This is a genomic window from Stomatobaculum sp., assembly GCF_057248925.1.
This window is the reverse complement of the sequence record NZ_DBHIHF010000017.1, coordinates 1-57,671: the sequence shown is the minus strand read 5'-3', so window position 1 is coordinate 57,671 and position 57,671 is coordinate 1. Positions and strand designations below refer to the sequence as shown.

56 protein-coding genes and 2 pseudogenes (1 of these 58 running past the window's edge) are annotated in these 57,671 nt (G+C 52.2%); 28 read left to right on the top strand and 30 right to left on the bottom strand.

The genetic code is table 11. From position 1 onward, the window contains the following. From ACO4XG_RS07590 to ACO4XG_RS07560, 7 genes are all read right to left on the bottom strand, one after another. A protein-coding gene (locus tag ACO4XG_RS07590) for a DEAD/DEAH box helicase (RefSeq protein WP_308509330.1) crosses the window boundary here: on the bottom strand, positions 1-1,652 show its 5' portion. 1,057 nt of this gene lie to the left of the window's left edge; only the first 1,652 of its 2,709 coding nucleotides appear in the window; it begins with the start codon at positions 1,650-1,652; the stop codon falls past the left edge of the window. Continuing rightward, positions 1,649-2,575, bottom strand: a complete 927-nt coding sequence (locus ACO4XG_RS07585; RefSeq protein WP_308509331.1) for a HamA C-terminal domain-containing protein — start codon at positions 2,573-2,575, stop codon at positions 1,649-1,651. The genes ACO4XG_RS07590 and ACO4XG_RS07585 overlap by 4 nt, the downstream gene beginning before the upstream one ends. A 21-nt stretch (positions 2,576-2,596) precedes the next feature. After that, positions 2,597-5,656, bottom strand: coding sequence for a type I restriction endonuclease subunit R (locus ACO4XG_RS07580; protein WP_308509332.1), 3,060 nt, complete (start codon positions 5,654-5,656; stop codon positions 2,597-2,599). A 2-nt stretch (positions 5,657-5,658) separates the two neighbouring features. After that, complete coding sequence (locus ACO4XG_RS07575; RefSeq protein ID WP_308509333.1) at positions 5,659-7,083, bottom strand: restriction endonuclease subunit S; 1,425 nt, start codon at positions 7,081-7,083, stop codon at positions 5,659-5,661. Further along, positions 7,076-9,088, bottom strand: coding sequence for a type I restriction-modification system subunit M (locus tag ACO4XG_RS07570; RefSeq protein ID WP_308509334.1), 2,013 nt, complete (start codon positions 9,086-9,088; stop codon positions 7,076-7,078). Before ACO4XG_RS07570 ends, ACO4XG_RS07575 begins: the two co-directional genes overlap by 8 nt. A gap of 83 nt (positions 9,089-9,171) precedes the next feature. Beyond that, the gene (locus tag ACO4XG_RS07565; RefSeq protein ID WP_117947218.1) at positions 9,172-9,399 is read right to left on the bottom strand and encodes a helix-turn-helix domain-containing protein; all 228 of its coding nucleotides are present in this window, start codon (positions 9,397-9,399) and stop codon (positions 9,172-9,174) included. Positions 9,400-9,415: 16 nt separating this feature from the next. Further along, the gene (locus tag ACO4XG_RS07560; protein WP_308509335.1) at positions 9,416-10,270 is read right to left on the bottom strand and encodes a hypothetical protein; all 855 of its coding nucleotides are present in this window, start codon (positions 10,268-10,270) and stop codon (positions 9,416-9,418) included. 337 nt (positions 10,271-10,607) lie between these two features. Here ACO4XG_RS07560 and ACO4XG_RS07555 point away from each other — a divergent pair, with 337 nt between their 5' ends. From ACO4XG_RS07555 to ACO4XG_RS07490, 14 genes and pseudogenes are all read left to right on the top strand, one after another. Continuing rightward, the gene (locus ACO4XG_RS07555; protein ID WP_308509336.1) at positions 10,608-10,811 is read left to right on the top strand and encodes a hypothetical protein; all 204 of its coding nucleotides are present in this window, start codon (positions 10,608-10,610) and stop codon (positions 10,809-10,811) included. A gap of 222 nt (positions 10,812-11,033) precedes the next feature. Beyond that, complete coding sequence (locus ACO4XG_RS07550; RefSeq protein ID WP_308509337.1) at positions 11,034-11,546, top strand: sigma-70 family RNA polymerase sigma factor; 513 nt, start codon at positions 11,034-11,036, stop codon at positions 11,544-11,546. A 302-nt stretch (positions 11,547-11,848) separates the two neighbouring features. Next, positions 11,849-12,178 carry a DNA ligase gene (locus tag ACO4XG_RS07545; protein ID WP_308509338.1) on the top strand — a complete coding sequence of 110 codons (330 nt, stop codon included), beginning with the start codon at positions 11,849-11,851 and terminating at the stop codon, positions 12,176-12,178. Next, positions 12,168-13,306: pseudogene (locus ACO4XG_RS07540) on the top strand (DUF2800 domain-containing protein). The gene ACO4XG_RS07545 and the pseudogene ACO4XG_RS07540 overlap by 11 nt, the downstream one beginning before the upstream one ends. Further along, entirely contained in the window at positions 13,299-13,871 is a 573-nt protein-coding gene (locus tag ACO4XG_RS07535) for a DUF2815 family protein (RefSeq protein ID WP_308509339.1), read from the top strand. The pseudogene ACO4XG_RS07540 and the gene ACO4XG_RS07535 overlap by 8 nt, the downstream one beginning before the upstream one ends. An 18-nt stretch (positions 13,872-13,889) precedes the next feature. After that, positions 13,890-14,081, top strand: coding sequence for a hypothetical protein (locus ACO4XG_RS07530; RefSeq protein WP_308509340.1), 192 nt, complete (start codon positions 13,890-13,892; stop codon positions 14,079-14,081). A gap of 63 nt (positions 14,082-14,144) precedes the next feature. Beyond that, positions 14,145-15,668, top strand: a complete 1,524-nt coding sequence (locus ACO4XG_RS07525) for a DNA polymerase (RefSeq protein WP_330670174.1) — start codon at positions 14,145-14,147, stop codon at positions 15,666-15,668. Positions 15,669-15,698: 30 nt separating this feature from the next. Next, entirely contained in the window at positions 15,699-16,133 is a 435-nt protein-coding gene (locus ACO4XG_RS07520) for a hypothetical protein (protein ID WP_485129675.1), read from the top strand. 86 nt (positions 16,134-16,219) lie between these two features. Continuing rightward, a complete protein-coding gene (locus ACO4XG_RS07515) occupies positions 16,220-16,642 on the top strand; it encodes a DUF7768 domain-containing protein (RefSeq protein WP_308509341.1) in 423 nt (140 codons plus the stop codon). 4 nt (positions 16,643-16,646) lie between these two features. Further along, positions 16,647-16,976 (top strand): hypothetical protein, encoded by a 330-nt coding sequence (locus ACO4XG_RS07510; protein ID WP_308509342.1) that lies wholly within the window; start codon positions 16,647-16,649, stop codon positions 16,974-16,976. Then, positions 16,976-18,304, top strand: a pseudogene (locus ACO4XG_RS07505) (phage/plasmid primase, P4 family); the annotation flags it as partial. The gene ACO4XG_RS07510 and the pseudogene ACO4XG_RS07505, both read left to right, overlap by 1 nt. Positions 18,305-18,401: 97 nt before the next feature. Further along, positions 18,402-18,905, top strand: a complete 504-nt coding sequence (locus ACO4XG_RS07500; protein ID WP_308509343.1) for a DNA primase family protein — start codon at positions 18,402-18,404, stop codon at positions 18,903-18,905. Beyond that, positions 18,906-19,148, top strand: a complete 243-nt coding sequence (locus ACO4XG_RS07495; RefSeq protein WP_308509344.1) for a hypothetical protein — start codon at positions 18,906-18,908, stop codon at positions 19,146-19,148. A 42-nt stretch (positions 19,149-19,190) separates the two neighbouring features. Continuing rightward, a complete protein-coding gene (locus tag ACO4XG_RS07490) occupies positions 19,191-19,877 on the top strand; it encodes a DsbA family protein (protein ID WP_308509345.1) in 687 nt (228 codons plus the stop codon). 249 nt (positions 19,878-20,126) lie between these two features. Here ACO4XG_RS07490 and ACO4XG_RS07485 read toward each other — a convergent pair whose 3' ends face one another. The 5 genes from ACO4XG_RS07485 to ACO4XG_RS07465 all read right to left on the bottom strand — a co-directional run bounded on the left by ACO4XG_RS07485 (position 20,127) and on the right by ACO4XG_RS07465 (position 25,175). Further along, positions 20,127-21,824 carry a recombinase family protein gene (locus tag ACO4XG_RS07485; RefSeq protein WP_308509346.1) on the bottom strand — a complete coding sequence of 566 codons (1,698 nt, stop codon included), beginning with the start codon at positions 21,822-21,824 and terminating at the stop codon, positions 20,127-20,129. Between the two features lie 120 nt (positions 21,825-21,944). Next, positions 21,945-22,127, bottom strand: a complete 183-nt coding sequence (locus ACO4XG_RS07480) for a hypothetical protein (protein ID WP_308509380.1) — start codon at positions 22,125-22,127, stop codon at positions 21,945-21,947. Continuing rightward, positions 22,114-23,112, bottom strand: a complete 999-nt coding sequence (mobV, locus tag ACO4XG_RS07475; protein ID WP_308509347.1) for a MobV family relaxase — start codon at positions 23,110-23,112, stop codon at positions 22,114-22,116. Before mobV ends, ACO4XG_RS07480 begins: the two co-directional genes overlap by 14 nt. 16 nt (positions 23,113-23,128) lie before the next feature. Further along, positions 23,129-24,571, bottom strand: a complete 1,443-nt coding sequence (locus ACO4XG_RS07470; RefSeq protein ID WP_308509348.1) for a DNA primase family protein — start codon at positions 24,569-24,571, stop codon at positions 23,129-23,131. Then, entirely contained in the window at positions 24,543-25,175 is a 633-nt protein-coding gene (locus ACO4XG_RS07465) for a CHC2 zinc finger domain-containing protein (RefSeq protein WP_308509349.1), read from the bottom strand. The genes ACO4XG_RS07470 and ACO4XG_RS07465 overlap by 29 nt, the downstream gene beginning before the upstream one ends. Positions 25,176-25,558: 383 nt before the next feature. On the opposite strand from ACO4XG_RS07465, the gene ACO4XG_RS07460 reads away from it, so the two are divergent. Genes ACO4XG_RS07460 through ACO4XG_RS07440 form a run of 5 tightly spaced genes read left to right on the top strand, consistent with a single transcriptional unit; the run spans position 25,559 to position 27,737 of the window. Further along, positions 25,559-25,837: a type II toxin-antitoxin system RelB/DinJ family antitoxin gene (locus ACO4XG_RS07460; RefSeq protein WP_105303949.1), complete on the top strand. Its 279-nt coding sequence runs from the start codon at positions 25,559-25,561 to the stop codon at positions 25,835-25,837. 6 nt (positions 25,838-25,843) lie between these two features. Continuing rightward, complete coding sequence (locus ACO4XG_RS07455; RefSeq protein ID WP_308509350.1) at positions 25,844-26,272, top strand: putative toxin-antitoxin system toxin component, PIN family; 429 nt, start codon at positions 25,844-25,846, stop codon at positions 26,270-26,272. Between the two features lie 24 nt (positions 26,273-26,296). Continuing rightward, entirely contained in the window at positions 26,297-26,875 is a 579-nt protein-coding gene (locus tag ACO4XG_RS07450; RefSeq protein ID WP_308509351.1) for a helix-turn-helix domain-containing protein, read from the top strand. A gap of 57 nt (positions 26,876-26,932) precedes the next feature. Further along, positions 26,933-27,130, top strand: coding sequence for a hypothetical protein (locus ACO4XG_RS07445; protein ID WP_308509352.1), 198 nt, complete (start codon positions 26,933-26,935; stop codon positions 27,128-27,130). Then, positions 27,120-27,737, top strand: a complete 618-nt coding sequence (locus tag ACO4XG_RS07440; protein WP_308509353.1) for a sigma-70 family RNA polymerase sigma factor — start codon at positions 27,120-27,122, stop codon at positions 27,735-27,737. The genes ACO4XG_RS07445 and ACO4XG_RS07440 overlap by 11 nt, the downstream gene beginning before the upstream one ends. A gap of 312 nt (positions 27,738-28,049) precedes the next feature. On the opposite strand, the gene ACO4XG_RS07435 is transcribed toward ACO4XG_RS07440, so the two are convergent. The 8 genes from ACO4XG_RS07435 to ACO4XG_RS07400 form a co-directional block, all read right to left on the bottom strand. Beyond that, positions 28,050-28,889 (bottom strand): AraC family transcriptional regulator, encoded by an 840-nt coding sequence (locus tag ACO4XG_RS07435; RefSeq protein WP_308509354.1) that lies wholly within the window; start codon positions 28,887-28,889, stop codon positions 28,050-28,052. Positions 28,890-28,968: 79 nt separating this feature from the next. Beyond that, on the bottom strand, positions 28,969-29,472 hold the full coding sequence (locus ACO4XG_RS07430; protein ID WP_308509355.1) for a GNAT family N-acetyltransferase: 504 nt from the start codon (positions 29,470-29,472) through the stop codon (positions 28,969-28,971). A 115-nt stretch (positions 29,473-29,587) separates the two neighbouring features. Beyond that, a complete protein-coding gene (locus ACO4XG_RS07425) occupies positions 29,588-29,770 on the bottom strand; it encodes a hypothetical protein (protein WP_308509356.1) in 183 nt (60 codons plus the stop codon). Between the two features lie 72 nt (positions 29,771-29,842). Then, positions 29,843-30,142, bottom strand: coding sequence for a 23S rRNA methyltransferase (locus ACO4XG_RS07420; protein ID WP_308509357.1), 300 nt, complete (start codon positions 30,140-30,142; stop codon positions 29,843-29,845). 50 nt (positions 30,143-30,192) lie between these two features. Next, positions 30,193-31,635, bottom strand: coding sequence for an ATP-binding protein (locus ACO4XG_RS07415; RefSeq protein ID WP_308509358.1), 1,443 nt, complete (start codon positions 31,633-31,635; stop codon positions 30,193-30,195). 305 nt (positions 31,636-31,940) lie between these two features. Next, a complete protein-coding gene (gene rlmD / locus ACO4XG_RS07410; RefSeq protein WP_308509359.1) occupies positions 31,941-33,329 on the bottom strand; it encodes a 23S rRNA (uracil(1939)-C(5))-methyltransferase RlmD in 1,389 nt (462 codons plus the stop codon). A gap of 41 nt (positions 33,330-33,370) precedes the next feature. Then, on the bottom strand, positions 33,371-34,324 hold the full coding sequence (locus ACO4XG_RS07405) for a 3'-5' exoribonuclease YhaM family protein (RefSeq protein WP_308509360.1): 954 nt from the start codon (positions 34,322-34,324) through the stop codon (positions 33,371-33,373). Between the two features lie 23 nt (positions 34,325-34,347). After that, on the bottom strand, positions 34,348-35,658 hold the full coding sequence (locus ACO4XG_RS07400) for a S1C family serine protease (RefSeq protein ID WP_308509361.1): 1,311 nt from the start codon (positions 35,656-35,658) through the stop codon (positions 34,348-34,350). Between the two features lie 166 nt (positions 35,659-35,824). Between ACO4XG_RS07400 and ACO4XG_RS07395 the strand changes: the two genes are divergently transcribed. The 5 genes from ACO4XG_RS07395 to ACO4XG_RS07375 all read left to right on the top strand — a co-directional run bounded on the left by ACO4XG_RS07395 (position 35,825) and on the right by ACO4XG_RS07375 (position 42,541). Beyond that, entirely contained in the window at positions 35,825-38,191 is a 2,367-nt protein-coding gene (locus ACO4XG_RS07395) for an endonuclease MutS2 (protein WP_308509362.1), read from the top strand. Positions 38,192-38,210: 19 nt separating this feature from the next. Next, positions 38,211-38,915 carry a response regulator gene (locus ACO4XG_RS07390; protein ID WP_308509363.1) on the top strand — a complete coding sequence of 235 codons (705 nt, stop codon included), beginning with the start codon at positions 38,211-38,213 and terminating at the stop codon, positions 38,913-38,915. Next, positions 38,912-40,339, top strand: a complete 1,428-nt coding sequence (locus ACO4XG_RS07385) for an ATP-binding protein (protein ID WP_308509364.1) — start codon at positions 38,912-38,914, stop codon at positions 40,337-40,339. Before ACO4XG_RS07390 ends, ACO4XG_RS07385 begins: the two co-directional genes overlap by 4 nt. An 88-nt stretch (positions 40,340-40,427) precedes the next feature. Further along, positions 40,428-41,258, top strand: a complete 831-nt coding sequence (locus ACO4XG_RS07380; RefSeq protein ID WP_308509365.1) for a hypothetical protein — start codon at positions 40,428-40,430, stop codon at positions 41,256-41,258. Positions 41,259-41,482: 224 nt separating this feature from the next. Then, positions 41,483-42,541 (top strand): cell wall-binding protein, encoded by a 1,059-nt coding sequence (locus ACO4XG_RS07375; RefSeq protein ID WP_485129676.1) that lies wholly within the window; start codon positions 41,483-41,485, stop codon positions 42,539-42,541. A gap of 195 nt (positions 42,542-42,736) precedes the next feature. On the opposite strand, the gene ACO4XG_RS07370 is transcribed toward ACO4XG_RS07375, so the two are convergent. The 7 genes from ACO4XG_RS07370 to ACO4XG_RS07340 all read right to left on the bottom strand — a co-directional run bounded on the left by ACO4XG_RS07370 (position 42,737) and on the right by ACO4XG_RS07340 (position 49,151). Beyond that, complete coding sequence (locus tag ACO4XG_RS07370) at positions 42,737-43,912, bottom strand: pyridoxal phosphate-dependent aminotransferase (RefSeq protein WP_330670180.1); 1,176 nt, start codon at positions 43,910-43,912, stop codon at positions 42,737-42,739. Then, positions 43,909-44,391 carry an Lrp/AsnC family transcriptional regulator gene (locus tag ACO4XG_RS07365; protein WP_308509367.1) on the bottom strand — a complete coding sequence of 161 codons (483 nt, stop codon included), beginning with the start codon at positions 44,389-44,391 and terminating at the stop codon, positions 43,909-43,911. The genes ACO4XG_RS07370 and ACO4XG_RS07365 overlap by 4 nt, the downstream gene beginning before the upstream one ends. Further along, entirely contained in the window at positions 44,384-44,836 is a 453-nt protein-coding gene (locus ACO4XG_RS07360; protein ID WP_308509368.1) for an AIR synthase-related protein, read from the bottom strand. Before ACO4XG_RS07360 ends, ACO4XG_RS07365 begins: the two co-directional genes overlap by 8 nt. A 301-nt stretch (positions 44,837-45,137) precedes the next feature. Next, on the bottom strand, positions 45,138-45,632 hold the full coding sequence (locus tag ACO4XG_RS07355; protein WP_308509369.1) for a deoxycytidylate deaminase: 495 nt from the start codon (positions 45,630-45,632) through the stop codon (positions 45,138-45,140). Then, positions 45,629-46,696 carry an L-threonylcarbamoyladenylate synthase gene (locus tag ACO4XG_RS07350; protein ID WP_308509370.1) on the bottom strand — a complete coding sequence of 356 codons (1,068 nt, stop codon included), beginning with the start codon at positions 46,694-46,696 and terminating at the stop codon, positions 45,629-45,631. The genes ACO4XG_RS07355 and ACO4XG_RS07350 overlap by 4 nt, the downstream gene beginning before the upstream one ends. Positions 46,697-46,698: 2 nt before the next feature. Next, positions 46,699-47,433, bottom strand: coding sequence for an ECF transporter S component (locus ACO4XG_RS07345; RefSeq protein WP_308509371.1), 735 nt, complete (start codon positions 47,431-47,433; stop codon positions 46,699-46,701). Next, positions 47,433-49,151 carry a glycosyl hydrolase family 18 protein gene (locus ACO4XG_RS07340; protein WP_308509372.1) on the bottom strand — a complete coding sequence of 573 codons (1,719 nt, stop codon included), beginning with the start codon at positions 49,149-49,151 and terminating at the stop codon, positions 47,433-47,435. Before ACO4XG_RS07340 ends, ACO4XG_RS07345 begins: the two co-directional genes overlap by 1 nt. A 529-nt stretch (positions 49,152-49,680) precedes the next feature. On the opposite strand from ACO4XG_RS07340, the gene ACO4XG_RS07335 reads away from it, so the two are divergent. Together ACO4XG_RS07335 and ACO4XG_RS07330 are read left to right on the top strand one after the other, a co-directional pair. Beyond that, positions 49,681-50,448 carry an adaptor protein MecA gene (locus tag ACO4XG_RS07335; protein WP_308509373.1) on the top strand — a complete coding sequence of 256 codons (768 nt, stop codon included), beginning with the start codon at positions 49,681-49,683 and terminating at the stop codon, positions 50,446-50,448. 167 nt (positions 50,449-50,615) lie between these two features. Continuing rightward, entirely contained in the window at positions 50,616-50,789 is a 174-nt protein-coding gene (locus tag ACO4XG_RS07330; protein ID WP_009533133.1) for a DUF362 domain-containing protein, read from the top strand. A 50-nt stretch (positions 50,790-50,839) separates the two neighbouring features. Here ACO4XG_RS07330 and dnaB read toward each other — a convergent pair whose 3' ends face one another. Genes dnaB through ACO4XG_RS07315 form a run of 3 tightly spaced genes read right to left on the bottom strand, consistent with a single transcriptional unit; the run spans position 50,840 to position 54,629 of the window. Then, on the bottom strand, positions 50,840-52,183 hold the full coding sequence (dnaB, locus tag ACO4XG_RS07325; RefSeq protein ID WP_308509374.1) for a replicative DNA helicase: 1,344 nt from the start codon (positions 52,181-52,183) through the stop codon (positions 50,840-50,842). Continuing rightward, positions 52,180-52,629, bottom strand: a complete 450-nt coding sequence (rplI, locus tag ACO4XG_RS07320; RefSeq protein ID WP_308509375.1) for a 50S ribosomal protein L9 — start codon at positions 52,627-52,629, stop codon at positions 52,180-52,182. The genes dnaB and rplI overlap by 4 nt, the downstream gene beginning before the upstream one ends. Further along, positions 52,626-54,629, bottom strand: a complete 2,004-nt coding sequence (locus tag ACO4XG_RS07315) for a DHH family phosphoesterase (RefSeq protein ID WP_308509376.1) — start codon at positions 54,627-54,629, stop codon at positions 52,626-52,628. Before ACO4XG_RS07315 ends, rplI begins: the two co-directional genes overlap by 4 nt. Positions 54,630-54,752: 123 nt before the next feature. Between ACO4XG_RS07315 and ybaK the strand changes: the two genes are divergently transcribed. Both ybaK and ACO4XG_RS07305 read left to right on the top strand, forming a co-directional pair. After that, complete coding sequence (gene ybaK / locus ACO4XG_RS07310; RefSeq protein ID WP_308509377.1) at positions 54,753-55,232, top strand: Cys-tRNA(Pro) deacylase; 480 nt, start codon at positions 54,753-54,755, stop codon at positions 55,230-55,232. A 23-nt stretch (positions 55,233-55,255) separates the two neighbouring features. Further along, positions 55,256-57,671, top strand: a 2,416-nt coding sequence (locus ACO4XG_RS07305) for a transglycosylase domain-containing protein (RefSeq protein ID WP_308509378.1), incomplete at its 3' end; no start/stop codon positions are given.

The following is a 57,671-nucleotide window of genomic DNA, read 5'->3' as shown; positions in this document are numbered from 1 at the left end:
TTTACTGTTTCTTCCTCGTCGGTAACAAAATATACATTACCAAAGAGATTGAAGCTGATTCTGCCAACACGTCCTATTAGGTTTCTGAAATCGACCGGCTCCATCTCGCTACGGAATATCTTGTTGTCTGTAATAAAAAGATTGTCTGCAGGTAAATTAACGCCCTCCAGCAAAGTGCTGGTGCAGAACATAATCGTTATATGCCCTTCCTGAAACAGTGTCTCTATCCTTGCCCGAATCGAAGCAGGAAGATACCCTATATGGTAAGCGATGCCCTTGCGAATCATGTCGGCAAGGAAATAGTCGCCATGAACTTCCTGACGGATGTCCTTAGATAGCGTTTCCAGCAAAGGATCATTCTTAATGCCGTCATATCTAAGTGCGTCAGAAAATCTCCGAGCAGCATCGATTGCCTTATTCTTACCGTTGAAGTAGACAATGGTCTGCTTTCGCATATCCTCCGGCAGGTTTTTATTCATTTTTTCAAATTTCAGCAGAATATCTGTAAGGTTTGCATTTCTCCCGCCTCGGTCATGTATATTCGCAACATGAATACGTTTCCCGTTATGCTCGTTATAAACCTGAATTTCGTGATTCTTCAGGTCTACAAGAAACTTCACCTGAACGACCGGCGAGTATGTAATTGCCAGTTTGCTATCATCACCGGCCTCTATATCCGTCATCATCCGGAGATAAACCTGCGGATTCGGAATATTCGGAGAGGCAAAGATGAAGTGTGGCTTATGCTCTCGTTTCAAAAGCATATCCACAACTTTGTAGTAAAACGGAACACGGCTGTTCTTGCCAGACAACTTATGTGCCTCATCGACAAACAGATAGTCTATCTGTACCTTCGGCTGGCTGATCAGCAGGTAAAGCAAGCGCTCCGGCGTGAGAACAAAGATATAATTATGCTCCTCCTCCAACGCAATATCACTGGCCGCAGTTACTACACGATAATTGCATCGGTCAAGGTAGTTGATTTTCTCAAGGTTTCCGTTTTCACCAAGGTCATCAATAACCTTTCCACGCACTTCGTTTATTAGAGCCTTCGTCGGCACAATCAAGGCATAGTTCTTCTGCGCACCGTGAATGACCTCGTTCTTGATAAACATCCGCATGATGAAGGACTTTCCCATAGAGGTAGGAGCCGAATAACTAAAGCAATCGTCTGTCAAGTGATCGTATGCCGCTTTCTGCGCAGCAAAAAACTTCTCGCCCGGTTCGGCGGGAATCGTAAGATAGTCATCCCTAAACTCAGAGAAAAACCTCTCCAGTGCAGTAATGTCCTGATATTCGGAATTAATGTGTTCTTTACCCTTGTGGTTTCCTATACTTGAAAAGACATCTCCGGCATAAAGCTTGATCAGCTTGTCCTCCGGATAAAGCTCATTCAAGAGGATTACAATTTCCTGCGCCCAGATTTTATGAGCATTTGCCTTTTCAGGATCATTGGACTTCGACAGCAGGTCTGCGAAACGCAACGCATCGCGCTTCTCCTTCTGATCGAAAGGCAGTGGTTCCTTCTTGTTAAGTTGAAGCAATCGCAGGGCATAGTTATACAGCACCTTTTCATGGATCTTATTCAAGTATTCGTTGTCTTCGATGTCGGCAAAGATGGCGGCACCGAGTGTTCTCTTTTCACCGCTCATAGGTCAACATCTCCATCCAATACGTGCTGCATTATCGTTTTCTTTTCAGCCTCCGCATCATTCAGTGGAAGCAGGTAAAAATAGAATACATGGTTTTCCAGGCCGCAGTCCTTTATTTTCTGCGAGATGTATGCAGCGTGTTGCTGTGCATCCTGTTCCAGCTTCTCCTGCATAATATCCAGCAATTCATCATCGCTGCGCCCTGAAGGAAGAATGCCGAAATTATATCCCAAGAATACGCCATAAGATATTGCGTACTTGGCTTTCTTTCCTTCCTCTGGCACAACATACTCTTTCAAGACTGCCAGATCATCTTCATCGTAAAAACGATCGAGGACGGTCTTTTCAATCATGTAAACCTCATCATCCTCGTGGGCACTGATCTTCTTGGTGATCTCGAAAGCCTGATCTATGGCATCCTTAATCTCTCCGACAATATTTGAAGTGCCAAATACCATCTGGTTATACGATCCGCTGGTGCCGTCAGAACACAGGAAGTGGATACCGTCAGCCTCGCTCAAATACTGCGCAGCATCCGTGCTCAGCTCGATTTTGCTGAGTAGCTTATATGCCTTTAACTTCTCCTCAAGAAAAGCGTAAATCATAATCTCGCCGAGTTCATTTCCGGTACCTTTAGAATCAGCTGCGCCACGTTTCCGCATAATGCGAAGGGCCTGCTGCATTACAGCATCCAGATTTCCGGCCTTTTCATACTGTTCCTGCTTTGCCCGTGAGAATACATAGCGACCAATGTTCAGCATCGTGAATTTCTCAAGATCGGCTATCTTGATTTTTCCGCTTCTGACATTGAGGTAAAAAAGGCGCATTGAACCCGGTCGATCTTCACTGATGCTTTCGCTGTGATCGACCTCTGTAAAGTAATCATCGAAAGTTTTATCCTTTACAGTTTTTGTGAGTTCCAACGCCCATACACCTCCCTGTAATTAGTCGTCATTTTTCTTTTCACCATAAGGTGCCGGATCTTCGGCCACCATCATCAAATCCTGCTGCGGATTAAAATCGTAAGTCACAGACTTCTGATCCGTACCCGGCATCACATACTCCTTGCCCTCCGGATTGTAAGTCAGGTTGAACACCAAATCAGACAGCCATTTTTTAAAGGACGGATTGTCTTGGAACTGTTTGAAGAGCTCCATATTGTCCGCCATGATAGAGAAGATGACCGCCTGCAGAGCACGCTCGCTTTCGGTACGCGCCTCCTGCGCATCAGAGTTCTTCATGGCATTCTGATATTTCTTATCCTTTGACACCATCTCTGGAATAGCCAGAATCTGACGCTGAACATTATCCGCATCGTTCCAGTTTATATTTCCAAACATATCGTTGAAGTCCATTATGATCTTAGAAAGCAAATCCATCTCTGGCTCAACGATATAGCCTACCTTGCCCGCAGGTACCGGTGCAATTTCTGCATCCGCATCCTCCAGCTTAATAGCGATAGCTTCCTGTGCCTCGTTACGATAGCTGCTGAGGTCAATCGTCTGAAGAATACCCTCCGACAGGTCATCGTCGCGTGGCGATGGCAGCTTCGGGATCAGCAGATTCAGGAAAATCGACAATTTCTCCCAGTCAACATTTCCGTAAGGAAGAATTGCACCAAGGAAACCGTATGTACGCACAAAGGACTTAGCGGCGCTCTTGAACATAATCTGATCATCCAACTCAAGCTGTTTATATACAGCTGTGCAGGCATCTAGAATTGGATCAAGGCGGTCACGCTCTGCGCCACTCAGGAAAAGATCTACCAGCTTTTCAACATCACTGTCGTCATACACCTGATATTCCTCCATAATGGTAATCAGGTCATACAGCTTGTTTGGATCGGTCTCCCCAGAAAGAATCGTTGTTCTGTAGAACTTCGAGAACGCCTCCTCAATCACTGAGGTCTTGTTTGCAAAGTCCAGAACGTATACTTCGTCCTTGCCGGGATGTGCTCGATTCAGACGAGAAAGTGTCTGTACCGCTGCAATATCATAGAGCGGCTTGTCCACATACATTGTCTGCAGCAGCGGCTCGTCGAAACCGGTCTGAAACATGTCAGCGACGATAAGTATCCTATACGGATCTTTTTTGAACTTCTTCGGAATCTTAGCATCCGGGAATCCATTCATGGCAGCCGACGTCAATGCCGGTTCCTGTCCGTTATATTTATGCTCACCGGAAAATGCAACAATAGTCTTATATGGACTATGTCTGTCTGCGAGGCACTTGTTAATTGCGTAGTAATATTCAATACATCTCGGGATGCTTGCAGTGACTACCATTGCACGAGCTTTGCCGCCGATCTTTTTCTTGGCAATAACCTGCTCGTGGAAGTGCTCCACCATCATGGCAGCCTTCTTTGCGATGACGTCCGGATTACCCTCAACAAAGGCACGCAGCTTCTTCTGTGCACGCTTCTTGTCAAACATCGGATCGTCCTCGACCGTTTTCATGATCTTGTACCAGCTGTCGATGGTCGTATAGTTCCGAAGTACATCAAGAATGAAGCCTTCCTGAATAGCCTGCTTCATCGTATAGACGTGGAACGGGCGATGCTTGATTTCGCCGTCCTCCTCATAGGCAACACCGAACCTTTCCTCGGTCTTGTTCTTTGGAGTAGCTGTGAAGGCAAAATAGCTGGCAGAGGAGACGAGCTTACGTCCCTCCATCATGGCATTGATCTTGTCCTCATTATCAGCCTCATCATCTGTAGCGAGCCCGGAAAGCGCCAGATTCATATTGGCGGAGTTACGTCCGCTCTGGCCGGAGTGTGCCTCATCGATGATGATGGCAAACTTGTTATTCTTATGTTCCTGCCCAATCTCGGATATGATGTACGGGAACTTTTCTATTGTAGATATAATGATGCGCTTGCCGTCTTGTATGGCTTTACGCAAATCTCCGGAATGTTCTGCCCATGTTACGGTGTTCTTGACCTGCATGAACTGCTTGATCGTATTGCGGATCTGCTTATCCAGAATACGGCGGTCAGTAACCACAAGGACAGAATCGATCATCGGGTGACCGTCTTTTTCAAGTCCAATCAACTGGTGCGCCAACCATGCGATAGAGTTTGACTTGCCGCTTCCGGCGCTATGCTGGATCAGGTATCGTTTGCCGACACCATTTTCCTGCACGTCAGCAAGCAGCTTCTCCACGCAGTCGAGCTGATGATAACGCGGCCATATTTGCTTGATGGATTTCTTCTTGGTATCCTCATCCACCTCTTCGATGACCTGCGCATAATTTTCTATAATACGAGACAGTTTTCTCTTGGTAAGGATGTCCTTCCAAAGGTAGTCTGTCATAAGACCGTCCGGATTCGGCGGATTTCCTGCGCCATCGTTGTAACCCTTATTGAACGGCAGAAACCAGCTATCCTTACCAGCGAGCTTTGTGCAGAACTGGATCGTAGCATCATCCACAGCAAAGTGAACCATGCATCGCTTAAAGGAGAACAGCAGATCATGAAAATCCCTATCTTCCTTATACTGGCGCACAGCGTTCTCTGTGTTCTGTTTTGTGAGCTGGTTTTTCAGCTCCATTGTGATAACCGGGAGGCCATTGATAAACAGGCAAACATCCAGAGCCAGCTTCCCGGCATCCTGTGAATAGCGCAGCTGCCGTGTTGCGCTGAAAATATTCTTCTCATACATGATTCTTGCCTGCTCGTTATTTTCGGTCGGTGTAAGGTAGAACATGATGAGGTCTGCCGGATAAACCTTCACACCATTACGAAGCACATCGATAATGCCGCGCTTGGCAATCTCTCCGGACAAGCGGTTCAGGAACTGTCGCTTTTTCGTATCAGAAGTGAATACGCCCAGCTTGTCCATTTCCTTTGGCTGCGTGTCCTGCAGGAACCGGAACAAGCGTGTCTCGTCGACAGCGTATTCTTTGTTATAGTCGGCATTTGTTCCTTCCTCGTACCCGTTCTGCTCAACCAGCCACTTCACGATTAAGGATTCAAGGCCGTTTTCCTTTGTGTTGGTAAAAGCCATTGTCAATCCTCCTGTTCTTCGGTTTCTATATTCTCTTCATCAGCATCTTCATCGGACTGATCCTCAATGTATTCATACTCAGGAATATCTACTGAGCGAACGTCTATTTTCCCAGTAACGGCGTCTGAAATGATCCTCGCTTTTAATTCCTGAAGATTTTTTATGTTCCCACGTTCTATCTCAATAGCCTTATCTATCTGGACAAGCCTCTGCTCAATTTCGGCAAGAATACTTTCCTGTTCTTCAACATTTGGTATTCCAAGCGTAAAGTTCTTTATGTAATTAACGGATACTCGCTTTTGTCCAGCCGAACCCGTCATAACCTCTTCGCCAAGTTTCCTGAACGGTCTTGTCATCGTAATCATGTATAGATACTCAGAAAGCACTTTATCTGAAGGACGTAGATTGATAAATTCGGTAGTACCAAAGCCTATATCCGTATCGAGATCGTCTAAACAAGCTCCTTTTCCATTTTCAAAGCACGGAGTAATCTTTGCTACCACAACATCTCCCTTTGCGAACGATGAGAACCCAGTTCTAACCTCTGCAATTTTCTTCTTGACGGAGCAGTCAATTTCTCCGGTTTCTGTAACATTTTCCATTGGAAGAAAAGTGACCAACTCTGAATCATCTTTTGTTTTAACAATATCTGCAATTGAGGCATTCGCTCGACAGATACGTTTTAAAGGTAGAACCTCCCATGCGGCGGGAATTTCACCGAGCCAATAAACACCGCTATCTTTATTCTCAGATTCCCTAAAGCCATGCAAAATGCCCTGATCTATAACCGCCTTGCGTAATTCCTTATACGCAGAAACTTGCTTTTTCTTGACAGCAATAAGACGATTGACCTCTGAAACCTTCCAATCAAGATATCTTACAATTGTATCCTGTTCTTCACGCGGAGAAATTGGCAGCATTACATTGCCAAGATAGTTCATTGAAATACGCATACGAACAGACGTAAGAACACCTTCGTCGCTCTCGTGCATCAGGATACCTTTTCCAAGTCCTATAAGACTCCGCTGAAAAGTAATCAGTCTAAAGATGTAGTGGTAATACCAAATATTCTCATCTTCACGCGGATAAAAAGCATAGTAAACCGGACTGATTGCTCCATAATATTTGGATACACCAGCTGCGCCGGAAACTACGTTCATGCAATTGACAAGCAAATCGTTCTCACGGCAAATGTTATATTGTGTCAGATCATCCTTGGGCTTATTTCCTCCTGTGCCTTCTTTTTCAGAATAAGGGACAACACCCTGCTTTGCTGTCAGTGATAATATAAAATCAGTTTGAATCGGATTGTTCCGCTCTTTTCTCATGGCAAATACGCCCTTGAGACGTTTCATTTCCCAGTGTGATGGAATTTGTGCCACCCATTTCTGATCCACTGTAGTATAGGAAGCATATTCTTTATCCATTTATGTTTCCTCCTACAATTCCAGCCAACATGCCATCAGCTTCTTTTTCAAGTTCGTTCAAGGATGCGATAATCTCATCCATGCTTCTCAGATTTACAGGCCTATAAAAATATTTATTGAAGCTAATTTCATAGCCGATCTGAGTCTTCTTTTCATCAATCCACGCATCCGGAGCATAAGAGAGTACCTCGTTCTTCATGAAGCCCTCAATTCCACCCTCATAAGTAAATGGAATAAGCTCCGTGTCACGCAAATCACTATCAGCTTCTCCTGTGACTGGATTTGCATTGGCATCTTTAACGGTGATGAACGGACGAATTTTCTTCAATACAGTAGCCTTCAACTTCGTGGCCTTAGCAAATGCAGCCCAATCATCAAGCGGAGTTCCAGACGGAACAGATGCAATAGCCTTTCTAACCGCAGCAAGCTCATCTGCTTTTTTAAACACATCTGTAGGGATTACGCCATTTGGATTCACTCTCAGCCTTAGAGGACGCTCAACCGATACAGACCAATATGCAAAGTCGTCATTGTTAAAGATCATGCTGACTTCGCTTTCCTCCATTTCAAGGAAAATACGCATAATCTCATTTCTAATATCAGAAGTAAACTCGCAGTTCTTTTTTCCCATATTGCGAGGTAATGGCGACTTCATTTTTGAAGCATCAATGAGCTGAATTTTTCCTTTCCGTCGATCTTCCTTCTTGTTGGATAGTATCCAGATAAAAGTGCCTATACCAGTGTTGTAAAACATATTGTCAGGGAGAGAAATAATCACCTCCACCAAATCATTCTCAATAAGGTATCTACGTGTATTGCTCTCACCGCTGCCAGCATCTCCGGTGAAAATTGACGAGCCATTATGTACCTCTGCAATGCGGCTACCAAGCTCTGTGTCCTTCTTCATTTTTGCAACATTGTTCAAAAGGAACAGCAGCTGACCATCGCTGGTACGCGGGATCATCGGCATGACATCCCCACCCTCAAGATAGGTGTTGAAGCGGGTATCAAGGATTTCCTTCTTTCCTCCCATCTTCTCAGCATCGGTCTTCCAGCTCTTTCCGTAAGGAGGATTCGAGAGCATGAAGTCAAACTGGCGGGACGCATGCTGGTCATCAGAAAGTGTGGAGCCGTACATAATGTGCTCGGCCTCCTCGCCGTCCCCTTTCAGCAGCATATCCGCAGTACAGATCGCATAAGTTTCCGGATTGATCTCCTGACCGAACAGATGGATAGCGACTTCTTTGCCACGTCTCTTGGCCAGCGTCAAAAGTCTGTCCTGCGCGACCGTAAGCATACCTCCCGTACCGCAGGCTCCGTCATAACAGGAATAAGAAGCGTCCTTGATCTTGTCGGCTATTGGCATAAACACAAGGTCAGCCATAAGCTCGACAACATCACGAGGCGTCCAGTGTTCTCCGGCTTCCTCGTTGTTTTCTTCATTGAACTTGCGGATCAGTTCCTCAAAGATGGTACCCATACCATGATTATCAAGGCCGGGATGCTTGAGGATAGTCTTCGCTTCATCCTTATAAATTGGATTCGGACTCAGATTGATATCAGAAGATGTAAACTTCTCAATTACCGCACCAAGAATATCCGCATCCACCATCGTGTCGATCTGGTTACGGAATTTGAACTTATCCAAAATCACCTGAGCGTTCGGTGAGAAGCCATCAAGATATGCAATAAAATCCGCCTTCAAGGTCTGAGCCTTTGCGCGGCTTGTCAGATCTTTCAAAAGAAACGGAGACGCATTACAGAAAGCCTGTCCCGCTGCATTACATAGCGCAGGCCACTGGTTATCGATCTTTGCCGCGTCGAGCTGCTTTTTCATTGCGAGCACTGCCGGTTTTGTTTCTTCCAACATGGCGTCCAGACGGCGAATGACCGTCATTGGAAGGATAACGTCACGATACTTACCGCGCACGTAAACGTCACGCAGGCAGTCATCTGCGATTCCCCATATAAAACTTACTATCTGATTGTGAACCTGATTGTCCATTACAATTTTCCTCCGTTTGTCCGTGGCATAGTTCGCCACTCTATATTTCCATTCTATAAAATTTGTTGTCCCATAAACCGGGCTTACTCGGCATCCTGTTCTTCTTTTTCAGGTACGTTATCATCGGATGCTCCGCCGGAACGGATCCAATCATCGACTTCGGATAGTTTGAATTTCCAAAGTCTGCCGACTTTATAAGCAGGCATATTCCGTTTTGAAATCCACTGCAAAATAGTCTCTCGTCCAACACCGAGATATGCCTGTACATCTTTTAATGTTACCCATTTTTCAACTTGCAGCTGATCGCTCACTTTATTACCTCCATCTTTAAGAGTTCTTCCTTTTGAACTTTACATCTATATCTATATCGAACATTCGACTACCGGGATAGCAGTCATTATCACCACTGTCTACCATGATCCAATGGCAAGTCGTGCGCCCTTCAAATGGCCTGAGTTCAATGACTACGGAGATTTCCACACCGGTTTTCGGTGGAGTCTCCGGTATTTCAATGTAGTTGCTTTCCGCCCGTGGCCTTATCTCATCATGATTGGAAAGATACAGCTTTCGACCACGCCATGTTTGCGTACCCGGATTAGAGAATTTCCACGTTACCGTCAGCTTCTCATACATGAAACCGGAATAGCTTCTCTTGTGATCCGGCTTGATGTACACCGTGTCGTCCGGGTACAGAGACGATATGTGGTGAAAGGAGCTGGGCTCCTGTTCCGGCTCCTCCAAAAGCTGCTGATAGGTCATTGCCACAATATCCGCAGCGTCTTCCTTGTCGCTATCTATAAAGGCTTTGAACTGAACCGCAAGTGCTCTTCGGAGTGCTTGCGGATTTTTTTCTACCGTGGGAGGTATTCCAAAGGCAAGCATTACATCACCGTACTTATTCTTGTCAATGATCTTTTCAAAATATGCGCACAGGCCATCCTCATTAAAAGTCTTAAAAGAATCTTTCAGATCTGGAGACATCTTTCTCGACCCGTCATAGAGCTTTCGTTCCAACGGCACATCATCTGACTTTAATCTATCTCCTTGCTTGTGCGAGAAATAATTACTCCCTGCTTCAATAAAGCAGAAGGAGACAAAGATCCCATTGTTCTTTCGGCTCGGATAATACATCTGCGCTGCCGTGCTCGGAAATATCCGGCTGAAATATTCACTTAATTCCAATCGAATACCTCCCCTCAAATCTTGTCCTATGTTTTGTCCTATGTGTCTCACGTTACCGGTCAGGCCGTCTCATTTTGCCGTGCGAAACTAATAATAGGCAGGGCAAAGAAAGTGGAAAGCTGACAACACGAGACCTTAATTATTCAATTATACACAAAAACATGGTCTATGTCAATATTAGTTGGTCATAAACCAACATAAACAGACAAATAACCACTTCATTGTTCCTCCTCACCAATGCCCTTGGATGCATCCCCTGATCAAGGATGAGTTCAGTTTTCAAGGGTGGTGCAAATAACGCAGCTGACTTCTGAACGGAAGGCTGAGCAGGAAGGAGATGAAAAACGTGACTAAAGACAAACGCGAGAATTGGATTATCAACATCGAAAACACCGCATCTACGATCAGCTCCCAATTGGGATCAGCTGTAGTTGACGGAGTATTCCAGCGATACGGCGCTCACAGCGTCGAAGACCTAAATCCGAGTGATCTGCCGGACGTATTCAGCGAGTTATACGCCATCGAAGCGGATCTCAGATAACGGTCAATGCCCTGAGCAAGGCATAAAAAGGCTCACCGCTATGAACGCTCACCCGGCATGCAGAGTGGCTCGAACGGTCATAGTGGTCACAAGTAAATAAACACCAACCTACGAGCGTGGTTGGCAACTGAAACGGATTAATTTCCCGTTCCGGTCGGCCTTCCACGCTCTTTTTTCGTGAGACCTCCGGTTCGGGAACCACTCGAAACTGGAGGTTTCATTATGCAAAACAACGACAATCAGAAGACCTATTTTATTTACGTTCGCAGCACCGGCGAGAAAGTACCGGTTACCAAAGCGCAGCACGACTCCTTCTATAAGGAAGCTGACCGCATCCGCCACAAGGAGCAGGATCACGGCAGGTGCATGTGCCCTTTCCGCTTCATCTGGAAGTGCGACGGCGACTGTATCGGCTGCGAATACCATGCGGCAGGCGACATTACTTCTCTGGATCAGCCTCTCCCTGATGGCAACAGCACCCTCGGCGACTATATTCCCGACCGTAGTAAGCCTATGGAGGAAGTCATCGCCGACCGCATGCTGCTGGAGCAGCTCTTTGCCAGACTGCGTGAGCTCGACCCGGAGGCAGATACCATCATCCAGCTTTGGAAGGATCACCCGGAGGGCATCTCCGACCGTGCCATCGCAAGAGAGCTCGGTCGCCCACAGAAGACCTTCGCGGATCAGATGAAGAAGTATCGTACCGACCTTCGCAGAATCAGCGGTGACAAGTAATCCTTAAGACTACGAACCACAGCCTTTCCGGTCACTATCCCTCACTCGGATGGTGGCCGGAAAACTTTTTTATAAAATCCTCCGCTCAAATCAACAGTTCATCTCCAGTGGAAGGTGAAGGCAAGAGAACACAGCCTTCAGAAAGCGAGGTGAACTCATGATGTACCGCAGTTACGCAGACACCGGCGGCAACGTGAACGAGGAGATCAAGCTCCTGAATTCCATCAGTCACGTATCCGCCAGACTGGCAAGGAACCTCTCACTCCTTGCCGCAAGCCAATCCGAGGAAGGAGGAAAAAAGAATGTCAAAGATGGCAGAAATGGCAAAAACCATCGAAGAGCTCCGCACCGCTGCTGCTTCTATTAATGCCGTAGCCGACTGGCTCTACCAGCAGTTTTCCGGTGATGACAACGAAGCGCAGGCCACGGAAGCTCCCGCTAAGAAGGAACCGAAGCCTGAACTCAAGCTGGAGGACGTAAGAGCCGTCCTTGCCGAGAAGTCCCGTGCCGGTCATACCGCAGAGGTACGCGCCCTGCTTCAAAAGCTCGGTGCAGCAAAGCTCTCGGAAATCGATCCGGCAAATTATGAAGCCTTGATGAAGGACGCGGAGGTGATCGGCAATGGCAGCTAAAGCACACGCGATCCTATCCGCATCCTCATCCGACAGGTGGCTGCACTGCCCACCATCGGCAAGGCTCTGTGAAACCTACGAGGACAAGGGAAGCCACTACGCTGCGGAAGGCACCGACGCACATGCGCTTGGCGAGTACAAGCTCAAGACCGCGCTCGGTATGCCTGCAGACGATCCGACCGACATCCTCAAATGGTATTCCGAGGAGATGGAGGATGCTACCTCCGGCTATGCCGAATACGTGCTGGAGCAGGTCGAAGCCGCCAAGGAAACCTGCGCTGATCCGGTCGTCCTGATTGAGCAGCGTGTGGACTTCTCCCGCTGGGTAGAACAAGGCTTCGGCACCGCCGACTGCATCATCATCGCAGACGGTACGCTCCGGGTAATCGACTACAAGCACGGCTTAGGCGTTCTGGTCTCCGCAGAGGAAAATCCGCAAATGCAGTGTTATGCCCTCGGCGCTTTGGAGCTTTTCGATGACATTTACGACATCGATCAGGTATCCATGACCATCTACCAGCCGAGACGCCAGAACGTCAGCACCTACGAGATCAGCAAAGAGGATCTGTATCGCTGGGCGGATGAAGTCTTAAAGCCCACCGCAGATCTGGCTTTTGCCGGTGACGGGAACTTCCTGTGCGGTGAATGGTGCGGCTTCTGCAAGGCCAAGAATGAGTGCCGCGCCAGAGCCGAAGCAAACCTGAAGCTCGCGCAGCATGATTTTAAGCTCCCGCCACTGCTTACGGATACCGAGATCGAGATTATCCTCGGCAAGGTAGATGAGCTGGTTAGCTGGGCTTCCGATATCAAGGAATACGCCCTGCAGCAAGCTCTCTCCGGTAAGGAATGGACTGGCTTTAAGCTCGTCGAAGGACGCAGCAACCGCAGATACAGCAACGAGGCCGCCGTCATTGATGCGGTCGAGAAAGCAGGCTTTGACCCGTATGAGAAAAAGCTGCTCGGCATCACCGCCATGCAGAAGCTCCTCGGCAAGTCCCGCTTTGATGAACTCCTGACGGCTTACATTGAAAAGCCGCAGGGCAAACCCACTCTTGTGCCGGAGTCCGATAAGCGCCCGGCCATGAACATAGCAAAAATGATTTTATGGAGGAAAACGACAATGAGTAAGAATGTAAAAATCAGCAATCCCATGAAGGTTATCACCGGTGTCGACACCCGCTGGAGCTACGCGAACGTCTGGGAGCCGAAATCCATCAACGGCGGCACTCCCAAGTACAGCGTGAGTCTCATCATCCCGAAGTCCGACACCAAGACCATCGCCAAGATTCAGGCTGCTATCGAGGCTGCCTACAAAGCGGGCGAGGCCAAGCTCAAGGGCAACGGCAAGTCCGTACCGGCGCTCTCTGTTTTGAAGACTCCTCTGCGTGACGGCGATGCAGAGCGTCCAGACGACGAGGCCTACAAGAATGCCTACTTTGTCAACGCCAATGCAACCTCTGCACCCGGCATCGTGGACGCAGATCTGAATCCGATTCTCACCCGCTCTGAAGTGTACAGCGGTGTGTACGGCAGAGCCAGCATCACGTTTTATGCTTTCAACTCTTCCGGCAATAAGGGAATCGCCTGCGGACTCAACAATCTGCAGAAGATTCGCGACGGTGAGCCTCTCGGCGGCAAGGCAAGTGCTGAGTCCGACTTTGCCACTGATGACGATGAAGATTTTCTCAACTAAGGAAAGGAGCGCAAAACTATGGAAAGCACAGTAATGATTTCATCCCTTCTCTGCAACATCCTGATTGGATTCTTCTGCATCGTAGTCCTGTCTTGGGCAGTGGTCGCCATCCAGACGGTGATCAACGACTTCAAGCGTGAGAAACGCGAGGAGAAAAAGGCCGCGCAGGACGACGAATACCATATCAAGCGTATGGAATCTCTGAAATAATCCAGTACCGGCAGGCGGCTTAGGAGTGATCTTAAGCCGCTTGTTTGAATTGAGGTGAAATCTATGCAAACACTCAGTATCGATATTGAAACCTACAGCGACGTAAATCTGTCCAAGTGCGGCGTTTATAAATATGCCGAGTCACCAGATTTTGAAATACTGCTGTTCGGCTACAGCACCGACGGCTCCGATGTGACGGTCATCGACCTTGCACAGGGAGAACGCCTGCCGCAGGAAATTATAGATGCCCTGACCGATGATTCTGTCATCAAATGGGCTTTCAATGCAAATTTTGAACGGGTGTGCTTATCCCGGTATCTCCGTGATCTGGGTGTGAGCCTTGATCTCTTCCATGATAACCATCCACTCTCTCAGGAGTGCGCCAAGTTCTTAAACCCAGAAAGCTGGCGCTGCTCTATGGTCTGGGCGGGCACAATGGGACTGCCGCTTTCTCTGGAAGGCGTCGGTGCTGTCCTCGGTCTTGAAAAGCAGAAGCTCACTGAAGGGAAAGACCTGATCAAATACTTCTCCGTGCCCTGCACTCCGACAAAGGCAAACGGCGGTCGCACAAGGAACCATCCCTTCCACGCGCCGGACAAATGGAAAGCCTTCAAAAAATATAACATCCGTGATGTGGAAACCGAGATCGGCATCAAGGATCGCCTCGCTAAATTTCCTGTGTCGGACGAGGTCTGGGATGAATACCATATCGATCAGGAAATTAACGACAGAGGTGTACGACTCGACATGGATCTGGTGAAAGAAGCCATCGAAATGGATACACGCTCCTGGTCTGAGCTGACTGCTGCTATAAAAGACATCACAGCACTTGATAATCCGAACTCCGTGCAGCAAATGAAGCAATGGCTCTCCGATAATGGTCTCGAAACCGACACTCTTGGCAAAAAAGTCGTGGCAGAGCTCATCAAAACGGCTCCTCCAGAGCTGCAGACCGTTCTGGAACTGCGCCAGCAACTTGCCAAATCCTCCGTCAAAAAATATCAGACGATGGAGCGTGCAGTCTGTGACGACGGCAGGGCTCGCGGCATGTTCGCATTTTACGGAGCCAACCGCACTGGGCGATGGGCAGGAAGACTCATACAATTACAAAATCTCCCGCAAAATCATCTCCCGGATCTGGCCGATGCCCGTGCTCTTGTAAAATCCGGAGACTTCGATGCCGTGAAGCTTCTATATGAAGATGTCCCGGATACACTCTCTCAACTAATCCGGACAGCATTCATCCCGAAGGATGGCACGCAGTTTTATGTTTCTGACTTCAGCGCCATCGAAGCCAGAGTCATCGCATGGTATGCCGGTGAGACATGGTGTCAAAAAGTCTTTGAAACTGGAGGTGACATCTACTGCGCTAGCGCCAGTCAGATGTTCCATGTTCCGGTCGAGAAACATGGCATTAACGGCCACTTGCGTCAAAAAGGCAAAATCGCGGAACTTGCGCTCGGCCACGGCGGCTCGGTCGGTGCCTTAAAGGAAATGGGCGCTATTGAGATGGGACTTTCCGAAGATGAGCTTCCTCCGCTGGTGGATGCATGGCGACAGACAAATCCCAATATAGTGAAATTCTAGTGGGATGTCGACCGAGCTGTTATGGAGGCCGTGAAATATAAACACGCAACCAGCAGCTACGGACTTACCTTCTCCTGTCGCTCCGGAATGCTCTTTATTACACTGCCCTCCGGACGTAACCTCGCCTATGTAAAGCCAAAGGTCGGTACGAATAAATTCGGAGGCGAGTGTATTACCTATGAGAGCATAGGCAGCACGAAAAAATGGGAACGGCTCGATTCATACGGGCCGAAATTCGTGGAAAATATCGTGCAGGCAACCTCCCGCGACATTCTCTGCTATGCCATGAAGACGCTGCGCTGCTGCTCCATCGTCATGCATATCCACGACGAGCTGGTTATCGAAGCTGATCCTCGCATGTCTCTTGACGTTCTCTGTGAACAGATGGGCAGGACTCCTCCGTGGGCAAAAGGCCTGAAGCTCCGCGCCGACGATTACACCACGCCCTTTTACAAAAAAGATTAAAAATCGTCCGCTCAAATCAGGCGTTCATCTCCAGTGGAAATTAGAGGTGGACGCCTTTAAGTCTGCCCGGAAAGGAGGACTTTTGAGTGAGCAACGATTATCGCAACAGCGAAGGCTATCCTGACCCAACTGCAGGTGAAGCACTCTCCCGGATTGCTGCAAATGAAAAGCAGTCCCTTCGTGCTTTCCGGCCCATCGTCTACATCTGCTCTCCGTTTTCCGGAGATGTGGAGACAAACGTGAGGAGTGCCAGACGCTACAGCCGCTTTGCCGTGGACAAGGGATATATCCCTATCGCACCGCATCTGCTATTTCCGCAGTTCCTTGATGATGACAATCCGCAAGAACGTGAGCTTGGTCTTTTCTTCGGGAATGCCCTCATGAGCAAGTGTTCTGAGGTCTGGGTATTCGGTAGCCGCATCTCATCCGGTATGGAATCAGAAATCAAACGCGCCAAGTGGAAGGGCTATCACTTGCGCTATTTCACAGAAGAATGTCAGGAGGTTTAACGCTATGTATGAAATTAAAGAAAATCGCAGAGAGCTTTTCGATGGCACGGAGATCACTACCTACACCCGTGATGTGGTAAGTGTCAATATCCTGCAGGTCGAAGCCGGAACGACTGGCTACAAAGGTGGCGACACCGGCCACGGCGGACGCACTTATTTCCGCATTTCCGATGAAGCCAGCACATATATCCATGTCAGGCCTTTTATGGACAGATTCGGCTGCAACGGTTTTGAAGTTACCCTTGGCGGCGACTGCGAACTGGAAACCATGATCCGCGCCCTGAAATTTATCACGAAGGTGCTGGAGGAAGAATCGGAGGAGGTGTACGACTGATGTTTACTTTGTATAGCGCCGATTTTATCGGCAATCCCGGTAACTGCTCCTATCCTCATAAGATCGTGGTCATGGACGCGGACAGCCTGAAAGCGGCTGTCTGCCACGACTATGTTTGTGCGGAATACAAGAACCACTACCGCAACGGCGACAACTTCCTCTCCGCAGACCGCCTTCCCGTGGACTGCGACAACGACCACTCGGAAGATCCGGCGGATTGGATCAAGCCCTCGGATGTGCTGGAGGCTTTTCTCGGCGTGAGCCTTGCCATCCACTACAGTCGCTTCAATAACCGCGAGAAAAACGGAAAGCCTGTGAGACCGAAGTTCCATGTGCTCTTTCCTATTGACCGCGTAACGGATTCCACCCTTTACGCTGATATGAAGAAGCTGGTCAATACCATCTTTCCATATTTCGATACGAACGCGCTGGATGCCGCACGCTTCTTCTTCGGGACAAAAGACCCGGACGTGGAGCTCTATCCCGGTCGCATGAACCTCACGGAATTTTTGAATGACGACGAGTTCGATGCTGGTCTTCCCGGCGGTCATGAAAAGGATAGCGTTATCCCGGAAGGCAGTCGCAATGCCACCATGTCCCGCTTTGCCGGGATTGTCATCAAGAAATACGGCGACACGGAAACAGCCTACCAGAGCTTTCTGGAAAAGGCCGCAACCTGTGTGCCGCTTCTCGATAACAACGAACTTAATACCATCTGGCACAGCGCCCAGCGCTTTTATTCCAAGATCAGCCGCGAGGACGGTTATGTCCCTCCGGAAGTTTATAACGATGAGAACAGCTATAAGCCGGAGGACTTCTCCGATGTCGGACAGGCCGAAGTGCTCTCGAAGTATTTTGCAAATGAACTGCGCTACTCACCGGCCACCCATTTTATTCGATACAGCGATCACTACTGGCAGGAAACGGAGCCCGGCGCACAGGCCGTCGCTCATGAGCTTACCCGCAGACAGCTCTTAGAAGCCAATCGAAATGTGATGGAGGCGCTGCAGAAGCTCAAAAACTGCGGAGCGCAGGAAATCCTTGATAACACATCCAAGGCCAAAGCAGAACAGCTGATGAACGATGAACAGATGGAGGCCTATCAGGAGTTCCTTGCCGCCAAGGCCTACCAGAGTTTTGCCGTCCGCAGGCGCGATTCCAAGAACATTACATCTACCCTCAAAGAGACGCACCCGATGCTGGAAATCTCACCAAGGGATCTGGACACGGACTGCTTCCTGCTTTGCACACCGGAAGCAACCTTTGACCTGCGCTTAGGCATGGCCGGAGCCCGCGAACACTCTGCCGATGACTTTATTACGAAAATCACGTCCGTGTCGCCCGGCAGTAAGGGAGCACAGCTCTGGCAGGACGATCTTGATCTGATTTTTTCAGAAGGATCAGCAGCTTATCGACTATGTACAAATGATCTGCGGACTTGCTGCAATCGGGAAGGTTTTTGTGGAGGCGCTCATCATCGCATACGGCGATGGCCGGAACGGCAAATCCACCTTCTGGAATGCCATCTCCCGCGTGCTTGGACTCTACAGCAGAAATATATCCGCAGATACCCTGACCGTCAGATGCCGCAGGAATATCAAGCCGGAAATGGCTGAGGTCAAGGGCAAGCGCCTGCTGATTGTTGCAGAAATGCAGGAAGGCGCACGTCTCAATGACTCTACGGTCAAGCAGCTCTGTTCCACAGACGACGTGTTCGCGGAGAAAAAATATAAAGATCCGTTTTCCTTCAAGCCCTGCCACACGCTGGTGCTCTATACGAACCACCTGCCTCGCGTCTCCGCCTCCGATGACGGTATCTGGCGCAGGCTTATCGTGATCCCATTTAACGCCAAGATCGAAGGCAAGGCCGACATTAAAAATTACGGTGAGTACCTGTATGAGAATGTCGGTGAAAGCATTCTGGCATGAGTGATCGAAGGAGCCAAGAAGGTAATCGGCCTCGGTTACCAGATCCCGGTGCCGGACTGTGTAACGAAGGCAATTGAGGAATATCGCAGCCAGAACGACTGGTTCGGACATTTTCTGGATGAGAAGTGCGTGGTAGATGAGTCCTTTAAGGAAAGTTCCTCGGCTCTCTATCAGGCGTACCGCAACTACTCGCCAGCATTTTCTCAGAAGCATTACAAACAATGCCTGACAACATCTATGTGAAATTTGAAGATATCACTGCATGGGGAGTCGGTGGCATGTATATTGACAGAAATCAGTACAGGTAAAATGACAATGAAAGAAACGATTATTTTGACAGCCTTCACCGATCCCATGATGGGCTTAAGCTACGAAAGCGAGCCTGTCATGGAACGGTTGAAACAGAACTATGGCGATCAGATAGAATTCCGATATGTTATGAGTCTTCTGGTACGGAATGTTTCAGACTTCATGACACAAGAAGAACGAATAATGGATGTAGAATCCGGCATCCGAAAGTATTGTGAACGTCTTGCAGGCATATACAAAAGCGAAGAATCCATTGGCGGACTTCCCATCAACATGGAAGGCTTCTGCCTGTTCGATACTGACCATTGTAGTTCCAAGCCTCTCAATCTGGTATACAAAACAGCCCAGCTTGCTGACCCAGAGAGATCTGAAGCATTCCTCACAGAACTCCGCCACGCCACTGTGATCGACTGCCTGCCAACAACACATTTTGATATAATAATGAAGATCGCACAAAAAGTCGGTATAGATGAATATTCCTTCAAACAATATTATCAAAATGGAAATGCAGAAAAAGCATTAGAGACAGATCTGGAATATACTCATAGGCTTGGTATCCACTCCCTTCCGGCATATCTGATCCAGTCCGGTGACAAAGCCATCATAATGCAGAGCTTTGAATATCAGGATTTCGTTGATGTGATTACCAAACTTACGCATTGATAGAATCATAAAACAAGGCCGGTAACATATTCATTAAATTCATTCAATACGATATCCTCCTTCAAATCTCGAGTTGTCGCCCCGACATCTAACTCGGCAACTCAATATAGTGACATCTATCGTGGCAACTCAACTCTCACACATTTTGCCCCAGATTGCCCTTGGATAAGTTACCGTAGACTATTACCCGCTCCACCCGCTCGAAACCATCGGGAGCCGAAAAGCGCCTGAAATCAAGGGCTTTCGCAACTATTTTCCTTCGACCCTTGACATCAATACCACTGTCTCGATGTGTGTGTCACTATCCAAACCATTTCCGATCGGCATGCTCATATCGCTGTCGATGATCGGCAGGCGGAAGGTGATCGACTTCAGCCATTGTCCGCTGGGCTGCCGCTCTCCGTAGATCTGGATGTCTTCAATGAGGGCTTCCATCAGCTTCCGCCGTTCTTCCTCGTTCATCAGCTTATAAAACTTATCGAAGTAGATCAGAATCTTGTAGATGTTATCCCCGGTAACCTTTTCGGACTCGATGGACTGCTTCTTCGCCCTTGCCTCTATTAGGCTCTGCTCCTGGTCGTCGATCTTGTCGTACATCCGGTACAAACGGTCATCCAGGTCGGCCTTGCGGCGGTTATAATGACGGTCATCCGGATCCAGCTGTTCGATCTCTTCCAGAGTCTTCCGCTTCATGGCGTAGGACTGCTTCAGCAGCTTCTCCAGTGCCTTGATCTCCTGATCGATGGCCGTGGTGTCCACCTTCATATTGATCTTTTCCTGCATGAGTGAGGCAAAGCGAGGGTTCGAGACGAGCTTCGTAATGATCTCAACTACGGAAGCATCCAGGATTTCTTCCTGGATCTGCTTTTTATAATCACATTTATGACCGCGGGTCATGGTCCTGTGTTTGCAGCCGTAATAGTAAAAATCCTTATATTTTGATCCGTCTTTCCGGTGCTTGATACTTTTATTACCGTACATCCCTGCGCCGCATACAGGGCATTTTACAAGGCCTGACAAGAGGTGTGTCTTCGTATCCTTCGCCTTGTTCACATGCTCGTATTTCTTTTCCTGGGCGATCATTTTGACCTGGGCCTGGTTCCACAATTCTTCCGAGACGATGCCTTCATGCAGGCCATCCACTACCAGGTAATCATCCTGCTCGACCAGCTTGTATTCGTTGCGGGTGCCATGCACCTTTTCCGTTTTACGGCGGCCATAAGCGATCTTTCCGCAGTACACCGGGTTCTTGATGATACGGCGAATAAGTGCGGAATCAAACAGCGGATTCTTTCCATTATGACGGGCAATCTTATGGATCCCGTGATTTTCCAGATACTTGGCAAGACCATTGGCGCCGATATCCGTGGAGACCCACTGTTCAAAAATGGTGCGGATCGCCGGAGCTTCCTCCTCATTGATCTCCAGTACACCATCCTTCAGGCTGTATCCATAAGGCGGAAAACCACCGTTCCACTTGCCGTCCCTGGCTTTCTGAATCCGGCCCTCCATGGTTTGGACACGAATATTCTCACGCTCGATCTCTGCGACTGCTGACAGAACGGAGATCATCAACTTCCCGGCATCCTTTGAAGAGTCGATGCCATCTTCCACGCAGATTAGATTCACACCGAAATCTTGCATCGTCTGCAGCGTGGACAGGACATCTGCGACATTCCTCCCGAAGCGCGACAATTTGAAGACCAGTACAAAGGAGACATCATCCTTGCCGGTCTTAATGTCTTCCATCATGCGGTTAAACTCGTCGCGGCCCTCTATGGACTTTCCGGACTTGCCGGCATCCTCATACTCCCCCGCAACCTCATAGTCATTGAATTCCGCAAAGGCGCGCATGCGGGTCCGCTGGGCATCCAGGGAATAGCCATCGATCTGCATTGCGGTCGATACGCGGGTATAAATATAGACCTTCATTTTCTTATTTTCCATCAACGGCTCCTCAAAAGTTTGGACATACTTTCCACGTGCATCTTACCATATATATATGTCCATTTTTCAATAAAAGAGAAGGCCGACTCCATGGAAACATCCACAGAATCGGCCTGATTGTTATGCAGCCTGTCTCGCTTCTGCACTGAGCCGCATATATCTTCGATACACTTCTTCGATGCCTTTCAGCCTGCTTTGCTGTCTGGGATCCGGCAGTGCGTCCAGATCCATCTCCCCGGCATATTTCTCTATCATATTGGCGAGAAAACCCGCCAGGCCGCTCCACACATCATTCTCGTACATCCGCATCCCTCCCTTTCGTTTTATTCCTTTCACTCCGATCGTCACGGGCGTAGGCCTCCAATACCTCCGGCGGGATCCGCTCCAAAAGGGCCACCGCAGCGTCATAGTCACGACGAAGCTGCAGATCTGCCATTCTCTTTAAAACGCTCTCCTGGCGGCTTTCCTTCAGTTCTGCCGTAAGGGTTTCGTTTGCCAGTTCAAGCGCCGCGTTTTCAGCCTTCATGGAACCGAAAACCTTGCTGTATTTCCGGACCTGCGTGCTCATCTTCTCTACACTTGGGATATACTTATCCAACACCTTACCGATCTCGGCAGCCTTAGCCTTCGCATTGAAGGCATTGACCTCCGAGAGCAGACCCTCCAGCTTCCCCCTTTGTTTATTGAGCCGTGTCATCTCTTTGAAGACCCGGGGAGGGATATAGTCCCTGCCAGTTTCGCTGGCGCTTAATCCCCTTTCAAGCTCCGGGAACCTTTTGACCATATGTTCCCAGTAGGCATCCTGCCACTTGATGAGTTTCTTCTTGTTGCCGATGATCTCTTTTGCCGAAAGTCTGCCGTCTTCCGTCAGCGGGACAAAAGAAAGGTGCATATGGGGCGTTTTCTCGTCCATATGCACCACGACTGAAATGATCATATCAGGATTCTGTTTCTGTTTGATGAACTCCAGTGCTTCCCGGAAGAAGGCTCTGATTTCCTTCATACTCTTTCCCTGGAAGAACTCAGGACTGGCGGTGATCACTGTCTCCACCAGCCTAACACTGTCCGTCCGGGTCCGGCATCCGGCTTCTCTGATCTGTCTTTCTGCTTCCGTCCGGTACCGGCCCTGAGGTTTAACCAGATGGAAATTCAGATGAGTCCTGTCAGGGTCGATATCCGGGTTACTGGCATAAGACTCTTTTGTCCTTTCGTCGTGGACCTCGATCTTCCCGATCTCCGGCCCCTTGTATTTCATAAATCGCATGATCGCATACTGCGGTGCTGCCATAGTCTCTGCTCCTCCTTCAAACTCTGTAGTGGTAAAGACTTACTGATTTTTGTGTTCGTACGTACATGCGTACAGGCGGTACCCTGGATGGGCTCCGTACGCTTGTACGCACGTACGCGTGATTTGACAGCTTTATTTTAAGAAATGGGTTATCATGATCGATGACCTCGACGCCGCGATATCCCCGGCAGCGTTTTCCCTTCCCTCGATAGATGTTGTTATCCGGGATCAGGTGATACGTTTCCGCATACTGGGAAAGGAAATTGGCGAAGCTCTTCATGGAAAGCGCATTGTCCGCATTGTCATCACACCATTCCTTATAATCCGCATACAGATCGCAGGTCGCAGCCTTACTGTCTTCATGGAAAGTGAGGTACCCCTCGGATGCCAGAAATTCCAGAATGTTGTTCGCGTCCTTCACAATAGCATCGATGTTGTCCTTTGACCGGCCACTGATGGTAAACCGGTAATCATTGGCGACAAGCCGCTTAAGTCCCTCCAGGCACCAAAGAAAGATACTCTCTTTTTCCGCGATCAGCTTTTCAACAAGGTAGGGATCGTCAACGCGGCCTTCCGGCTTGTCCTTCGTGGTGATTACGATCTGCCGCCTGAAGAACCCGTCAGACCGGTCGTGAAGCGCAGTAAGGGCTCCGTTTCCGAAACACAGGAAGCGGACATACAGAAGACTCTGATAGCTCTGGATGCCTTTTCGTTCGACATCCATCTGACATTCGGAGGTGACGATGGATTTGATATAGTTCGTCTTGGTCAGCGCACTCATATCCATATCGTCATCCACCATGAGCAGCTTATCCTCCAGGTCCGCCCTGGCAAAGCGGTTTGTCTCGACCTTCTGGATACTGGTGGTGTTCATATTGATCCCGAGGATCGACCGCATCACCAGTCCGATCCGGGACTTGCCTTCGCCGCCCTTTCCGATCATCAGGAGCATCTTCTGGGCCTTTGTCGTAGGAAGCAGGCAATACCCCAGGTACTCCTGCAGCATCGAGATATCCTCCGGGATGAGAAGCTCCGAAAGGAAGTTCAGCCATACGTTCGGTGTGCCTGCCGCCGGGTTATATGCGACCTCCAGCCGGTTCCGGCAGTATTCCTTTTCTTCACAGAAATGACCGTCCAGATACCAGGTGCCGTTTGAAACATGGATGCGGTCCTGATGCAATGGGAGCTCATCAGTGAAGGCCATCATCCTGACTGCCTTTAAGAGATCTTCGACCTTCCTTGCAGTTCCGGATTTGACCCAGTCACAGATCTCCATAAAGATCTCGCGCTTTAAGGCGGCCTCATCGGAGATAAGACCATCGACGGTATACAGCTTCCCATGGACACATTTCATAGGATGCGCCTCGAGAAACGAACAGCAGAATGTCATCTCATCGATCCTGCGGTCTTCCGTGAGCCATACCGGGGCATCAGGAGGCAGCGTTGATTTTCTCGGCATTATCCGACCTCCTTTCCTTCTCATGGGCTCTGTTCACGCAGTCCTCAAGTCCGGTGATTTTGCCATCCTTCATCAGTTCCATGACCACAGCCTTCCGCTGTTCGAGGTCGCCAACCGTTAAAAGGTCTGCCAGATATTCGATATAGGCGAACATCTGGCAGGCTTCCACAAAGCGGTCATCCGGCTCTTCTTCCATCGAAGTGGGTGCATACTGCACCTTCCAGTTCTCCAGAAGGTGCAGATAATCACAAAGCACCCGCTGACAGTAGCGTTCATCATCACGGAACGCCCTGATCATCGGGTGCCTGGGTTTTGCAAGTGCAGCGACCTTCGGCGGATTATCCGGGTCGATTCCAAAATCCTCCGCGATCTTTCTGGCCGCCTCATAGAGACTGAGATCAAACAGTCCTGCGACCAGGTCGATCACATCACCCTTCGCTCCGCATCCGAAGCAGTAATAGAAGTCCGGATTGAGCTTAAGGCTTGGATGGCGGTCATCGTGGAAGAGACACCGGGCCATGTTATGGCGGGTCACAGTAAGCCCGTATGCCCTGGCAGCCTCCGGCACGCTGACACTTGCTTTAACAGTTTCAAAAAGGTTCATAGTGCATTTCCTCCTTCAGAATTATTTGGATTTTTCATCCTGGTTTCTTATACGGAGAAAATGCCGGGGAGCTTAAAAATGAGGCGGTTCTGGGATTTGGAAGAAGCAGAGAGGGTGAAAATTGCAAAAATGCAATCGAGACCGGATTATGGGACAGTTATATGCGTAAGATAAACTCGTAGAAACAATGGCAACGAATCCCACTGGACAATTTTTCGGTTTTGAAGAAAAGTGTCCAGTAGGACCACGAGACAGCAAAATCAATGAGGATTCCCATCCCGCAACAATTGTAATCATCTGATTGCATTTGTTTTCATTCTGTGGTATGCTATAGGTGGGTAAAGTATGACCATAAACCATTATCAAGTCAGGAGGATAATACGATGGCAAGCACGTTAGTTCAATTCAGGACAGAAGATACAGAAAAACTCCGTGCCGTTCAGATCCTTGATCGTCTCGGGCTCTCTCTTCCCGCATATCTGAGGATGTGTGTTTCAAGGCTGAACCAGGAAAACGGTATTCCTTTCAGTATGAAAATAGAGGAAGAAACCAATCCCGGTATCCGCGCTCTTCAAAGGGCCAGTCGGATCGCAGAGGAATATGGCATCTCAGACATGACTCTCGAGGAGATCAACGCCGAAATCGCAGAAGCAAGGAAGTAAACGCCTATGAAGTATTATGTGGTTATCGACACGAATGTCCTCGTCTCAGCAGTTCTGAAGTCACACTCTGTTCCGGGGAGCATCGTTGAACTTGCCTTTGACGGGCCAATCATACCCATTCTAAATGAGGCGATAGAAAAGGAATATCGGGAAGTACTTTCCCGTCCAAAGTTTCATCTTCCTGAAGATCTCATAGAAGGCATTATGAGCACTTTTCATAAACGTGCCATTTATGCCGATGCCAAGCATCTTGACGTTGAACTGCCGGATCCCAAAGATCTCGTCTTCTATGAAGTGGTTATGGAAGAACGAAAAGAGGAAGAGGCTTATCTTGTGACCGGAAATATCAGGCATTTCCCAAACAGACCCTTTATCGTGACCCCTCGGGAGATGCTGGACATTATCCTAAGGGATCAGGATTTCCGAGATGAGTAATCCCTGACCAGAAAAGAGGCCGCCGTGTCCGACACTTATCTCCCCGGCGATACCCGACAGCGTATCCAGGACCTTATCAAAAACAGGAAGATCACCCAGGCCGAACTTGCCGAAAAGGTCGGCCTTTCAAACAGCGCCCTCAGCCGGTATCTCCAGGGGCGGACAACGAACCTGGGCGATGGTTTCATCATCCGGATCGCCAAATACTTTGATGTGTCGACGGACTTCCTTCTTGGTGAAACGGATATCCCAGATCGGAAGAATTATGATATTGAGGAGCTTAGGCTCTCGGCGGAGACAGCAAAACTCCTGTATACGGGGAAGGTCGATGCATCCGTACTGAATCAGCTGATCGAGCATCCCCGCTTTCCGCAGCTACTGCTTTTACTTGCACGGTATCGGGACGAGACCATGATTGCTGGGATTAATGCGATGAACCAGATCCTGACCTTCATACGATCTCTCACTCTGGATCAAGCAAACCTTCATCCGGAAGATGCAGATACAGCGAAAAATGCCGCACAGGATTTGAGGTTGCTTGCTACTCCTCCTGTCACAGCTGATACGAACACGATCCAGAATCTTTTCATGCAGATCGTATGAGATATAAAGAAAAATGCAGAGTCGGCGTCAGAAGCACAGCAGGCCGCGACCACCGAAGTGTTAAAGCTGCTGCGAGAGAATTTGACCAAAGATGGTGAGTCAGTTGATCTCAGCAAGCTGACCGCTGAAGATCTGACAGTAGCGGTTATGAAGACCATTTCAGAAGCTGGCATACCGAAAGAAAAGCTCACATCACTTGGCGCCAGTTTCCTGGATTTGTTGAATGCTCTAAAGGAACCGGATCATGACGAATGAGGAACTCTGCATTCTGGCGCAAAGCGGAAATGCCGATGCAGCGAATGAGCTGATTGATCATTTGCTTCCTTCCTTTAAAGCACTGACTGCCAAATTTGAGGCGCAGTACTCTGGACTTCAGGTTGAAGCAGACAATCTCCTTCAGGAGGGACCCATCGGCTTGCTAAGGGCTGTTCACTCTTTCCTTCCGGATAAAGGCAACCTGTTTCAAACCTACGCATCCCGGGTTTCCGAAAATGCCATGATGGATTACGTCCGGAAATGTGCATCTGCTGTTCCTTCCACAGGTCAGATGTTAAGTCTCGACATTGAACCCTATAACGATCCGGACAATGATGAGAGCAGTTTTTACGACAGGCTTTTTTCAGAGTACACAAAGACACCGGAACAGATTTATATCGAAAAAGAAACATATGAAGAAGTCCATCATGCCCTGGATATGCTCTCCCCCAGGGAACGCACATATCTTCGTTACCGCTACGGCTTTGACGATGTTCTTCCCCACGATAGGGTAGAGACTGCGGTCCATTTTCATTTAAGTGACAGCCGCGCAAAGAGCATTGAACAAACCGCTCTCCATAGCTTCCGCGAGGAGCTCCATTGGTAATAGCAGTAATTTCATTGTCTGGTTTTTGTATATCTCTATCCTAAATCCGGCTTGGAATCGGCGCCGTGACAGGAAGCACGTCACCATTCCTTTTGCGTCGTTCAAAAGTCAGCTTTCTTCACGGAAGCGACCTTTTCTCTCCACAATGCAATTACAGCAGCCTGTGCTTCAAAGGGGCACACGCTGCTGTTTCGCTGCCGGCTTTCGGATAAAGGTATAACACACTAGACTTTGCCAGCAAAGTCGTGTGCCAAAAGGGACGCTGTCCCCTTTGGAATCCTCTCAAACGAAACCGTAGGTTTCTTTAATTAATCAAACTTTCTTCAGTGGAATCCAGATATAGCTTATATAGTCATCCGGATTCTCCGTAGCAGGACCATACACTTCAAGGTTGTACTTTCCTGCAAGCTCATATCCCTGCAGAGCAGGAAGCCATTCAGACCAAATCTTGGTATTCACACTCTGCAGACTGTCCGGCAACGCTCCTTTACAGATGAACTGAGCCCATAGGCTTCCGGGGATCTGGTAAGTATCACAGTCTTCCGGAATGTCTTCCCACGGCTTATACAGATCTGCGATCCAATAGTCAAAGTCATTGTCACCCATGTCAACGCATACGCCAAAGGTTCCCATGATAGGACACTTCTCTCCCTGTCCCATGTACTCAGCCCAAAACTTCGGAATCTCCTGATAACTAGTATCCGAATTGAAGCGTCTCTTGGTGCCGACAATAGTAAAAGGAGCTTTTTCAACAATACGATAATCTAACATTGTTCCACCCTCCATCGTGATTTTGATATGCAGTGGAGCGAATGATCTGAGCGGTGCGCCTGCCTCCCGCGCCTGTGATGGTGTGATTCCATGGAACTTCTGGAAAGCCTTTGTAAAACTATCCGGTGATTCATAGCCATATTTAACCGCAACATCAATTACCTTCACATCTTCACGGCTTAATTCCTGAGCTGCCAACGTCATCCGGCGCGCACGGATATATTCACCGACAGTCATACCACACAGAGCTCCGAAAATGCGCTGGTAATAGAACGGAGACAGAGCTGCCTTAGCTGCGATATCCGCAGTGTCCAATTCCTCTGTCAGATTCTGTTCTATGAAATCAATAGATTCCTGAAATCCTTCAATCCAGCCTTGCATCTTGCTCACTCCCTTCGCTCACTGTACTGTCAGTATATCAGCCGCACGGATTAAGGCCCGACATTCTGTGCTCTCTTCGTCAGGGCAGTTTCCTTTCCGCGACCAATTTTGTCCACCCATTCACATCAGCTTCAGAGAGAACATCAAAACCATTCTTCTTCCAGAAATGCGTGGACTGCGGGTTCCCTTTATCTATCGCAAGCCGAACCGATGTTTTTCCTGTGCTTAGTAAGTAATCTATAGCCTCATCAATAATAGCAGTTCCTATCTGCTTCCCCTGATACTGCGGATTCATCATAAAAAAGCCAATATACGCAATCTCCGCTTTAGGGTACCCATCTATCAGATCCATAATAGCTACCAGTTCCCGGCCATCAAAAAAACCAAAATAGTATTTATCTTGCATATCTATTCCCGGCGGAGTTGCCTTCATATCATCAAGAATATTCTCCTTGGTTGGGCGTGCTTCGGTATACTCATAAAAAACTGTATTCTGCTTGCAAATCTCAACAAGCATCTCTATATCCGCTTCTTCCAAAATGCGGACCGAATACCTCTTGCTAAGCTTAGAAATATCGATCATAGTGTGTATAATTCTCCCATAAAATACTGTTCCTGAAAACTGATGGCCTCCAGAATATCCTCTGTCTGAATCGTTTCTCCGCTTAAGCTAACGATCCACTTATCTTCGTTATCATTCAGGCGATGAAATACGCCGCCCGCCTCGGGTCTAAAAAATAGTCATCAAAATGACCATAATGATAATTGCCGTTTTCATCCATAGGATCATCATAATACAATGTCATCTCATACAGATATTTCTGATTAATGTTCCAAAGCAAGTCTCGATCCTTAGCCTGAACGGTCTGTAACTCTATCATTTTTCTATCCTCAGCATCTTTTGCTCGAAAATATGGACTTCTTCTCCTAAGACATATTGTTCCGGCAACATATCACGGTTTAATCATCTGAAACGCCTTAAATGCCTCGATAATTGCTTCCTCCTTTTCCTCAGGCGTTTCTGGCGACCGGCTTTCCTCACCCTTCGGCAGGTTATAATTCTGCCGCTCTATAATCCCGCATTTCCGCTTGGTCTTTGCGATATTCAAATGACTAACATGAAATCCGTACTTTTCCTGCACCCAATCCTGAATCTCGTGGTAAGTAGCCTTGCTTTCCGCTGCCGTCACATCCATCTCATCCATATCGACCTTCACACTGATATGATTCTTTGCCTCAGAAAGTTTGGACAAAAGACATACCGTCTCCACATGGACAGTAGAGGCAAAACGATCCACCGCATTTATTTCTCACGAACCATGTCAGAATTAGTTTTAAAGAAAAATGACCTTGAAACTTTCTCTCTTGATAAGTATCCGTTATTGACCAGAACTCCGAGTATCTTCTCTTTCAGATGAGTAGAATTGCTGATACCGAGATAATCAGCAATCTCAACAGATTTTCTGGCTTTGCCATAACAGAATGACAGGATTTGTTCATCAAATCTCGAGCCGCCCGGCACGGGAGGGAATTCCAATACCGGAAGAAGATTGTTGCTTATTCCTTCTGAAAAAGACAGATCCGGCAGTACCAGTGTAAAATGATCCGTCGCGGAATAAATATATGGTCTATGTGCACTGTCTGCATCTCGGTATTCTTCATTGATCTTATCAAATCCGGTTCCCGCTGCTTCCATAACCTCACATTGAACAAGAATACCGCAGATCAATTCATTACGCCGTTTTGAAATAATCTTTGACAGATCATAGGTTTTCGAAAGCGGTTCTCCATGATAGAAACTTCCCGGGGACGAAATCTCCAATCGGTCACGAAAGATATCGACCTGAATCTGCGTTCCATCCAGAAAATAATCCCTGTGGGCAACTGCATTGATAATACCTTCAAATAGTGCTCTTTTCGGATACGCATCAATTTCGATATGCGATTCTGCTTTTTTGATGATTGTATGATTCATCCGCTGCATCACAAAAGAATACATATAATCAATCGTTTGTGTGATATTCCCGCTGAAACGGTTGACTGAAACAATCCGCTCGCTTCCTTTTGTAAATCCGGAAAAAACAGAGCATTGGACATCTGTTTTATGTTCTGAATAGTGATCGCCGAACAGAACAGCTCCATTCGCAAGAATCCCTTCTCCATTGAAAAAACCGAGTGAGGCGAGAGCTTTATCTGTTAAGATTTTCCCTTCCGTATGCTGTTTGTGGAATTCTCTGAGATTCTGATAATTCTGCGGATCATATATTTTGTCTGACAGTATGGTATCAAATGATGCAGATTGACTATGAATACTCATATTGATTATTTCTTCATATGTTGCTCCGCCGGTAAAGCCCTCGCGCCTCATAAAGATGGAAGGAATACCGTCAAACTTAACAGTCACTGGTTTTATTAATGAACTCTCCACCTTGACCTGCAGAACAAATCGTTCCTGTTCTCTTATCTGATACCGGATAAAACTAATCTTATATGGCGGTCTTGGAGATATATGCTCATTAACCTGATTGTTAAAATAGTTTCTCTCAGAATCGGCAGCATTCCGATCGAAACCAATCAATTTATTCGTCTTGTCTTCCACTCCGATAAAGATTGTTCCGCCGTCAGCATTTGCAAAGCCTGCAAATGTTTTAAGCCATCCGATCACATTATTTCGATCAAGTTTGCTCTTGCATTCAAGCTCACAGTTTTCTATCAGTGCATTGCTCACTATTTCTTCAAGGAACATATAATCACCTGCTTCTTTTTCTTCGATTATACTTCTTGATTACTTCTTAATCAACTTCTTGTTATCTTCTTTTTAAACCAGAAGTCATTCGAAGCAATTCTATTTGCTGAAGGTATGAACTTCCAGATTCGCACATACTCCGCTCAATATTCTATTGTCTATAAGTCCTCAAGTTTTGTGCCTACAGTGACGAGTACTATTGCTATAGACACCCGAACGTACTTTTTCGAAGCGTTTTCCACGCTTCGACCAGTCGGTCACACCGAAGGTGAAATGCTCGTAAAAGTGCTTAAAATAAAGGATTTCTACGAGTTCAACTTTTGTAGCAACACTATAGTCTCCACATGCATGGTTCTCGGAAAGTTATCGACCGGGCGCACGCGCGTTAACTCATAGCCGTTGGCGCGGAGATACTTCACGTCCCGCGCGAGGGTCGCGGAGTTGCAGCTCACATAGACAATGCGTGCAGGGGAAAGTTCAACCATGGTGCGGAGGGCAGTCTCGTCGCAGCCTTTACGCGGCGGATCCACGGTAATCACATCAATCCGGGTGTCCGGATTTGCCTTCTGCCAAGCAGGCAGCACATCCTCGGCGGCTCCGGTAAAGAATTCCGCGTTTGCAATGCCGTTTCGCTTGGCATTTTCTTTTGCGTCCCGAATCGCCGCTGGCACAATTTCCACGCCGTAGACCTTCTTTGCCTGCCGCGCCAAAAAGAGGGAGATGGTCCCGATGCCGCAGTATAAATCCCAGACGGTCTCGTTCCCGCTAAGCGCCGCGAATTCGAGCGCCGCACCGTACATAGCCTCGGTCTGAACGGGATTCACCTGATAGAAGGAGTGCGGGGAGATGCGGAAGCGGATGTCTCCTATGCTGTCCTCGATATACCCCTTGCCAAAAAGCGTTTTCACCGTGTCGCCGAGGATCACATTGTCCCGGCGGGTGTTGGTATTGAGAACCAGAGTCTCAAGTTTAGCATCCTTGCTGTCCGCCGCCTGAAGCTCCTTTAGCAGCGCCTCCCAATGCGGCAGTTCCTTGCCGTTTACGATGAGACAGAGCATATAGCCCTTGGTCGTACGGCTCTTCCGTATCAGGGCGCGGCGAATGAGCCCCCTGCCGCTCTCTTCGTCGTAGGGGGCAAGCCCGAAGCGCTCCATAAAGGCAAGTATCACTTCCAGAATGCGCGCGTTTTCCGCGGCGCCGATATCGCAGTCAAGCCAGGGAATCACGCGGTGACTCCGGGCAGCATAAAAGCCGGCAACGGGTCTTCCGTCCTCGCCGGCTGCAAACGGCACCTGGGCCTTATTTCGGTAGCGGGACGGCTCATCCATCCCGACAATCGCCTCCGTGACGGCATCCAGCCGTTCCGCCAGGACTTCACCGATGCGGAGGAGGTCCTCCCGCACCTTGTTCGCCTTTAAGCGAAGCTCGGCCTCGTAGGAGAGCGCCTGCAGTTGGCAGCCGCCGCAGCGCTGCTCGACCGCACAGCGCGGCGTGACGCGCTCCGGCGAAGGTTTTAAAAGTGTTTTCACGCGCGCAAAGCCGTAGTTCTTTTTGAGCTTCATCGCAAGGCAGCGCGCCGTGTCCCCGGGAAGGGCGCCCTTCACAAACCAGACAAAGCCGTCCAACTTCCCGATGCCGAGCCCCTCATCGGAGAGCCCCGTAATTTCCAGTTCAAACTCATCATTCTTACGCATGCGGTCTTCTCTTTCTCTCTTCAAAGCGCATCCTTCCGCGCTTATACGCCGCTCTCGGAGGTCTTTCTCAGGTTGCTGTCCAGAAAACGGTTAAACCCGAGCCAGCCGTTATTTGCTCCGGCGGCATTCAGGAGTTCCATAAAGGTCTCCATCTTTGCGTCGGTATTGTCCGCGAGGTTTAAGGCCATGGCTTCAATCAGTGCGGGCTTCTTCGGAGAGCCGAATTCCAGTTCACCGTGGTGCGCGACAATGCAGTGCCGAAGTTCGGCCGCACGCTTCTCCGGGAAGTTCGGAATCTTTGCGATTGCCGCCGCAAGCATCTCACAGCCGATTACAATGTGACCGAGCAGCTGTCCCTCGTCGGTGTAGGCGTTCTCCGGGAAGGCCGAGAGCTCACGGGTCTTGCCGATGTCGTGACAGAGCGCCGCGGTAATCAGGAGGTCCCGGTTCAGAATGGGATAATTTTTACAGTAGTAGTCGCAGAGTCTCGCAACACTCAAGGTGTGCTCCATGAGGCCGCCGATAAAACCGTGGTGCACGGACTTGGCCGCCGAGCTCAGGCGAAAGCGCTTTACAAAGGCAGCATCGTCCACGAAAAAAGCGCGGAGCAGAGTCTGCAGGTAGCTGTCCTGCACCGACTGAATTTGTGCCAGGAGTTCCGCATACATCTCGTTGTTGTCCCGATTAGAGACCGGCATGTAGTCGCCCGGGTTATACTCTCCCTCATTGGCGCGGCGAATGCGGCTCACCTTGAGCTGCAGCTTGTTGTTGTAAAGAATCACATCCGCGTCGATTGCGACATAGTCGAGTTCCTCGAAGTCGCCGATACCGGGATTGCCGGGCTCCCAGATCTTTGCGTCCACCACGCCTGTCTTATCGCGGAGCTGCAGACTCTCATACTCCTTTCCGCTCTTCGTGAGATAGGTCGCCTTTTGCTGGCAGAGATAAACCTCCGAAATATGGGTGTTCTCCCGGAGTGCATCGATATATTTCATAGTGTGTCCTTTCTGGTTTGCCTTTATCTGCCCGCAAGCGTCGCGGTGACCGAGATGGTCTCATACTTCTCTCTGCCGTTTCGCATCAGGGTGAGGCGCACGCTCTCCCCTTTCGCACTCTTTTCCAGCGCAGCTTCGAGGTCGCGCATGGTCTCGATTTTGCTGTCGCCGAGCGAAATCAGAATATCCCCCGGCTGTACGCCCGCCGCATAGGCCGGTGCGTTCTGTTCGACGCGGGAGATGTAGACGCCCGCCGGCATGCCCTGATCCCGCTGCGCACTTCCCACCTGTTTGCCGTAAATGCCGAGCAGCGCTGTCTCCTTCCCGTTCATCATCCGCTCGATCGCAGGCTTAAAATCGGAGAGTCCCATGACGGTCGCCGTGTTGTTATCCCCCGACTCCGAAAAGAGTCCGGTGACCCAGCCGACCAGCTCGCCGTCCGCATTTAAGACCCAGCTGCCGGACTGCGCGTCCGCACTGACATCCGGGAAATAGATGGTCGCATAGCCATCCACAACACTCACGCTGGTCTGCACATTCGAGAGTATCCCGTACTTCACGGAATGTATCATCCCAAGCGGTGAACCCACGAAAAAGAGAAGCTCCCCCCGCTTTAGCCGATAGGAGTTTCCGAAGGGTACCAGCGGAAACTTTCCCCAGCTATCCCGATTTTCTTCGGTGAGCGGAACCGAGAGCACCGCAAGGCCATACGCATGATCCCGCATCTTGACACTCGCCGTGGCCTTATCACCGCGGGCTATGGTCACAGTCACGCTGTCCGTGCCCTCAACGGCCGCACTCGTCGTGAGAAACAGGAGCTCGTTTTCCGTCTTTGCAACCGCGAGCCCCGAATAGTTTTCCGAACTCTCGAGCGCATTGTTAAACCAGTCCCGCGCCGCCTGCTCGTGGGTCACGGAGACCACCGCAGCATCGGCGCTGTCGGCCTGTTTCCGGAGCGTTCCCGCCATCTGGCGGATATCGCTGAGCGTATAGTCCCGGTTCTCTATGACCTGTTCGACCTGTTCCCGGATGTTCTGATTCTCGGCCTCCCCGTTCGCTTCTTCGCTGTTCGACTCGGCCTCCGAGGGAGAACTCAGCTGCTCGCGCGATTCTCCCTCGCTCCGGCTCTCATCCCGCTCGATTTGAACGCTGTTTTTTTCCGTATTTTGCCGCCACTTTTTTGCGAGTATCGGGCAGGTGACGCAGGTGACGGCCGCAGCGCCGAGCGCAAAGCCCGCCCCGGCAAGCACCGCTTTTCCGGCGAGTGCCATCAGCTTTTTTCTCTTTTGCTTTTTCTCGGCGATATGCTGTGTGATAAACTCATCTTCCCGCATAATGCTCCCTCCGCCGTCCTGTCTGTCTATAATGCCTTAGTATAGCATAAAAGCACTGCTTCCGAAACGCGCGGCGCGCTTTGTGTTATACTATAGGCGTATTTTTGCAATTTGAATTTGATATAAGCTCCGCCGCTCCGGCGGAAGAAACGGATGATGATCAGGCATGAATCAAAAAACCTTGCACACTCTGGAATTTGATAAAATTTTGTCGCTACTCGAAGAAAAAGCCGTGAGTGCGCCCGGGAAGGCGCTCTGTCGCGCCCTCGAGCCCATGACGGAGCTCGGCGCCATCGAGACCGCGCAGGCGGAGACCGAGGCTGCGCTCTCCCGCATCCGCATGAAGGGCGAATTGCGCCTCGCGGGTCTCCGCGATGTGAGCGCCTCAGTGAAGCGTCTCGATGTCGGCGGAACTCTCGGCACTTCCGAGCTCTACGCCATCGGCACACTGCTCGACTTAAGCGAGAGAGCCCGGAATTACGGCGCGCACGAAGAGGCGGAGCCGGATCCCGACGCACTCGAAGCCGCTTTCACGGCGCTCTCTCTCCTGCCCCGCGAGAACCGCGAATTAAAGCGCTGCATCCTCTCGGAGGAACTGGTCGCCGACACGGCGAGCGCCGAGCTTTCGCGCATCCGGCGGCAGATGAAAACGGCCGACGAGCGCATGCACAGCGCTTTGCAGGAGGAAATCAACCGCCACAAGAGCTATCTCATGGACACCATCGTGACCATGCGTAACGGGAGCTACTGTCTTGCCGTGAAAAGCGAGTACAAGTCGAAACTTCCGGGCGTGGTGCACGACCAGAGTTCCACCGGCTCCACAATCTTCATTGAGCCCATGGTCGCGGTGCGCTTAAACAACGAGTACCGCGAACTCACGCTCGCGGAGCAGCAGGAAATCTCAAAAATACTTGCGTCTCTCAGCGCCCTGCTCGCCCCGTTTACGGCGGAGCTGCTCGCAAATCAGAAGCTACTGGCAACGCTTGACTTTGTCTTTGCAAAAGCGCGGCTCGCCTCTTCGATGCAGGCCTCGAAGCCGCTCTTTAACACCGAGCGCATTGTGGAAATCAAAGACGGACGCCATCCCCTGATTCCGAAGGAAAAGGTGGTTCCGATCAGCATACGGATCGGCGACGACTTCACGCTCCTCATTATCACGGGACCGAACACCGGCGGCAAGACGGTCTCTCTGAAAACCATGGGTCTCTTTACACTGATGGGGCAGGCCGGTCTCCACATTCCGGCGTTTCAGGGGAGCCGCCTCGCGGTGTTCCGCGATGTGTTCGCGGACATCGGCGACGAGCAGAGCATAGAGCAGTCGCTCTCGACTTTCTCGGGGCACATGAAGAATGTGGTCGAAATTCTCGCGGCGGCAGACAGCGATTCGCTCTGCCTCTTCGACGAGCTCGGCGCCGGCACGGATCCGACCGAGGGAGCGGCACTCGCGATTGCGATTCTTTCGTTCTTACAGAATATCGGCGCGCGGACGGTCGCAACCACGCACTACAGCGAGTTGAAAGTTTATGCGCTCTCTGCGAAGGGCGTTGAAAATGCGAGCTGTGAATTCGATGTTGCGACCCTCCGACCGACCTACCGACTCTTAATCGGTATTCCGGGCAAGAGTAACGCCTTTGCGATTTCCAAAAAGCTCGGACTCCCGGACTACATCATTGAAGAGGCCAAGACGCACATCGAGCAAAACGATGCGGCCTTTGAGGATCTCTTATCTCGCCTCGAAGCGGATCGCCGCACGATTGAGGCCGAGCGGAAAGAAATCCTCGCGTACCGCGCGGAAATCGAAGAACTAAAAATGCGACATGAGAAGGCGGATCAAAACCTCGACGAGCGCAAGGAGCGCATCTTAGAAAAGGCGCGCGCCGAGGCCGAGCGCATCCTCGCCGAGGCAAAGGAGAGCGCCGATCAGAGCATACGGCGCATCAACCGCCTGAGCGCGGACTCCGGTCTGCTCCGCGAGCTCGAGAAAGAGAGAAGCGGTCTCCGCGACAAGTTAAAGTCGGTCGAAAAGACCGCACCGAAAAGGAAGGCCGTGAAGGCGGCAAAGCCCGCGGTGCTTCACATCGGCGACTCGGTTCGCGTACTCAGCATGGATCACGAGGCCATTGTCTCTACCCTGCCGGATAAAAATAATCGCCTCTTTGTCCGCATGGGCGTGCTTCGCACGCAGGTTTCCGCAGACGATGTGGTCCTCATTGAGGAGGAGGCAGCTGTGTCGAAGGGCGCGAAACAAAGCCGCAGCGGCGGCGCGCCGAGTTTCGGCAAGGCCTCCCACATCTCCCCCGAAATCAATCTCATCGGAAAGACGGTGGACGAGGCGCTCGGGGAGCTCGACAAATACTTGGACGATGCCCTGCTCGCACACCTGAATTCCGTCCGCGTGATTCACGGGCGCGGCACCGGCGCGCTGAAAAAAGGTCTGCTCGCCTGGCTCAAAAAGCAGCCCTATGTCAAGAAATTCGAAGATGCCCACTTTGACGACGGCGGAGAGGCCGTGACCGTGGTCACCTTCCGCTGACCCGCAGAAAGGAGTCTCTTTGGCAGGAAAACAGAAAATACTGATTGTCGACGACGACGAAAATATCGCGGAGCTCATCTCCCTCTACCTGGAAAAAGAGTGCTTCGAGACGCACATTGCGCCGGACGGCGCGGCGGCACTCTCGCTCTTTCACACACTCTCCCCGGATCTCGTGCTCCTGGACCTCATGCTGCCGCATGTGGACGGCTACCAGGTGTGCCGCGAGATTCGAAAGGGCTCCCAGACCCCTGTCATCATGCTCTCCGCCAAGGGCGAGGTCTTTGACAAGGTGCTCGGGCTTGAGCTCGGCGCTGACGACTATATCATAAAGCCCTTCGAGCCAAAGGAACTCGTGGCGCGGGTCCGCGCCGTGCTGCGCCGCTACCGGCCGCAGGAAGCTGCCCCGCCCACGCGCACCGACACGGATGCGGTGTGCTGCGAGGATTTAGAAATCAGCCTCACAAACTATGCTGTCCGCTATGAGGGGCACCCGGTCGAAATGCCACCGAAAGAGCTCGAGCTCCTCTACTTTCTCGCCTCCCACCCGAATCAGGTTTTTACGCGCGAGCAGCTCCTAGACCACATCTGGGGCTATGAGTATGCGGGCGATACGCGCACGGTCGATGTGCACATCAAGCGCCTCCGCGAGAAACTGAAAGATAAGCCGAGCTGGTCCATCGCCACGGTCTGGGGTGTCGGCTATAAATTCGACCTCCGCGCATGATGAAACTCATACGCCGCTCCCTCTACTTAAAATTTCTGCTCGGTTATCTGCTCTTTGGTGTCGCGGGCTTTTTTGCAGTCTCGACGCTCTCCGCGCGTCTCACGGAGAATTATCTGATCAAGAGCCGCGCGCGCACGCTCTACGACGAGGCGAATCTGATTGCCGCCGCCTACTCGGGTGTCTACGACGGCAAGGCGCTGCCGCTCCAGAGCGCCTACCCGCAGCTCGAAGCTGTCTCCACCTTTCTGCGGGCGGAAATCTGGATTATGGACAAGAACGGCGCGATTGTCATTGACTCCGCGCACAGCTGGGACGGCCGCACCATACCGGATTTTGATCCGACCGCAACCGGCAATCACTCCTATACAGTCGGCTCCTACTTCGGCTCCTTCCCGGAGACCGTCCTCAGTGTCTCCGCGCCGATTACGGGCAATTACCGGACCTACGGCTATGTCGTGATTCATCTCCGGATGAATTATGTCCGGGAAGATGCGATGCAGATTCTGAATCTGGTCTATATCAGCTACGGCATTGTCTTTCTGCTGTCTCTCACCCTCCTCTTTATTTTCCACTTTGCGGTGTACCGGCCACTCGCCGCAATCACCGAGGGCGCCCGCCAGTTTGCCGACGGCAACCTGACCCACCGGATTCCGGTGCACGCCGAGGATGAGATGGGGTATCTTGCGACAACCATGAACGGGATGGCGGAAAAGCTCGCGCGGCTCGAAGAAGATGAGCGGCGCTTTATCGCCAATGTATCCCACGATTTCCGCTCGCCGCTGACTTCGATCAAAGGCTTCTCCGAGGCCATTCTGGACGGCACCATCCCGCCCGAACAGCGGGAAAAGTACATGCGGCGCGTCATTGCCGAGAGCGAGCGCCTCTCGAAACTCACGGAAAACATGTTGCGTCTCAATACTCTGAATCCCGGGCAAACGCTGCACAGAAGCGTCTTTGAGCTGAATGCGCTGATTCGCGCCACGGCCGAGAGCTTTGAACCCCAGTGCAAGGCAAAGCATATCCGCATCTCCCTCTTCTTCGTCGAAGAACAGAGCTTTGTCTATGCCGATGCCCTGCGCATCCAGCAGGTCCTCTACAATCTCACCGACAACGCAATCAAGTTTTCGCCGGAGAACAGCGAGATTGAGATTGCCTGCACGGAGCACCGAAACCGGATGGAGATCTCGGTCAGCGATAGCGGCATCGGTATTCCGGACGAGGATTTGTCCCGCATCTTTGACCGCTTCTTTAAGGGCGACCGCTCCCGCGGACAGGACAAGATGGGCGCGGGACTCGGCCTTGCGATTGCACGGGAAGTCATGCTCGCGCACGGTGAGAGTCTGGAAGCGATGCAACGCACAGAGGGCGGCAGCCGTTTTATCTTCACGCTTCCGAAAGCTGACGAAAAAAACCTGCGCCACTGACAGGGAATCGTCATTCTGTCGTAAGGAATTCGTAAGCTTGCTGTGCTATACTCGCTGTATAGAAGTTTTTAGAATTCGGAGGTATTTTATGATGAAACGACTGAAACGGGCAACTGCCCTGTTCCTCTGCCTCGCGATGACGCTCTCACAGGGTGCTGTGAGCTTCGCGCGGACGGAAGATGACGACCCGCAGGACTATTCGGTCAGCGATGTCTCCTTTGATGTCTCGAACGACCGCGTCTATGTCAACTGGTCGGTCGGCGACAGCCGCACAAGCTACACGGTGCAGCTCTACAGCTCCTCGGATTTAAAGCCGAAGCACAAGATTGGCACGGCTGTCACGGCAGGCTATACATCGGAAAAGGCCGACATCACCGACAAAGTCTTAAAGCGCGGCGCCGGCACCTACTACGCGCAGGTTACGGCGAAGAAAAGGGCCAAGGGCCAGGGACGCCCAGCTTCCGCAATGGGCGCCGAGACCATCACATCCGAGGACATTATGATGATCAAGCAGAACCGCGGCAATGCGGATGAGACCAAGACTTCCGCTGCCGCGAGCACTGCCGCCAACCAGAGCACGACCGCGCAAAATGCTGCCGCACAGACCCAGGCGGCCAATACACAGAATACCGGCGCACAGAACACGGCTGCCGCAACCGGCCGCTGGGTGTCGCTCGAGAACGGCGGCTGGAGCTATATGCTGAACAACGGTCAGAAGGCGACCGGCTGGTTCCAAGTCGGCGATAAGTGGTACTATTCGGGCAGCGACGGCTCCATGTGGGCAAATGCCTGGATTAAGAGCGCGACCGAAGAGGGTGTCTACTACTACGTGGGCTATGACGGCGCCATGCTTGTCAGCACAATGACGCCGGACGGCTACCGCGTCGACTACAACGGCAAGTGGACTCCGAAATACTGAGTTGAATTGATACCATCCGGAAAATAGCACCGCAGGTTTCGCGGTGCTATTTTTTGTGAAAAGGTTACACCAAAGGCCGTTAAATTTTTGTGATAATCTTCTTACAGGAAAGTAAGAGAACTGTAAGTGAAATCCACTATTCTTTCTCAGTGAAATCGTTTAGGATAGAGACAACAAAAAAATTACCAAGCAGGAAATCCTGCGGAACGGAGGAAACAGAAATGATGCAGAAGAATCTGTTAAAGAAAGTTGCTCCCATTGTTCTGAGCGCTGCTATGCTGCTCGGCATGACAAGCGTCGCCTTTGCAAAGTCCTCAAAGGGCGTTGTACAGAATGTCACGATTGATCTCGACTACGACCTCTCTCCGGGCATGACGGCAAGCCAGATCGATGCCGAGAGTGACAGTGCGGGCGTGGACAGCGTCAAGGTCACTTCGGTCACGAACACCGACTTCGGCAAGAAGCCGAAGGTCACACTGAAGCTGAAGCCCGACAGCGACTTCACCTTCAAGGGCACGCCGAAGGGCAATGTCAAGCTCAATGACAAGGGCGGCAAGGGCGCCGAAGTCAGCAAGATTGTCACGAGCGCCAGTGCAATGACCGTCACGCTCACCCTGCCGAAGACCGGGTCCACGGATAAGGACGCACTCGAAGTCGGCGATGTCTCCTGGGGTGACGATGACAGCCCGGTGGTCTCTTGGGATCAGGCAGACTACGCAAAGCAGTACGAGGTGAAACTCTACCGGAACAATACCATCCGCGAGTCGGTCACGACGAACAGCACGAGCTACGACTTCCGCAGCCAGATTCGCGAGGGCGGCAAGGGCGATTACACCGTCAAGGTCCGCGCGGTTGTCGGCAACGGCAACAGCTCGAAGGGCAACTGGACCGAGTCGGATGAGTTCAGCGTCGATGACGATATCCTCGCGGCACTCGGCGGCAAGACGAACAACGGCGGCTCCAACAACGGCGGTCAGACCGGCCCGAACGGATCGAATTCCGGCAACAAGGGCGCATGGCTGAAGGACAATGTCGGTTGGTGGTACTGCAACGCAGACCGCTCCTATACGACTGACAACTGGCAGCAGATTGACGGCAACTGGTACTACTTCAACAAGTCCGGCTACATGCAGACCGGCTGGCTGAAGAGCCGTTTCACCGGCAAGTGGTACTGGCTCAGCACCGAGAACGGCAGCAACCTCGGCAAGATGCTGACCAACCAGTGGGTTGACAACAACCGCTACTTCGTTGACAACAGCGGTGTCTGGACCCAGAGCAGATAATCAAACGGCAGAACGCCTGTCGCACAGAATGTGCGGCAGGCGTTTTTTGCGTTATAGGACAAAAAGAATCGGTAAAAAGTACTGCGGCCTTGCATGAAATACGAGTTATAGGACAAAAAGAGTTGGTAGAAAACCCCGCAACTGTCCTTCTTGTTTGTCAAAAAAACAGCCCCTGCATCGCAGGGGCTGTTTCCCTTAGTTTGCGTGGCGCTCCACAAAGCGCTGAATGCGCCCCATAGCCTCACGGAGCTGCTCGAGCGAGTACGCGTACGAGATGCGGACAAAGCCCTCCCCGCTCTGTCCGAACGCCGTGCCCGGCACGACCGCGACCTTTTCCTCGGTCAGCAGCTTCGTGCAGAACTCCTCGGAGGACATGCCGAATTTCGAGATGTTCGGGAAAATATAAAAGGCGCCCTCCGGCTCAAAGCAGGGAATATTCATCTCCTCGAGCCGCTTTAAGAGATAGCGGCGGCGCTGGTTATAGGCCTCGCGCATCCGCGCGATCTCGGCGTCGCAGTCGCGGAGCGCCGCGACCGCCGCATACTGGCTTGTGGTCGGCGCGCACATAATCGCGTACTGGTGCACCTTGATCATCTGGCGGAGTATCGGCTCCGGCCCGCAGGCATAGCCGAGACGCCAGCCGGTCATCGCATAGGCCTTCGAGAAGCCGTTGATCAGAACGGTTCTCTCCCGCATACCCGGAATCTGAATGATCGAGGCCGGTGCCTCGCCGTTATAGGTGAGCTCGGTGTAAATTTCGTCCGAGACCACATAGAGGTCATGGCGGATTGCGACTTCCGCAATCGCCGCAAGCTCCTCTCTTGTCATAATCGAGCCGGTCGGGTTATTCGGAAACGGCAGCACCAAAAACTTGGTGCGCGGGGTGATGGCCTTCTCGAGATCCTCCGGCATCAGCTTGAAGCGATCCTTCTCCTTGAGTTCCACAATGACCGGCACACCGTCCGCGAGACGCACACAGGGCTCGTAGGAGACGTAACTCGGCTGCGGGATAATGACTTCGTCGCCGGGATCCAGCATGGCGCGGCAAGCGAGATCTATGCCCTCCGAGCCGCCGACCGTCACCGTAATCTCGCTGAGCGGCTCATAGGAAACGCCGAAGCGACGCTGAATGTAGCGCGCAATCTCCTCGCGGAGCTCATTGAGACCCGCATTGCTTGTGTAGAAGGTACGGCCGCGCTCCAGCGAATAAATACCCTCCTCCCGGATGGGCCAGGGCGTGTCAAAGTCCGGCTCGCCGACGCCGAGGGAAATGGCCCCCTCCATGGTGCGCACAATGTCGAAAAACTTCCGGATGCCGGAGGGTTGCAGGGCAACTGTCTTCTTCGCTAAAATTTCGTTGATATCTCTCATGCCATGAACAACTGCCTTTCGTCTTCTTTCTTCACTTCCATCTCCGTGCCGTGATCCTTGTACTTCTTCAACACGAAGTGCGTCGAAGTACCTGTCACCGACTCGAGCGGTGCCAGACGCTCGGAGACAAAGAGCGCGACTTCCCGCATGGTCTTCCCCTCGAGGAGCACCATGAAATCGAAGGCGCCGCTCATCAGATAGACGGAATCCACTTCGTTGTACTGGTAAATGCGCTCCGCAATGCGGTCGTAGCCCATGCCGCGCTGCGGGGTCACATTGACCTCAATCAGCGCTTCCACGCGTTCATTGCTCGTGTTCTCCCAGTTAATCAGGGTGTGATAGCCGCGGATCACATTCTCTTTCTCCATGTCCGCAATCTCGTTCGCAACCGCTACTTCGCTTTCGCCGAGCAGCATTGCGAGTTCATGGATGTCGATACGCGCGTTCTTCTCGAGAACCGCGAGGATTTTTTCACGCATCTTTCGTCCTTTCTGTCTCAAACACTTCCGCTTCCAATGTGATGCCCTTTTCCGGGCGGTTGATGTATTCGCGCTCGGTCTTATCGACCACGCACTTATCAAGTCCCGGCATCAGGCGGCCGATGCAGGCTGCCGGAATCCCTGTCCCGCGAAGCGCCTGCACCAAGCTGTCGCTTTGCGCGGTCAAAAACAAGACGCCCGCCGTGTCCATGCGGTAGGGATTTTTGCCGAGCGCCTCCGCGAGCGCTATGGTCTCCTGGCGAATCGGCACCGCGCGGAGCCGGATTTCGACGCCAGACCTCCGCGCAAGCGCGGTGAGATAGACTGCCGCGAGAAGCCCCCCTCTGCCGTAGGGCAGGCAGAGCGTCTCCGCATCCGTCTCCCGCCCCAGCCGCAAGGCGGTTTCCCTGGCGTCTTCCTCGGCTTTCAGTCGCTCCAAAGACATCGCAAGGTCTCGAACATATATTTTGTTTTTCGACCCGCACTCTTCTAAATATCTCGCAGTCTCAAGGTTTCCCGCCGAACAGGCTGCGACGAGTTCCGGATAGTTCTGCCTCAATGCAGGAACGCGCTGAGGCCGGCTGCGGCCATGCCGAGCACCATCGAAGCACAGAGCACCACTGCCACTATCATTGCCACCACTCTACGACGCTTATCTTTCATCTTCTTCACCTCTGTCTCTGCGGCATTTGCCGCTGAATTTCATTTTACTATAGTCCCTCTCTTCGCCTTCGGCAAGAGAAAACTCAGACAATAATCCGAAGCTTCCGCCCCGTCTTCGTGTACTGGTAGTAGCGAACGCCCGCCGCGTTCAGCATGCGCTTGCTCGCGCGAACCGCCGCCGTGTCGCCGTACTTATCCTCTCCGTAAATCAGGGTTCGGATACCGCTCTGTATAATCGCCTTGGCGCACTCGTTGCAGGGGAACAAGGTCACATAGAGCTTGCTGCCCTCGAGCGAACCGCCGCGGTAATTCAGAATCGCATTCAGCTCGCTGTGCGTCGCATAGAAGTATTTTGCCTGATAAGGGTCGTCCTGCTCGTGCTCCTTCCCCCAGGGAAACTCATCGTCCGAGCAGCCTCTCGGGAAGCCATTATAGCCCATCGAGAGAATCTTGTTGTCATCGCTCACGATGCAGGCGCCGACCTGGGTGTTCGGATCCTTCGAGCGGAGCGCCGAGAGATAGGCGACACCCATGAAATATTCGTCCCAGCTGATATAGTCTTCGCGCTTTCCGCTCATTTTCCCTCCTCTGCGTACAGATAGTGATGTCCCGCCGCCTTGTTCATGCGATTCCGAACGGCGAGGCCGACCCCGCTCTCCGGAAATGCCTCGGCGTAAATCACATCGACCGCGCGGGCATCCATCTCGCGGAGCGCGGCAAAGAGATTGTGAGCAATCTCCGCCGGTTTTGCGCGTTCCCCGAGGCACAGAACCGCATCGGCACAATAGGCATCCGCGTTTTCCGCACTCGCGAGTATGCCGACCTTTTTGCCGCCCGACTTCGCCGCGGCGGCGCAGGCGTTGATTTTCCGGATGACCGCCGCCTGTGTCCCGTCGACCAGGTACATCTCGGCGCGCGGCGCGTAGTGCCGGTACTTCATGCCGGGTGCCTTGGGGTGCATGTCCGGCGTGAGCGGCTTTGTGAGCACCGGGTCAAACTCTATTTTCCCGAGCACGCCTTCCAGCATTTCCGGCGTAATCGCGCCCGGGCGGAGCAAGGCGGGCACACTGCCGGTCAGATCTACGATTGTCGACTCGAGCCCCACGGCAACCGCGCCGCCGTCCAGTATCATGTCGATTTTGCCGCCGAGATCCTCTTTCACATGGCGCGCCTCCGTCGGGCTCGGGCGCCCCGAGGTATTCGCGGAGGGTGCCGCAACCGGCAGTCCCGCCGCCAGAATCAAGGCTCTCGCATTCGGATCGAGCGGCAGCCGGATTGCGACCGTGTCGAGCCCGCCGCTGGTTTCGCGCGGCACTGCCTCGCTCTTTGGCAAAATCATGGTGAGCGGCCCCGGCCAGAAAGCCTCCGCGAGCTTTCCGGCACTCTCCGGGATTTCCCGCACCAGAGGCTCCATCTCTTCGAAGCGGGCAATGTGGACAATCAGCGGATTGTCGCTCGGCCGCCCCTTTGCCGCGTAGATTTTTTCCGCCGCCGCAGCGCTCAGTGCATTGCCGCCGAGGCCGTAGACAGTCTCGGTCGGAAATGCGACCAGACCGCCGGCGCGAAGTATTTCTCCGGCGCGCGCCAATGCTTCCTCCCGCTCCGCCCTGCTTCCGGTCAGCAGACCATAGATTGTCTCCATGCTCAGCGCCGTCCTTCCTGCTCTTTCAGCACATGGCTCAGGCGCTTGTAGAGAAGAATCGTAAGCAACATGTCCACGCTCCCCTTTACGAGATTCAGCGGTGCGACCGCATAGAGCGCCATGGTCTCGACGCTCACAATGCGCGGGTTCACCTTGGTTCCCATCTGCACAATGGTCTCGAGCGGCATACCGTAGAGCGCCGCGAATTTCGGGAGCAGATAAACCGCATTGAGGAGCGAACCGAAGATGGTCATGCAGATCACGCCGAGCGCGCAGGCAACGAAGGCTTGACGCTTGGTCTTCTTCTCAAAGTAGAAAATACCGGCCGGGAGCACGAGCGCGCAGCCCACCGCAAAGTTCGCGAGCTCGCCGACAAAGGCGGTCGAGGTCGACTTAAACACCAGCTTCAATAAAACTTTCAGAAACTCCGCCATCACCCCTGCGACCGGGCCGTAGGCAAAGCTCAGAATTAAAATCGGGAGCTCCGAGAGATCGATTTTATAAAAGGGCGGCGCGAACGGCACCGGCACCTCAAACAGCATGAGCACAGCCGCAGCCGCCGAGAAGAGACCTATCATGGCCATCTTCCGGGTGCTCAGAATGCGCTCTTTCTGCCCTCTCCGCCGCTGAATCCGCTTCTCGATGACGTAGGCGACAAAGAAGCAGAGAAAGACAATTAGCAGGAACTCGCCGACAAAGATAAGATTTTCCGCAATTTTCTGACCTAAATTTCCCATTACCGATTGATTATCCCCCATACATCCGTTGTCTCAAGGCCGAGCCGCCACACGGCGATGCCGGCGGGGTCCTTGGCCCGTATCACTTCCATGCGCGCCTGCATCGACTTGGCGTCCTCCATCCAGATGGACTGGATGCTTCCGTTTGCCGAGCGCTGACCGTAGTTCTGCCCGAGCGTCTCGTCGTAGGTCAGGCTGACCTGGTTCTTGTTGACCCAGTCCTGCGCCGCCTTCATGCCGAGCGCCTCGCTCGACACTTTGCCGTTCTTGTCCTCCGTCCAGAGTCGCGTGTAGAACGGCACAGCCTGAATCAGTTTTTCCTTCGGAATCTCTTCGAGGCAGGCGTCAAGCCCCGTCGTCACGAAGTCGAGCGAAGCCGTGCTGCCCGGTGCGTCGCCGCCGGTGTGCTCGTCATAGCCCATGTTGATGATGTAGTCGCAGAAGACCGCGAGTTCTTTTCTGTCGTAGTAGGCATTGAACTTCGCGGGATTCGGAACATCCACCGTGAGGTAGAGCTGCTTTGCATGGCAGGCGACCGAGAGTTCACGGATGAATTCGAGGTACTGGTCAATCGCCTCCTGTTTGATGAGCTCGAGATCCACATTGATGCCGTCAAAGCCGTAGAGATCGGCGTCTGCCATCAGCGAATCAATCAGCTTTTTCCGCACGGATGTCTTTTTCAGGAGTTCTCCCGTCGTGACACTCTTGTCAAAGTTATCGAGCAGCGCAAAGACCTTGAGACCTTTCTCGTGCGCCGCTTCCACATAGGCGCGGTCGGCATAGCTCTGATAGTCGCCCTCATTGCCGCGGAGCGAGAACCAGGTCGGAACAATCACGTTCATGCCGCTTGCATTGCCCGCAAGCGTCGAAAGTCCCTGATTGGCCGCCTGGTTGGAAACAAGGTGGAAACCGAGCAGCACTTTGCCGCCGAGGGAGAGCGTTCCGTAGTCCTGTGCGACAAACGAATTCTGATAGGGCACCGTCTCCGCCGCCGCAAGCCTACTCTGCTGCACATAGCCGGTGAAACCGCTGTCGGTCTTGACGCGCACCCAGCGCGCGGTATCCGTCTTTGCATCGGCATGGTCCGGAATCACGCGGAGCGCCTCCGCCTTTGCCGCGACCGTGACAATACTGCCGCGCACACTCGGCCGGCTCCGGAGTACGGTCTTATGCTTTGCCGCCCGCACTTCGTCGCTCTCCGGTGCAGTCTCGACAAAAATCCGCTTGACCTCACCGTCCGTATAGGCCTCGGTGCGGACATTCGTAAATTCGCAGAGTAGCGGCAGCGAGAGGTAAAGCGCCTGGTCTTTGACAAAAAAGAGCGGCTTGCCCTCCGTGTCCACCTCTTCCGCCGTAAATGTGCGGACGCCGCCGGGCGCTGCGTAGACCATGCATTTCTCGTCCTTATCCCAGTAGAAGCGCTGATTCATCTTGCTTTTCACGAGTGTCAGTGGCAGATAGACACGGCCGTTCTCGAGAACCGCCTTGTCGCTCTGCAATTCATAGTTATAGAGCACGGCGACTTCATCGCCCTGCACGCCGAACAGACTGTTCTCGCTGATTCGGGTGCGGCTCGGTCCGAACTGCCGATACCAGAGCCCGAGAATGACTGCGACGAGCGCGAGCAGCAAGACCAGGGGCAGCAAAGATCTCCTGCCGTTTCGCTTCCGGCTTCGCTTCGTATTCTGCAGCTCCTTTGTTTCATTCCTTTCTTCCAAGATAATCCTCCTCTGAAGTGCGGTTACATCCCATTAATATTAGGAAGAGAGCCCTAAATAATTCCGGAACAGTATATCATAAAACGGCGAATTCTGTGTGAAGACAAACAAAAAAGCGGCAGTGCGCTCCGTGACAAGCACACTGCCGTCTGTGCTCCAAACTTGCAGGCTCGGCAGCACATACAGTTGACAAAGATTTTCCGTGACATCATGGCGGAATCGCGAATTCCGCGGGTTGCCGCCCTCTGCTGCGCGAGATGGATGGCGTAGTTCACGCATACAAAAAAGCGCCGGACAGCTCCGGATTTTTGAGTACTTTTGGGGAAATACACCGCACGGATGCGTGCGACGCGGCGACGGAGTGTCGCCGTTTTCAGAAAGGAATCTTTTGTCTTGGGGACAAGATCTAAAACTGCTGCCTCCTGTTCTCCATCCGTTTAAAGTATACCAATAACCGCCGTAATCTTCAATTGCAAAACGCGGTATTCCGTTGTATTATGCTTTAACAAAACAGAAAGAGGTGAAGTCCATGAAATTAGAGCGCGTCAGCGAGTATCAGATCAGCTGCACGCTGTCCGGTTTTGATTTGATTGAGCGCGACATCGAGCTCAATGAACTCGCATATGGCAGCAAAAAAGCAAGACGCCTTCTTCGGGAGATGATGCAGCAGGCATCCTCTGAATTGGGCTTTGAAGTCGATGATATGCCGCTGCGCGTGGAGTCCATACCGCTCTCCGACGACAGCATTCGGGTACTGATTACCAAAGTGGACGATCCGGAGGAACTGGATGCGCGCTTTTCGCGCTTTGTCCCTTCGACGGACACAGAGGAGGAGGACGAGGACCGGATGGGATTCTCCGATTTCCTGCAGGACACGGACGAGCGGGAATCGTCTTTGGATGACGACGAGATGGATGAGCTTCTGCGAAAATGTGCCTCCCTTGCGAATGAGTTCACACCCGTCAAGCTCGACGAAAAAATCCCGGAACCTTCCGAGTATCTGGTGCGCGGCTTCCGCTTCCCGAATCTGGACGCTGTCATCACAGCCGCTCACGCCCTGCAAGACCTCGCAACCGAGCTCGTTGCGGAATCGCTTTACCGAAATCCGGAAAACGGTCGGTACACCCTGGTGCTCCGCTTCAAACGGCAGTTTTCGCTGCACATCGCCCTGCTCTGCAACAGCCTCGGCGAATACAGCGATCCCCTGCTGCTGAGCCCGGCGCGCGCCGCCTTCTACGACGAGCACTATGACCGCATCCTCTCGAAGGATGTGCTTACTTCGCTCGCAAAACTCTAAGCATGCCTTAAGTTTTGTTAGTTAATGATAACAAATCGTCCAAGATGTACCTCTAAAAGTGCAGATTTGCTAAATCCTCTGCTTGTAATTACGACTTCTTTCGTTTACAATGTGGGAAACAGCAAAGATGCTGTCCTAGTTTAGAAGAATCAAGGAGGAATTTGATTATGGCACGCAGAATTTCTGATGCTTGCGTCAGCTGTGGCAGCTGCGCTGGTGAATGTCCGGTTGGTGTGATCTCCCAGGGAGACACGCAGTATGTGATCGACGAGTCCGGTTGCATCGATTGCGGCGCTTGCGAGGCTGTATGCCCGGTCGGCGCAATTTCTGAGGCAAACTGAGAAAAATCGCAAAAAAAAGCTCTGAGCTTACGCTCAGAGCTTTTTTTGTGTCAGCGCGCCATATTGACAAAGCGCGTGGTATCCGGCTTCCAGACCAGACTGACTGTGCCGATCGGGCCGTTTCTCTGTTTCGCGATGATGACCTCGGCCTCGTTCGGGTGCTCGGTGTCCTTGTTGTAGTAGTCGTCGCGGTACAGGAACATCACGACATCCGCGTCCTGCTCGATGGCGCCGGACTCACGGAGATCCGAGAGCATCGGGCGGTGATCCGGCCGCTGCTCCACCGCGCGGGAGAGCTGGGAGAGCGCAATCACCGGCGCCTGCAGTTCACGCGCCAGCGCCTTTAAATTTCTGGAGATGTCGGAAATCTCCTGCTGGCGGTTTTCGCCGGACTTGCCGCTGCCGCTCATGAGCTGCAGGTAGTCGATGATCACGAGGTCCACCCCGTGCTCTAACTTCTGCTTCCGGCACTTGCTACGCAGTTCGCCGATGCCGATGCCCGCCGTGTCATCGATCACCAGATTTTTGCTCTCGGAGATATGTGCGGCCGCCTCGATGATGTTGCTGAAATCGCCGCTCGAGAGATCACCGTTTCGCATCTTCTGCGCGTCGACACTCGACTCCATCGAGAGGATGCGGTTCACCAGCTGCTCCTTGCTCATCTCGAGCGAGAAAATCATGCAGGATCGCCCGTTCCGCACGGCTGCGTGCTCGACAATGTTCAGCACGAAGGCTGTCTTTCCCATCGAGGGGCGCGCCGCAATCAGCACGAGGTCGGAGGGCTGGAGGCCGCTCAGCTTCCGGTCGAGGTCTATAAAGCCGGTCGGGATGCCGGTCACCTCCGCGCCGTTCTGATAGGCTTTCTGGATTCTCTCCAGCACCCGCAGGGTAATCTCCGAAATCGGGGTGAATTCCGCCGCACTCCGCTGCTGCAGGATGCGGAACATCTTCTCCTCGGTCTCCTGCAACAGCACCTCGAGCTCCTGGCTGTCGGCATAACAGCTGTTCGCAATCTCCTCACTCGCCTGAATCAGCTTCCGCTTGACCGCCTTTGCGCGGACAATCTTCGCGTACTCCCGGATGTTCGCGGCGGTCGCCTCGCTCTGCGCAATCTCGCGCAAAAAATCCAGCCCTTGCATTTCCGGCGGCACATCTTTTGTCTTCAGCTTTTCCTGTACCGTCAGAATATCGACCGGCTTGCCCTCGTTGAAGAGTTCTGCCATGCAAGAGAAGACAATGCCGTACTGCTTGGAATAAAAATCCGCCGCACTGCAGTGTTCCAGCGCGACGGCAAGACTGTTCTGATCCACAAAAACCGCACCGAGGATGGAGCGCTCTCCCTCCTCGCTGTGCGGCATGATGCGCTTTAGCACATTTTGAGTGTCGTCCGTCATTTTGCTTCCGTCACATTGACCTTGAGCGTCGCCTGCACATCGCGGTGCAGCTTGACTACGGTCTCATAGCTGCCGAAGCTCTTGATCGGCTCCGCGAGAGCAATCTTCTTCTTGTCGAGTTCCAGGCCGAGCTGTTCCTTCACGGCTTCCGCAAGTTCCTTGGTCGAAACAGAACCGTAGGTCTTTCCGTTCTCGCCGCCCTTGATGTGCACAGTCACGCTGCCGGCCTCAATCTTGGCCGCGAGCGCCTTCGCCTCGGCGAGCTGCTCCGCCGCAATTTTTGCCTCATTCGCCTGCTTTAACTTCAGGGTGTTCAGATTCTCGGCCGTCGCCGCCGCGCCGAGCTTTTTCGGCAGCAGAAAGTTCCGCGCATAGCCCTCCGAAACTTCCACGAGCGTGCCGGCCTTGCCGAGCGACTTCACATCCTGTAATAACACAATTTTCATGAGATTTCTCCTTTCAAAAGCATCTCGTCGATGACTTGTTTCACCTGCTCCATGGCCTCTTCCTGCGTGAGCCCCGAGAGCTGCGCGCCGGCAATGGTGCGGTGACCGCCGCCGCCGAGTTTTTCCATCATGACCTGAACATTGACTTCGTCAATGGCACGCGCCGAGAGATACACCTTCTCGCGGAAGGTCGTCGCGACGACACTTGCTTTCACGCCGATGACATCGAGCAAGTCGTTTGCCGCCTGCGCGCCGACCACGGTCGGGTTGTCGAGCCCCGTCGCGTCACAGTAACTCAGCGCAAAGTTCTCGCGGTAAATTTCCGCGTTGTGAATCGCCTCGCTCTTTGCGCGGTAGTCATCGAGCTTCTCACGGAACAGTTTCCGGACGCGCGTCACATCGGCACCGTTTCGCCGGAGGAAGGCCGCGGCCTCAAAAGTCCGGACACCGGTCTGGTTCTGGAAATTGTGGGTGTCAATCACAATGCCGGCGTACATCGCATCGGCCTCGACCGCCCGAATCTTCACATCGTCCGAGATGTACTGCACAACCTCCGCGACCATCTCGCAGGCGCTCGACGCATAGGTCTCGACATACGAGAGCTGGGCGTTCCGGATGGAATCCTGACTCTGGCGGTGGTGATCCAGCACCACGATGGTCTTTGCGACATCCAGAAGCCTCGGGCCCTCGACCATGGACGGCCGGTTGGTATCCACGACGACCAGTACCGAGTCTTCATCAAGGAGCTGCATAGCCTTCTCCTCGGGGATGAACATGTCCTCCGGATAGTCGCCGTTATAAAAGCGCTCGAGCATGGGGCGAATTGCGCCGTTGACCGCCGAAGAGACAATGTGCGCCTCCTTGCCCATGGTCGTCGCAATGCGCCAGATGCCGACTGCCGCGCCGAGCGAATCGATGTCCATGAGCTTATGTCCCATGATCAAGAGTCTGTCCTTGTTCTCGATCAGTTCGCGGAACGCATGCGCCTTGACGCGTGCCTTGACGCGCGTTGTCTTCTCCTTGGAATTCGACTTGCCGCCGAAGTAGCGGATGTTCTCGCCATCCTTGACAACCGCCTGGTCGCCGCCGCGCCCCAGCGCCATATCAATCGCCTGGCGCGCAAAGTCGTAGCACTGCGCGTAACTGCTGCCGCCGTCACCGATGCCGATTGAGAGCGTGATGCGCATCTCATTGCCGATGTTCACGGTCTTGACCTGCTCCAGAATATCAAACTGGCTGTCTAAAAGATCCTGCAGATAACGGCGCTCAATCACAAAGAAGTACTTGTCCTTCTCGAGCTTCTTCATGATGGCCTGCATCCCGTCAAAGTAGCGGACAATCTTCCGGTCAATCATTGCGGTGAGCAGCGGGCGCCGCACTTCGTCGACGCTCTCCATCGCCTCTTCGTAGTTGTCGAGATACAGGAGACCCGCTGTGAGGCGGCGGCTCTCCTCTTCTTCCCGGAGCCTGAGCAGGGCTGTCTCGTCATAAAAATAGACGGCAAAGACCGACTCCGTATCAATCTGCTCCCGCACGAGCCGCACGCGGAGCCGCAGTGCGCCGAGACTCAGATGGTAGTCCGCGCTCTCCGCAATCTTTGCGAGCTCCTCCCGCGTGAGTTCCGGAAATAAATCCTCCAGTCGCTGCGCGGTCTTGTGTTCCGCCGCAAGGAGTTCCGTCAATGCCGTATTCCGGTAGGCAAAGGTGCCTGTCCTGTCCAGCAGGCCGTAACAGATATCCAGCCGGTCGGCAAGCCGCGCCTGCATACTGTCCGTCGCCGCCGAAAAACCGATCATCGCCTGGTTGATTTCCGCACCGGAAACCGCATAGAACCGAAGACAGATACTGCCGGAAATCAACGCGAGCAAAAAGACCAGCAAGCCGGTCTCCCAATTCGAAACACAAATCAATACCGCCGTCAATATCGAGAGCACAGCGGGAAATATGGGCCATCGCAGATAGGTACGCAGCTTTTCCTGCGCTTTTCTTTCTTCTTTCATGTTTCATGCATCCTCCTATCATTACGGTCGGGTTATACAAGATTATAGCATAGGAACGCAAGCGCGGCATACCGACATTTTGCCGTCCTATACAAGGCAAGGGGGCTGTGTTATAGTAACCGTATGTCAAAAAACAATGAAAAAACCAATGTGTGCCGCCTTCTGGACGGCAAGAAGCTCCCGTATGTCGAACACAGCTATCCACCGGAAGAGGCCGTCAGCGCAGAGGAGGTCGCAGCTTATCTCGGTCAGAATCCGGCGCAGGTCTTCAAGACCCTGGTCACCGTCGGAAAATCCGGACAGCACTATGTTTTCGTGATTCCGGGCCCCGCTTCCCTCTCTTTAAAGAGTGCAGCCAAGGCAGTCGGCGAAAAATCGATCGCCATGCTTCCGCAGCGGGATCTTTTGCCGCTCACGGGCTATGTGCACGGCGGCTGCTCGCCGATCGGCATGAAAAAGATCTTCCCGACTGTGGTCGACGAGAGTGCGGAAACATTCGAGAGCATTATCATCTCCGCCGGGAAACGCGGCTATCAGGTGGAACTGAGCCCTGCGGTACTTGGCAAACTGATACGCTTTTCGTATGCAGCCCTCACCGAGTGAGGCATCAGAGAGGTAAACAACACATGGCACAACAGGCAAGTAAGCGAAAAAAGAAGAAGGCACATATTGTCGTCCGCATCCTGAAGACCCTGCTTCTCGTCTTCATGCTCTGCATCCTCGCGGCCGTCGCTTTTCTCTTCATCAAGGTGTTTCCGGATTTGCAGTCCATCCAGCAGCACGCCTACGAGACCTATCAGCACATGTCCGAGGACGATTTCCGCCTCGTGACGGACACCGAAATCTTTGACAAGGATGACAAACAAATCGGCGTAATCAGCTCCGGTCATCACTATGTCTATGTCGGCTCCGACGACATCAGCCCCTGGCTGAAAAAGGCCTATGTCGCGCAGGAAGACCGGCGCTTTTACAACCACCACGGTGTGGACTGGCTCGCCATTGCCCGTGCGGGACTCTCCTATGTCAAACACCGGCGCGTGACCCAGGGCGGCTCCACGATTACCCAGCAGGTCATCAAAAACACCTATCTCACCCAGGAGCGCTCGCTGAAGCGAAAATTCACCGAGATACTTCTCGCGCCCCAGCTCGAGAAGCGTTTCGGCAAGGACAAGATACTCGAGTTCTACTGCAACGGCAACTTCTACGCGCACGGCTGCTACGGTGTGGAAGCCGCAAGCCGCTACTACTTCGACAAGAGCGCCAAGGATCTGGAGCCCTGGGAAGCCGCCGTGCTGGTCGGCATCAGCAACCGTCCGGCGACGTACGAGCCGGTCAATCACCCGAAGAACGCGCTGCGCAAGCGGAACGAAGTGCTGACCAATCTGTATAAGCAGGGCGATATCACGGCCGAAGAGCTCGCCGAATACAAAGAAAAACCGCTCGAAATCGCCCCGCAGACCAAGGTGGCCGCGGCGACCGAAAACTACCAGACCAGCTATGCGATCTACTGCACGGCACTGCAGCTCATGAAGACCGACGGCTTTAAGTTCAAGTATACCTTCAAGAACAAAGAGGAGTATGACAAGTATCAGGCCGAGTACCGCGAGCTCTACGCCGACAAGAGCGAAAAGATTCGCGCGGGCGGCTATAAGATTTATACGACCATAGACTCGGATATCCAGGCGAAACTCCAGAAGCGCCTCGACGAGACGCTCGATGACCGCTCGAACGAAAAGCAGGAAAACGGCAAGTTCGCGCTCCAGGGCGCAGGTGTGGTCATTGACAACGACAGCAACGCCGTCGTCGCGATTGTGGGCGGCCGCGGCACGGACGACGCCTATAACCGCGGGTTCCTTGCGAGACGCCAGCCGGGATCCACGATTAAACCCTTGATTGACTACGCGCCTGCCTTCGAGACCGGCTACTTCTATCCGTCTTATGTGATTGACGATCACGAGTTTGACGGCGGCCCGAAGAACTCCGGCAATAAGTACTACGGCTCCGTGACGCTCCGCGAGGCGCTGAACCGCTCGCTGAACACCGTGGCCTGGCAGCTCCTCCAGAAAATCGGCGTGAAGACCGGCCTCTCCTATCTCGGGAAGATGGAATTCTCTTCCCTCTCCTGGCAGGACAGCACCGCGGCGGCCGTCTCGATTGGCGGCTTTACCTACGGCACACGCGTCGTCGACATGGCAAAGGGCTTTTCGACCTTCGCGAACATGGGCGTCTACGACGACAAGACCTGCCTCCGCTCCGTGGTCTATGACCGCACCGAGCAGCAGGTGATTCCGGTCAGCTCACGGCGCACCCAGGTCTACACCGAGGGCACGGCCTACATGATCACCGACATTCTGAAAGGCACCATGGACAAGTCCTACGGCACCGGCCGCGGTCTTGACATTGAGGGTCAGCAGGCCGCCGGTAAAACCGGAACGGCGAATGACTCGAAGGACACCTGGTTCTGCGGCTACACCCGTTATTACACCGCAGCCGTCTGGGTCGGCTATGACCAGCCGCGTCCCATGCCCGGTATCTACGGTGCCACCGTCGCGGGACGCATCTGGAAAGGTGTCATGACCGACATCCACAAAGATTTGCCGGAGAAAGACTGGGAACAGCCGGAATCCGTCATTAAGGCCTACTTCAAGAGTTCGACCGGCGAGCAGGTGGACTATGACAGCGGCGAAAAAGATCTTTTCAATCTGAATGTAGACAGCGCGGCGCGAAGCGAGTACGAAAAAACCTACGGCACCACCGAGGCCGATCCCGATGCCAACCGCGACGCAGGCGGCGATCTGCACGACGATGTCATTGACGAGAGCAGTGCTTCCGAAGAGAATGTTTCGCTCGAAGAGACGCTCGAGAGCATTGAGACTTCCGCCCATGTCACCGCGGGAACCGGCGTCACAGGTGTGAACGGCGGCCCCGGCGTGACGCCGCAGCGAAGCCACGAATCGCACCGCGACAACGAAGAGACTGTCGCGAGCCCGCGGGAAACCATCGTCCGTGAGACCGCGGAGCGGAGAACCCGCGCGGAGACCA

Coding starts and splice junctions, on each gene's coding strand:
- ACO4XG_RS07580 (WP_308509332.1), bottom strand. CDS start 5,656: ATGGCTTTTACCAACACAAAGGAAAACGGCCTTGAATCCTTAATCGTG.
- ACO4XG_RS07575 (WP_308509333.1), bottom strand. CDS start 7,083: ATGGATAAAGAATATGCTTCCTATACTACAGTGGATCAGAAATGGGTG.
- ACO4XG_RS07570 (WP_308509334.1), bottom strand. CDS start 9,088: ATGGACAATCAGGTTCACAATCAGATAGTAAGTTTTATATGGGGAATC.
- ACO4XG_RS07555 (WP_308509336.1), top strand. CDS start 10,608: ATGAAAAACGTGACTAAAGACAAACGCGAGAATTGGATTATCAACATC.
- ACO4XG_RS07550 (WP_308509337.1), top strand. CDS start 11,034: ATGCAAAACAACGACAATCAGAAGACCTATTTTATTTACGTTCGCAGC.
- ACO4XG_RS07545 (WP_308509338.1), top strand. CDS start 11,849: ATGTCAAAGATGGCAGAAATGGCAAAAACCATCGAAGAGCTCCGCACC.
- ACO4XG_RS07535 (WP_308509339.1), top strand. CDS start 13,299: ATGAGTAAGAATGTAAAAATCAGCAATCCCATGAAGGTTATCACCGGT.
- ACO4XG_RS07530 (WP_308509340.1), top strand. CDS start 13,890: ATGGAAAGCACAGTAATGATTTCATCCCTTCTCTGCAACATCCTGATT.
- ACO4XG_RS07525 (WP_330670174.1), top strand. CDS start 14,145: ATGCAAACACTCAGTATCGATATTGAAACCTACAGCGACGTAAATCTG.
- ACO4XG_RS07510 (WP_308509342.1), top strand. CDS start 16,647: ATGTATGAAATTAAAGAAAATCGCAGAGAGCTTTTCGATGGCACGGAG.
- ACO4XG_RS07500 (WP_308509343.1), top strand. CDS start 18,402: ATGATCTGCGGACTTGCTGCAATCGGGAAGGTTTTTGTGGAGGCGCTC.
- ACO4XG_RS07485 (WP_308509346.1), bottom strand. CDS start 21,824: ATGGAAAATAAGAAAATGAAGGTCTATATTTATACCCGCGTATCGACC.
- ACO4XG_RS07480 (WP_308509380.1), bottom strand. CDS start 22,127: ATGTACGAGAATGATGTGTGGAGCGGCCTGGCGGGTTTTCTCGCCAAT.
- mobV (WP_308509347.1), bottom strand. CDS start 23,112: ATGGCAGCACCGCAGTATGCGATCATGCGATTTATGAAATACAAGGGG.
- ACO4XG_RS07470 (WP_308509348.1), bottom strand. CDS start 24,571: ATGCCGAGAAAATCAACGCTGCCTCCTGATGCCCCGGTATGGCTCACG.
- ACO4XG_RS07465 (WP_308509349.1), bottom strand. CDS start 25,175: ATGAACCTTTTTGAAACTGTTAAAGCAAGTGTCAGCGTGCCGGAGGCT.
- ACO4XG_RS07460 (WP_105303949.1), top strand. CDS start 25,559: ATGGCAAGCACGTTAGTTCAATTCAGGACAGAAGATACAGAAAAACTC.
- ACO4XG_RS07455 (WP_308509350.1), top strand. CDS start 25,844: ATGAAGTATTATGTGGTTATCGACACGAATGTCCTCGTCTCAGCAGTT.
- ACO4XG_RS07440 (WP_308509353.1), top strand. CDS start 27,120: ATGACGAATGAGGAACTCTGCATTCTGGCGCAAAGCGGAAATGCCGAT.
- ACO4XG_RS07435 (WP_308509354.1), bottom strand. CDS start 28,889: ATGCAAGGCTGGATTGAAGGATTTCAGGAATCTATTGATTTCATAGAA.
- ACO4XG_RS07430 (WP_308509355.1), bottom strand. CDS start 29,472: ATGATCGATATTTCTAAGCTTAGCAAGAGGTATTCGGTCCGCATTTTG.
- ACO4XG_RS07425 (WP_308509356.1), bottom strand. CDS start 29,770: ATGATAGAGTTACAGACCGTTCAGGCTAAGGATCGAGACTTGCTTTGG.
- ACO4XG_RS07415 (WP_308509358.1), bottom strand. CDS start 31,635: ATGTTCCTTGAAGAAATAGTGAGCAATGCACTGATAGAAAACTGTGAG.
- rlmD (WP_308509359.1), bottom strand. CDS start 33,329: ATGCGTAAGAATGATGAGTTTGAACTGGAAATTACGGGGCTCTCCGAT.
- ACO4XG_RS07405 (WP_308509360.1), bottom strand. CDS start 34,324: ATGAAATATATCGATGCACTCCGGGAGAACACCCATATTTCGGAGGTT.
- ACO4XG_RS07400 (WP_308509361.1), bottom strand. CDS start 35,658: ATGCGGGAAGATGAGTTTATCACACAGCATATCGCCGAGAAAAAGCAA.
- ACO4XG_RS07395 (WP_308509362.1), top strand. CDS start 35,825: ATGAATCAAAAAACCTTGCACACTCTGGAATTTGATAAAATTTTGTCG.
- ACO4XG_RS07385 (WP_308509364.1), top strand. CDS start 38,912: ATGATGAAACTCATACGCCGCTCCCTCTACTTAAAATTTCTGCTCGGT.
- ACO4XG_RS07380 (WP_308509365.1), top strand. CDS start 40,428: ATGATGAAACGACTGAAACGGGCAACTGCCCTGTTCCTCTGCCTCGCG.
- ACO4XG_RS07375 (WP_485129676.1), top strand. CDS start 41,483: ATGCAGAAGAATCTGTTAAAGAAAGTTGCTCCCATTGTTCTGAGCGCT.
- ACO4XG_RS07370 (WP_330670180.1), bottom strand. CDS start 43,912: ATGAGAGATATCAACGAAATTTTAGCGAAGAAGACAGTTGCCCTGCAA.
- ACO4XG_RS07365 (WP_308509367.1), bottom strand. CDS start 44,391: ATGCGTGAAAAAATCCTCGCGGTTCTCGAGAAGAACGCGCGTATCGAC.
- ACO4XG_RS07360 (WP_308509368.1), bottom strand. CDS start 44,836: ATGTCTTTGGAGCGACTGAAAGCCGAGGAAGACGCCAGGGAAACCGCC.
- ACO4XG_RS07355 (WP_308509369.1), bottom strand. CDS start 45,632: ATGAGCGGAAAGCGCGAAGACTATATCAGCTGGGACGAATATTTCATG.
- ACO4XG_RS07350 (WP_308509370.1), bottom strand. CDS start 46,696: ATGGAGACAATCTATGGTCTGCTGACCGGAAGCAGGGCGGAGCGGGAG.
- ACO4XG_RS07345 (WP_308509371.1), bottom strand. CDS start 47,433: ATGGGAAATTTAGGTCAGAAAATTGCGGAAAATCTTATCTTTGTCGGC.
- ACO4XG_RS07335 (WP_308509373.1), top strand. CDS start 49,681: ATGAAATTAGAGCGCGTCAGCGAGTATCAGATCAGCTGCACGCTGTCC.
- ACO4XG_RS07330 (WP_009533133.1), top strand. CDS start 50,616: ATGGCACGCAGAATTTCTGATGCTTGCGTCAGCTGTGGCAGCTGCGCT.
- dnaB (WP_308509374.1), bottom strand. CDS start 52,183: ATGACGGACGACACTCAAAATGTGCTAAAGCGCATCATGCCGCACAGC.
- rplI (WP_308509375.1), bottom strand. CDS start 52,629: ATGAAAATTGTGTTATTACAGGATGTGAAGTCGCTCGGCAAGGCCGGC.
- ACO4XG_RS07315 (WP_308509376.1), bottom strand. CDS start 54,629: ATGAAAGAAGAAAGAAAAGCGCAGGAAAAGCTGCGTACCTATCTGCGA.
- ybaK (WP_308509377.1), top strand. CDS start 54,753: ATGTCAAAAAACAATGAAAAAACCAATGTGTGCCGCCTTCTGGACGGC.